Origin of the sequence: Clostridium polyendosporum (assembly GCF_018332455.1) — a bacterium.
In the GTDB taxonomy this organism is placed as follows: Bacteria; Bacillota; Clostridia; order Clostridiales; family Clostridiaceae; genus Clostridium_AY; species Clostridium_AY polyendosporum.
The window spans coordinates 1-42861 of the sequence record NZ_BOPZ01000030.1; the positions used below are offsets into that span (position 1 = coordinate 1).

The 42861-nt window shown below is 30.5% G+C and carries 35 protein-coding genes and 1 riboswitch; of the genes, 29 read left to right on the top strand and 6 right to left on the bottom strand.

The features are described 5' to 3' along the window. Window positions 1-349: 349 nt before the first annotated feature. The gene (locus tag CPJCM30710_RS14445) at window positions 350-1879 is read right to left on the bottom strand and encodes a sensor histidine kinase (protein WP_212904875.1); all 1530 of its coding nucleotides are present in this window, start codon (window positions 1877-1879) and stop codon (window positions 350-352) included. Between the two features lie 379 nt (window positions 1880-2258). Next, window positions 2259-3026, bottom strand: coding sequence for a hypothetical protein (locus CPJCM30710_RS14450; RefSeq protein WP_212904876.1), 768 nt, complete (start codon window positions 3024-3026; stop codon window positions 2259-2261). A gap of 454 nt (window positions 3027-3480) precedes the next feature. Then, window positions 3481-3588: riboswitch (SAM riboswitch) on the top strand. A gap of 80 nt (window positions 3589-3668) precedes the next feature. Between CPJCM30710_RS14450 and CPJCM30710_RS14455 the strand changes: the two genes are divergently transcribed. The 6 genes from CPJCM30710_RS14455 to CPJCM30710_RS14480 all read left to right on the top strand — a co-directional run bounded on the left by CPJCM30710_RS14455 (window position 3669) and on the right by CPJCM30710_RS14480 (window position 11250). After that, window positions 3669-4820, top strand: coding sequence for a trans-sulfuration enzyme family protein (locus CPJCM30710_RS14455; protein WP_212904877.1), 1152 nt, complete (start codon window positions 3669-3671; stop codon window positions 4818-4820). 1 nt (window position 4821) lies between these two features. Continuing rightward, a complete protein-coding gene (locus tag CPJCM30710_RS14460) occupies window positions 4822-5952 on the top strand; it encodes a trans-sulfuration enzyme family protein (RefSeq protein ID WP_212904878.1) in 1131 nt (376 codons plus the stop codon). Window positions 5953-6139: 187 nt separating this feature from the next. After that, complete coding sequence (locus CPJCM30710_RS14465) at window positions 6140-6574, top strand: RrF2 family transcriptional regulator (protein ID WP_212904879.1); 435 nt, start codon at window positions 6140-6142, stop codon at window positions 6572-6574. A 355-nt stretch (window positions 6575-6929) separates the two neighbouring features. Beyond that, window positions 6930-8375, top strand: a complete 1446-nt coding sequence (locus tag CPJCM30710_RS14470) for a DEAD/DEAH box helicase (protein ID WP_212904880.1) — start codon at window positions 6930-6932, stop codon at window positions 8373-8375. 104 nt (window positions 8376-8479) lie between these two features. After that, window positions 8480-9052, top strand: coding sequence for a DUF3867 domain-containing protein (locus tag CPJCM30710_RS14475; protein ID WP_212904881.1), 573 nt, complete (start codon window positions 8480-8482; stop codon window positions 9050-9052). 200 nt (window positions 9053-9252) lie between these two features. Next, window positions 9253-11250 (top strand): M4 family metallopeptidase, encoded by a 1998-nt coding sequence (locus tag CPJCM30710_RS14480; protein WP_212904882.1) that lies wholly within the window; start codon window positions 9253-9255, stop codon window positions 11248-11250. Window positions 11251-11487: 237 nt separating this feature from the next. Here the strand turns inward: CPJCM30710_RS14480 and CPJCM30710_RS14485 are convergent, their stop codons facing one another. Continuing rightward, the gene (locus CPJCM30710_RS14485) at window positions 11488-14163 is read right to left on the bottom strand and encodes a sigma 54-interacting transcriptional regulator (protein ID WP_212904883.1); all 2676 of its coding nucleotides are present in this window, start codon (window positions 14161-14163) and stop codon (window positions 11488-11490) included. A gap of 314 nt (window positions 14164-14477) precedes the next feature. Between CPJCM30710_RS14485 and CPJCM30710_RS14490 the strand changes: the two genes are divergently transcribed. The 16 genes from CPJCM30710_RS14490 to CPJCM30710_RS14565 all read left to right on the top strand — a co-directional run bounded on the left by CPJCM30710_RS14490 (window position 14478) and on the right by CPJCM30710_RS14565 (window position 29456). Then, complete coding sequence (locus CPJCM30710_RS14490; RefSeq protein WP_212904884.1) at window positions 14478-14840, top strand: PTS lactose/cellobiose transporter subunit IIA; 363 nt, start codon at window positions 14478-14480, stop codon at window positions 14838-14840. An 83-nt stretch (window positions 14841-14923) separates the two neighbouring features. Further along, complete coding sequence (locus CPJCM30710_RS14495) at window positions 14924-15232, top strand: PTS sugar transporter subunit IIB (RefSeq protein WP_212904885.1); 309 nt, start codon at window positions 14924-14926, stop codon at window positions 15230-15232. Window positions 15233-15692: 460 nt separating this feature from the next. Continuing rightward, entirely contained in the window at window positions 15693-17027 is a 1335-nt protein-coding gene (locus tag CPJCM30710_RS14500) for a PTS sugar transporter subunit IIC (RefSeq protein ID WP_212904886.1), read from the top strand. A 226-nt stretch (window positions 17028-17253) separates the two neighbouring features. Next, window positions 17254-17529 carry a SemiSWEET transporter gene (locus CPJCM30710_RS14505; protein WP_212904887.1) on the top strand — a complete coding sequence of 92 codons (276 nt, stop codon included), beginning with the start codon at window positions 17254-17256 and terminating at the stop codon, window positions 17527-17529. Window positions 17530-17774: 245 nt separating this feature from the next. Then, complete coding sequence (locus CPJCM30710_RS14510) at window positions 17775-18623, top strand: Cof-type HAD-IIB family hydrolase (protein WP_212904888.1); 849 nt, start codon at window positions 17775-17777, stop codon at window positions 18621-18623. Window positions 18624-18969: 346 nt separating this feature from the next. Beyond that, complete coding sequence (locus tag CPJCM30710_RS14515) at window positions 18970-19317, top strand: PTS lactose/cellobiose transporter subunit IIA (RefSeq protein ID WP_212904889.1); 348 nt, start codon at window positions 18970-18972, stop codon at window positions 19315-19317. A 100-nt stretch (window positions 19318-19417) separates the two neighbouring features. Beyond that, the gene (locus CPJCM30710_RS14520; RefSeq protein WP_212904890.1) at window positions 19418-19726 is read left to right on the top strand and encodes a PTS sugar transporter subunit IIB; all 309 of its coding nucleotides are present in this window, start codon (window positions 19418-19420) and stop codon (window positions 19724-19726) included. A 165-nt stretch (window positions 19727-19891) separates the two neighbouring features. Next, complete coding sequence (locus CPJCM30710_RS14525; RefSeq protein ID WP_212904891.1) at window positions 19892-21322, top strand: 6-phospho-beta-glucosidase; 1431 nt, start codon at window positions 19892-19894, stop codon at window positions 21320-21322. A gap of 197 nt (window positions 21323-21519) precedes the next feature. Further along, a complete protein-coding gene (locus CPJCM30710_RS14530) occupies window positions 21520-22926 on the top strand; it encodes a GH1 family beta-glucosidase (RefSeq protein WP_212904892.1) in 1407 nt (468 codons plus the stop codon). A gap of 50 nt (window positions 22927-22976) precedes the next feature. Next, window positions 22977-24290 carry a PTS sugar transporter subunit IIC gene (locus CPJCM30710_RS14535; protein ID WP_246503550.1) on the top strand — a complete coding sequence of 438 codons (1314 nt, stop codon included), beginning with the start codon at window positions 22977-22979 and terminating at the stop codon, window positions 24288-24290. An 84-nt stretch (window positions 24291-24374) separates the two neighbouring features. Further along, window positions 24375-25181 (top strand): glycoside hydrolase family 1 protein, encoded by an 807-nt coding sequence (locus CPJCM30710_RS14540; RefSeq protein ID WP_212904908.1) that lies wholly within the window; start codon window positions 24375-24377, stop codon window positions 25179-25181. A 136-nt stretch (window positions 25182-25317) separates the two neighbouring features. Beyond that, entirely contained in the window at window positions 25318-25704 is a 387-nt protein-coding gene (locus CPJCM30710_RS14545; RefSeq protein ID WP_212904894.1) for a Lin0368 family putative glycerol transporter subunit, read from the top strand. A gap of 308 nt (window positions 25705-26012) precedes the next feature. Beyond that, on the top strand, window positions 26013-26354 hold the full coding sequence (locus CPJCM30710_RS14550) for a Lin0368 family putative glycerol transporter subunit (protein ID WP_212904895.1): 342 nt from the start codon (window positions 26013-26015) through the stop codon (window positions 26352-26354). 42 nt (window positions 26355-26396) lie between these two features. Beyond that, the gene (locus CPJCM30710_RS14555; protein WP_212904896.1) at window positions 26397-27296 is read left to right on the top strand and encodes an ROK family protein; all 900 of its coding nucleotides are present in this window, start codon (window positions 26397-26399) and stop codon (window positions 27294-27296) included. 395 nt (window positions 27297-27691) lie between these two features. Continuing rightward, a complete protein-coding gene (locus tag CPJCM30710_RS14560) occupies window positions 27692-28438 on the top strand; it encodes an SDR family oxidoreductase (RefSeq protein WP_212904897.1) in 747 nt (248 codons plus the stop codon). Window positions 28439-28595: 157 nt separating this feature from the next. Next, complete coding sequence (locus CPJCM30710_RS14565; RefSeq protein WP_212904898.1) at window positions 28596-29456, top strand: DMT family transporter; 861 nt, start codon at window positions 28596-28598, stop codon at window positions 29454-29456. Window positions 29457-29746: 290 nt separating this feature from the next. On the opposite strand, the gene CPJCM30710_RS14570 is transcribed toward CPJCM30710_RS14565, so the two are convergent. Then, window positions 29747-30154, bottom strand: a complete 408-nt coding sequence (locus CPJCM30710_RS14570; RefSeq protein WP_212904899.1) for a winged helix-turn-helix transcriptional regulator — start codon at window positions 30152-30154, stop codon at window positions 29747-29749. Window positions 30155-30302: 148 nt separating this feature from the next. Between CPJCM30710_RS14570 and CPJCM30710_RS14575 the strand changes: the two genes are divergently transcribed. From CPJCM30710_RS14575 to CPJCM30710_RS14585, 3 genes are all read left to right on the top strand, one after another. Continuing rightward, window positions 30303-31481, top strand: coding sequence for an iron-containing alcohol dehydrogenase (locus tag CPJCM30710_RS14575; protein WP_212904900.1), 1179 nt, complete (start codon window positions 30303-30305; stop codon window positions 31479-31481). Between the two features lie 226 nt (window positions 31482-31707). Next, the gene (locus CPJCM30710_RS14580; protein ID WP_212904901.1) at window positions 31708-32865 is read left to right on the top strand and encodes an aldo/keto reductase; all 1158 of its coding nucleotides are present in this window, start codon (window positions 31708-31710) and stop codon (window positions 32863-32865) included. A gap of 354 nt (window positions 32866-33219) precedes the next feature. Continuing rightward, entirely contained in the window at window positions 33220-34140 is a 921-nt protein-coding gene (locus CPJCM30710_RS14585) for an AEC family transporter (protein WP_212904902.1), read from the top strand. A 134-nt stretch (window positions 34141-34274) separates the two neighbouring features. Here CPJCM30710_RS14585 and CPJCM30710_RS14590 read toward each other — a convergent pair whose 3' ends face one another. Continuing rightward, the gene (locus tag CPJCM30710_RS14590) at window positions 34275-35336 is read right to left on the bottom strand and encodes a lactonase family protein (RefSeq protein WP_212904903.1); all 1062 of its coding nucleotides are present in this window, start codon (window positions 35334-35336) and stop codon (window positions 34275-34277) included. Between the two features lie 185 nt (window positions 35337-35521). On the opposite strand from CPJCM30710_RS14590, the gene CPJCM30710_RS14595 reads away from it, so the two are divergent. Together CPJCM30710_RS14595 and CPJCM30710_RS14600 are read left to right on the top strand one after the other, a co-directional pair. After that, entirely contained in the window at window positions 35522-36472 is a 951-nt protein-coding gene (locus tag CPJCM30710_RS14595) for a metallophosphoesterase family protein (protein ID WP_212904904.1), read from the top strand. Between the two features lie 364 nt (window positions 36473-36836). Next, window positions 36837-38135, top strand: a complete 1299-nt coding sequence (locus tag CPJCM30710_RS14600) for an MFS transporter (RefSeq protein ID WP_212904905.1) — start codon at window positions 36837-36839, stop codon at window positions 38133-38135. 63 nt (window positions 38136-38198) lie between these two features. On the opposite strand, the gene CPJCM30710_RS14605 is transcribed toward CPJCM30710_RS14600, so the two are convergent. Beyond that, window positions 38199-39563 (bottom strand): aminotransferase-like domain-containing protein, encoded by a 1365-nt coding sequence (locus CPJCM30710_RS14605; RefSeq protein ID WP_212904906.1) that lies wholly within the window; start codon window positions 39561-39563, stop codon window positions 38199-38201. Window positions 39564-39881: 318 nt separating this feature from the next. Between CPJCM30710_RS14605 and CPJCM30710_RS14610 the strand changes: the two genes are divergently transcribed. Further along, window positions 39882-41324 carry a 6-phospho-beta-glucosidase gene (locus CPJCM30710_RS14610; RefSeq protein WP_281413991.1) on the top strand — a complete coding sequence of 481 codons (1443 nt, stop codon included), beginning with the start codon at window positions 39882-39884 and terminating at the stop codon, window positions 41322-41324. Between the two features lie 331 nt (window positions 41325-41655). Next, complete coding sequence (locus CPJCM30710_RS14615) at window positions 41656-42624, top strand: LacI family DNA-binding transcriptional regulator (protein ID WP_212904907.1); 969 nt, start codon at window positions 41656-41658, stop codon at window positions 42622-42624. Window positions 42625-42861 lie beyond the last annotated feature (237 nt).

The window sequence follows — 42861 nt, forward strand, 5'->3', positions numbered from 1 at the left end:
AAGGCGCAATATTCTAAAGTACATAATTCCTAAGGAACCGCCGTATACCGAACGGTACGTACGGTGGTGTGAGAGGTCGGAGAAATTATTTTATTTCTCCTCCTACTCGATTTATAAAATGAATGCTCAACATATAAATTTATATACTATAAGTTCAGTTATGAAAAAGCATTGCATGTCGAGGCTATTTTGCTGCCATTTCACAAAGTGAAATCTGGCTCAAATTTAATAGGCTCGATGCCTATTAAACTTTATTTAACATGAATTGATTAAAGATTAAAGTTGGTTATCTTTATCATTTCACTGGGTGAAACCCAACTAGAACTGAGTATTATCGATGCTTGGTCTATTAATAAATTGAATATATATCTGACAGTTCTATCTGAATTTTTTCTACTAAAGTATGATTAGAATTGTTAGGCAGTAGTTTTTCAGATTCTCCAGGTAATATTTTAACAGGAAGTTTAATGAAAAATTCAGTTCCTAAATTTTCAGTGCTGGTTACTGAAATTTGTCCTCCGTGTTTTTCTACTAGAGATTTTACTAAGGATAAGCCTATTCCGCTACCCTCATTTTCTCTATGTAAAGATGAATCTACTTGTATAAAGCGATCAAATATTTTGTCTATCTTGTTTTTAGGAATGCCAATACCCGTATCCTTCACTGAAATAGTAATAGAGTCCTCATAATCATAAATATTAACATAGATAGTGCCCCCACGTTTTGTGAATTTTATAGAATTAGAAAGTAAGTTTAATATGACTCTCTCTATTTTATCAGCGTCACAAGCCATGAACTTTTCTTCTACTTCAGTATCAAAAATAAGGGAGAGTCCTTTATTTTTTGCATATTCTGCAACGGATAAAGATATATTTTCAATCAAAGTTATTATATTGTAGTTTTTGTAATTCATCTCTAAAAAATCAGAGTCAGCTTTGGTAATATCTATTAAGTTATTAATAAGTCTTAGCAGTCTATAGCAGTTTTGTCTCATTAATGCAGTATAATCATTTAGTTTTGCAGGGGTTATTTTAATTTCACTATCATTTATAGAATTGCTTAATAACTGAACTACACCAAAAATTATATTTAATGGGGTTTTAAATTCGTGAGATATATTAGCAAAAAACTCAGTCTTAACTTTGTCTAGTTCAATCATTTTTTCTAAAAGAGACTTATTCTCCTCTAATGCTTTCTTAAGAATATTTTCTATTTTCTTACGTTCAGTAATATCCCTAATAACACTTAGTATAGATGGTTGACCATCATAGTTAAATTTACAGGATCTTATTTCTACATCTATAACTGTTCCATCATTACGAATAAGTTTTTCTTCAATTAAAGGAAATTTACCTTGGTTATTTTCAGTTGAATTTATTTGAGCTTTTAGTAATTTAGAATAGTTCGGTCGAATCAAATTCTTAATAGGATTTTTAAATATTTGTTTTGATTTATCAAATTCAAATAATTTTGCACCAGCATCATTTGTAAATATATACTTATCATTTTTGATGATAGTTACTGCATCTGGTAAAAGCTTAATAAGTGAACGATAACGTTCTTCGCTTGTTTTTAGATCTTTTTTTAAATTTTTTATTTTTAGCATATTCTTATAAATGAATAGATAAAGGAGTATAGCAGATATGACAACATAAGTAGTTCCTTTAGCTATCAATGCTATGGTTATATATTCCATAGGTATATGCAATATTTCATACAATACTTTTATAAGTACTTTATCAGAAAGCAAAATCCAAAATTCAGAAATTAAGGCGTAAATTATTACAATCATTAATGCAGTGGATTTTTCGCAAGGTAATTTTGAAAGGTTACCTCTAAGGTTTAGTATAGCTTTCTGATTTGATTTTTTATCATTCATAGTATCCTCCTATAAAGTTTCTGCTTAAGTATATATTTAATCTAATGTTACTAAAACCCTAAAAATTGTAAAGTCAGTAATAGTATACTATATAAATAATAGATTTTCTATAACGAAAAAAGTGGTAATCACACATAATTAGACGTTTTCAAATGCGGGTTAAAATAAGATTAATTATAATTAAAAATGTATTGATAATAAGATTTAATAGGCATCTGGCTTATTCAATTTTAATCAGATTTCACTTTGTGAAGATAAACAATTTCAATTAATAGCCAATTCAGTTATGCAGTTGTTTATCTATAAAATCACAGCAAATAAATAAGGAAGTCTCAGCAGTAACTGAGATTTCCTTTGTGTAAATCTTGAGTTTATTCTACTATTCAAATAGTTCGTTAGCTTTAACTTGCATAATACGAGTAATTGGCACTGCAGTTTGTGCAGTGGAAGTACCAGTAGGAGTAGTCCCTATAGTTTTGCCCATAGGATAGGTTCCGATAGTTGTATCCATAGGATAGGTTCCCATAGGATAGGTTCCCATAGGAGCAGCACCCATAGTTGTGCCCATAGTACCGGCTCCCATAGTTGAGCCCATAGTACCAGCTACCTTAGTTGAGCCCATAGGGGTAGTTCCAGTAGTTGGTGCCATAGTACTGGCTCCCACAGTTGGGCCCATAGGATAGGTTCCCATAGTTGGGCCCATAGGGGCAGTTCCCGTAGTTGGTGCCATAGTACCGGCTCCCATAGTTGGGCCCATAGGATAGGTTCCCATAGTTGGACCGATAGGAGCAGTGCCCATAGGATAAGTGCCCATAGTTGGACCCATAGTACCAGCACCTGTAGTTGGAGCCATAGTTGGACCCATAGGAGCAGTGCCCATAGTTGGACCCATAGGCATAGTTCCCATAGGCATCATGTACATCATGGGACACATATGCATCATGGGACATATATGCATCATGTGTGTCATATCATGCATAGGCATCATGTGCATCATGGGACACCTATGCATAGGCATCTTACTCATCATATTTTCAATTTTCTCCATTTCTTTTTTATCCTTCATGTAAGGGTACATTGTATACATATCATACATAGGAAGCATTTTTTCTTTTTGTTGCATGGTTTCACGAGAATATTTGTTCATGTTCCACCTCAACTATTAATACATTTCTAATATATGATTAAACATATATAACTTGTTACAGCAATATAAAAAATAAAATTATTTTATTAAAATTTAGAATTTATTAAACAAATGTAATAAAAATATTTGTTGACATTAATAATAATCTGCTGTAATATTTAATCATATTAATTGTATAGGAATAGTATAAAAACGCTTGTAAAGAATAAATTCTAAGGCAATAAAATTAGTATACAGTAAATCAAATTCTTGCTTAACTAAAGATAAACAACTTCAATCTTTAAACAATTGATAAAAATAGTCTCGGCATTCAATACTTTTCCTAAAATTCTTAATTCAATATGAACTTGTATATCATGAATTATAAGTTCAGTTAGGAAGTTGTGTATCTATAATGTTAAGATTTTAAATTGTAAAACTTTGATTATTTTAATAATACATAAATTAATATTTAAACTTATCTAGAGTGGTGGAGGGACTGGCCCTGTGAAGCCCGGCAACCAGTATTATTTATTTAATACAATGGTGCTAATTCCTGCAGCTTTATGCTGATAGATGAGAATGACTGCAATATACCTGAGGTCGTTCTCTCAGGTATATTTTTTATATATAAAACTTTTATAAATAACGGGAGGAATAATAATGGGATGCGATTGTAGATCTTTTGAAACTAAGGCTGTTCATGGTAATAAACCATATGATTTAGTTACAGGAGCAATAAGCGTACCAATTTATCAGTGTGCAACTTTTAGACATGAAGGGGTTGGCAGAAGCACAGGATATGACTATTCAAGGGTACAAAATCCTACTAGAGAGGAATTAGAAAAGACTCTTGCTATACTTGAAAATGGCAAAGAATGCCTTGCTTTTACTTCAGGTATGGCTGCCATTTCTAATTTATTTACTGTTTTCTCACCAGGTGATCATATAATTCTTTCAGAAGATTTATATGGAGGAACTTACAGAGTTACTGAAGAAATTTTTAATAAATATGGATTAACTTCATCTTACGTTGATACTTCTGGTTTAAGTAGTCTTATAGAAAATATAAGAAAAAATACAAAGGCTATTTTTATAGAAACTCCTTCAAATCCAATGATGAGAATAACTGATTTAAAGGCCGTTGTAGCTATTGCAAAGGAAAGAAATATTCTAACTATTGTAGATAATACATTCTTATCTCCTTATTTTCAGAAGCCACTAGACTTAGGAATTGATATAGTGGTTCACAGTGGTACTAAATACCTATCAGGACATAATGATACTTTATCAGGGTTTGTTATATTAAATGATTTGACTTTAGCTGAAAAGCTTAGAAATATACAAAAATCAATAGGCGCATGTCTTCCTGCTTTTGATAGTTGGCTGACTTTACGAGGAATAAAAACCCTTGCTATAAGACTTGACAGACAGCAAGAAAATGCTATTAAGATTGCTAAGTGGTTAAAAAATCATAAGAATATAGAGCAAGTGTTTTACCCAGGGCTTGAAGACCATAAAGGACATGAAATATTAAAAGAACAAGCTAGCGGTTATGGTGCTATGATTTCCTTTGTTGTTGATTCAGAAGAAACTGCAAAGAGAATATTAGAAAGAGTAAAAATAATATTGTTTGCAGAAAGCTTAGGTGGTGTAGAAACTCTTATTACCTATCCAGAACAGCAAACTCATGCTAATATACCTGAGAATATGAGAAATAGAGTTGGAGTTACTAGCAAACTCTTAAGAATTTCAGTGGGTATTGAGAATGTAGATGATTTAATTAATGATTTAAAAGGTGCATTGGAGGATTAATATGAGGATTGGAACTAAATTAGTTTTAGGTGGGAATATAAGTGATGATAATACTGGAACATTAAGTACTCCTATTTATCATACATCGACTTTTGATCAAAAGAAAATAGATGGGGATATAAAGTATGATTATGCTAGATCTGGAAATCCAACAAGAGAAGCATTAGAGAATTTAATAAATAATTTAGAGGAAGGATATAGGGGGTTTGCTTTTTCTTCGGGAATAGCAGCTGTTTCTTCTGTGCTAAGTATTTTTCACTCAAATGATCATATACTTATAACCCAAGATGTATATGGTGGAACACATAGATTAGCATCTAGGTTTTTTACCAGGTATGATGTTAATTTTGAATTTGTTGACCCTTGTGATTATGATAATATTGAAAAAAGTATTAAGGATAATACAAAGGCTATTTATATAGAAACTCCATCGAATCCACTGCTTAAGATTACAGACATTAGAAGAATAGTTAAAATTGCAAAGGAAAATAATTTATTAGTTATTGTTGATAATACTTTTATGTCTCCATATCTTCAAAGACCATTAGAGTTGGGGGCCGATATTGTTATTCATAGTGCTACAAAGTTTCTAAATGGTCATAGTGATGTAATTGCTGGATTAGTTGTAGTAAAAGACAAGGATTTAGCTAACGAAATATATTTCATACAAAATGGTTGTGGTGCTGTATTAGGACCACAGGATTGTTGGCTACTTATAAGAGGTATAAAAACTTTAAAGGTTAGGCTGGATTATCAGCAAAAGAATGCAGCACTTCTTGTAGATTGGTTATCAAAACATGAAAAAGTTGAGACTGTTTATTATCCAGGGCTTATAGATCATCCGGGAAGAGAAGTACATCTATCTCAGGCAGATGGTCCCGGGGCTGTACTTTCTTTCAAGACAAAGGATATAGAAACTGCAACTAGATTTATGAATCAGATAAAACACGCAGCAGTTGCTGTAAGTCTAGGGGGCGTAGAAACAATTGTATCGTATCCAGTTACAATGTCTCATGCTGCAATTCCAAAGGATGAGAGAGAAAAGTTAGGGATTACGGATAATTTAATAAGAGTATCTGTAGGATTGGAAGATATAGAAGACTTAATTGAAGATTTCAATAGTGCACTATAGCATTACTTAGTAGTATTTATTGATTTTTCCACACTATATCTATTATAATTATATTGTAAATATAGGTACATAGATAAACCAGTTTGCAACTAAATTTAGAATTTGGGAAAACATATTAATAGGGTACGTTATTTTCAAAGTATTTTAAGGAGTAAACTAGTTTATCTCTAGTAGGAAAGGTGATTTTGTGAAAATTTCAACAAAAGGTAGATATGGATTAAAGGCTTTAATCGATTTAGCAATGTATGCAAATTCTGAAGTAATAACGTTAAAAAGTATATCTGAAAGACAAAATATTTCAGAAGGTTATTTGGAACAAATATTTTCAGTGCTAAGAAAGAATGGTTTGGTAATAGGAAGAAAAGGCGCTCAAGGTGGCTATACATTATCAAAACCTATAAGTGATATAACTATTGGAGAAATATTAAGGATTTTAGAGGGAGAGCTAGGTTTGGTAGATATAAAAAAAGCAACTCCCGCGGATAAGTTAGAAAAGTGTATTAACGAAAATCTATGGAGTATTATTAATGAAAATATAAATAATTATTTCGATGCTATTACCTTAGAAGATTTAGTTAATAAATATAAGACAGAAAGCGAAAATATAATTTACTTCATATAATGTCATGCCAGTGATTAAGTCATAATTAATGATTCATACATATCCGATATGAATTTACTTTATTGGGATTGCACATAAACTTAAATTACGTTATGTGTAATCTCTTTTTTATTTGTTGCCATTTGACAAAGTGAAATCTGGCTGAAATTTAATATAAATTCTTCCGATAGTAGGACAAATGTGACTAATTTAAAATAATTTAACTTTATAAAAAACTTAGTTAAGGTAGATTATATAGATATATAAGTGCATAATTGAATTTAAAGTTTAAAAAAGAATTATTCTACTGCAATTTATTGATGATTTAACTTGTTTGTCTATAATAATAAAAATAGTAATAAGAGGTACATATTTTATGAATAAAATAGATTTTAATAATTTGGGCTTGAGTGAAGAAATATTAAGAGCATTGGATAAGCTAGGATATAAAACACCATCAGACGTACAAAAGAAGGTTATTCCTGTTGTTCTTGAAGATAAGGATATTATAGTAAAATCACAAACTGGAAGTGGAAAGACCGCAGCATTTGGAATTCCTATTTGTGAAAAAATAGAAATAGAAAATAGAACTCCACAAGTTTTAGTTCTTACGCCAACAAGAGAATTAGCTGTGCAGGTAAAAGAAGATATTTCAAATATAGGGAGGTTTAAGAGAATAAGGTGTGCTGCTGTTTTCGGTAAACAACCTATGAGCGTTCAGATAAGAGAACTAAGACAGAGGGTTCATATTATTGTTGGTACTCCAGGGAGAACGTTAGACCACATAGAGAGAGGAAATGTGGATTTAGGTGATATAAAATATCTTGTTATAGATGAAGCAGATGAAATGCTAAATATGGGTTTTATCGACCAGGTTGAGGCAGTAATAAAAGCTTTACCTAGTGATAGGGTAACAATGTTATTTTCAGCAACTATGCCAGAAGAAATCGAAAGGTTATCTAATCAATACATAATTAATCCTATAAAGATAGAAATTAACCCTAAAAATCTTACTACAGAAAAAATTCAGCAATTTTATTATGATGTTGAAGAAAATAAAAAGTTTAGTCTACTAAATAAACTAATTTATACTGAGAGACCAGATAGTTGTATTATATTCTGTAGTACTAAGGATGGGGTTGATAATTTAACTCAGAAGATGAAGAATAATGGATATTTGTGTAGTGGATTACATGGTGGGATGGAACAAAAGGATAGATTAGATACAATAGAGCGTTTTAAGAGAGGGGAATTTCGTTTTCTAGTTGCTACGGATGTAGCAGCAAGAGGGATTCATATAGAGGATATAACTCATGTTATAAATTATGACGTACCAGTAGAAAAGGAAAGTTATGTTCATAGGATTGGGAGAACAGGAAGAGCAGGCAATAAGGGAATAGCAATAACTTTTGTAGTTCCTTATGAATATAGGCTTTTTACTGGTATTGAGGAATATGTGAATTATAAGATACCAAAGAGAGAAGCTCCTTCAGAGGAAGAGGTTGAACAGGGGAAAAAGATTTTTAATGAAATAGTTAAAAATAAACCTAAACCAAAGAGTATAAAGAGCACTGAATTAAATAGGGAAATTACAAAAATACATATTAATGCTGGAAAGAAGAAGAAGATTAGAGTAGGAGATATTGTTGGGGCAATTACAAGCATTGAAGGTATTAATGCTGAGGATGTAGGGGTTATTGACATTCAAGATAATTTCTCTTATGTTGATATACTTGGCAAAAAAGGAAGTATAGTATTAAATGCACTTAAAGACGCAACAATAAAAGGAAAAAAAGTTAAAGTTCAAAAAGCAAAAAAATAAAAATAAAGAACTTTAAATTGAAAACTCTATTTATATTTTTTATATATTTTTGTTATAATTAAAATAGAAAAATGCAAGGTAGTTGAAAACAGGAGAAGTATAGTATGGACGATAGAATAATTGATTTTAATGACTTAAAAAATAAAGCTAAAGATAAGGATGTAGATAAGTTCGAGCAGTATACCTACAATCTCTATTATTCTGTAGCTCAAGGTCAATTATCCATTAGTGATTTTTCAAAAGCTATTCTAAAGTATATGGAAGAAAACAATATTTCTCAAGAAAAGTTATTTAATATACAAAGCAAACTTATGGAGAGGTATGGATTAGATTTAAATAGCTTGGAGAGCCAAATGAAGACATTAGGGATTGATCTTAAATCAATAGGATTAAATCAGAATTTAGAAAGCTATGAAAATGTGAGAAAAACCATGAGTTTCAATGAAAAATATAAAGATAGAATTAGTATAAAGAACGTAACTACTTATTATATAAAAAATGATACAAACTCTTTAGATATAATAATTGATAGAGAGAATATACTATTAAAAAGTGCTACAAAAATTGATCTTAAAGATGTTGAGCTAAATGAATTTTTATGTTCGTATAAGAAGGTAATTGATAATGGTAGGATAAAAATAACAATATGTGAAAATGCTAATAGTTATGAATACTAAAAACTTAAAAGTTCTTAAGTAATAGAGCCATATTGAGCAATTGCTGCTTAGTGTGGCTCTTTTGCTTATTTTTCGACATAACCTTTAACATTTTGTATTTTGCAGCATAAATATAAGTAAGTAGGCGGTTATTTGTAGATTAAAATGATAGCAGTGTTTTTACTAATAGATTAAAAAATAATTAACGATGGAGAAATATTATGAAAATAAAATTATCGTCAAAGTTATTTAATCTTCTAATTAATTTTATAAAAAAAAATAAAGATTGTTCACAAGAACTAAGCGAAAAAGATAAGGTTATTTTGAAACTTCAGAAATTAAGTGGTGGAGATTTAAAGATTGATTTCCATGAAAATAATGGACTTCAGGTATTTATATGTGGAAGACTGTCTGACATGAAGGAGATTAATGAAAGCAGTGTACTTGATTATCTTGAGGAAAATAAAGCTATATTTGGACTTTCAGAAAGTATAAATAACTTCGTTGTAATAAATATGGAAAAGGATCAACTAGGATATACTAAGTTTACAGTAAACCAATTGATAAATGGTAGTATAGTAAGTGGAAAAGAACTAGTATTACATTTTGATGAGAACGGTATCATTAAAAGTATAGTGGGATCAGTAGTAAATGGTATTAGAAGTGTAACTTATTTGGAAGATAGTAATATTACAGAACAAGACGCAATTGAAATAGCAAAGAGTCAGTTTAATTACGTTAGTCTAAGATTTAAGCCTAGGGTAGACAAGCAGGTAGTGATAATGAATAATATGGCTCACGAAGTTTACAAAGTAAATATACAATACTCTGAACCTGAGATAGCTAATTGGGATATCTTAATTGAAGTTAGTTCCGGAATGGTTTTAGATACCATAAGCAATATAAGGTATGATGGACCTGCTACTGGCAGTGGAATAGCAGTAGATGGAAGTATAAAGACTCTTAATCTATATCTTTCATTAAATTCTTATCAAATGATAGATACTTCGAAACCTATGAGTGGGAGTATAAAAACTTATACTGCTGAAAATCAAAGTATTGAGCCTGGAATTATAGTTGAAAATAGCACTAATAGCTTTATCACTGAAAAATTTAAAGCTCCTGTTAGTGCTCATTATTATACTGGTGTAGTTTATGATTTCTATAAAGATTTATTTAATAGAGATAGTATAGACAATAAAGGAATGAATATAATTTCCACTACCCATTATGGGAATGCTTATAATAATGCTTTTTGGGATGGCAATCAAATGGTTTATGGAGATGGAGATGGACGTGAATTCACTTATTTAAGTGGAGGCTTAGATATTATTGGCCATGAACTAACGCATGGAGTAACAGATTATACAGCAAACTTAAACTATAAAGATCAGTCTGGAGCTTTAAATGAATCAATATCTGATGTATTTGGGATTTTAGTAAAAACTTATTACAAATATGATGTTAGAAGTGGAGGAGATTGGGCGTTTGATGCCACTGACTGGGTTATTGGAGAGGAGGTTTATACTCCAAATATATCAGGGGATGCACTAAGAAGCCTTGCAAATCCAAAACTTTATGACCAACCAGATCATATGAGTGGATATGTAAATACTAATTCAGATAATGGTGGAGTGCATATAAACAGTGGAATACCAAATAAAGCAGCTTATTTGATTTTACAGTCTATTGGTTGTAGTAAAACAGCAATGATTTATTATAGAGCTTTAACTAATTATTTGACATCTAATTCTGATTTTATTGCTGCAAGAAATGCTTTAATTCAATCAGCTTCAGACTTGTATGGTTCATCTAGTGAAGAGGTAAATGTAGTAAGTAATGCATTTGACTCTGTTGGTATCATAGCCATTAGCGATGCCTATGAGCCTAATAATATGATATCTCAAGCCTATTTAATCACTTCAGGAAATATATATAGTTCTTATATTTCATCTTCAAATGATATAGATTATTATAAGTTTTTTGCAAATAATGAAAATAAAATAAGCATAAAGTTAACTAACTTACCCAAGGATTATGATTTATATTTATACGACAGTAATGGTACATTACTAGCTAAGTCAAAAAAAATATTTACTTTTTCTGAAAGTATACGTTATGTTGCTAAGTATACAGGAATCTATTATATATTAGTTAAAGGCTATAATGGCGTGTACAGCACTAGTAAAAAGTACAATTTAAAAGTTACTTTTCAGTAGTATTATAAGAATAACTAGGACGTGCAGTTTTAATATTTTCCCTACAACCTCATATATGCAGTTATCAATGAATGTTTAACATTGGTATTATATTTAAACCTATAGATTTTTATACAAAGTTTAATGCAAACTTATAGATAATTACGACAATAATAAAAAGCACCCTCAATAGAGTAAGATATAAAATGTACCCTATAGAGTAGACACTTTAAAAAAGTCTATTCTATAGGGTTTTTATTAATGTAAAAAAAAGTTTATTACATAACAAATTTCATTATCTGATATCTCAACAAAATATTTATTATATAAGAAGATAAAATGTTCCCTAATGACTTGATATATATAGTTATTTTTGCTTATAAATTCATCTTTATCTGGGTACTCAATTGAAGCTTTTCCCTTTTTTAATTTACTTATCATAAAAGCTAAGTGAAGAATTAACCCTATAAGTTTTCCATCACTTAATTCAATAGATAATTTAGCCTGTATTCTATTTAGAACATGAATAATATCGTTGTAAAGTTCTTCACCATTAAAGTTATCTATGTTTTCTTTAAGAATAGATCCCATTTTTAGTAGAGCAGATTTTGTATCTACAATTTCCTGTAATTCACTTAATACTTTCATGCTTAGTACATCATAAATATTATATTGCTTTATATCTAAATTAATAGAAAATGAAGAAACAATAAATAAAATTTCTTTTTCTTCTTGTATTTTTAGTAGCTTTTCTTTGAAGTAATTCTTATCTAAACAATTAAGAGGAATAATTTCAAATAAATCATTATCATATTTAAGATTGTTAGTTAAAAAACTTTTAACAGCTACAGAAGCACCTTCACCAGTTAAACATGCAGTTATTATTGCAATTTTTTTATTATCAGTACCTTGTTCTTTAACGTTTCTGTTTATATCCATATATGAATTCACTGAAAGTACATCTTTATAAATGTTTTCTAAGGAAAAACCTAAGAGTGCTTTTCTAGTAGCTTCAATTACATGTAAAGTAGAAGCTAGAGGAATAACTTTTACTGGAACCTTAAATTCTTTTTCTATTATATCTGCAAAAGTAGTCAGTGATCCCATATCTACAAGTAAGAGGTATCCGCTAGTACTAAAGTTCTGCTTAACTACTTTTTTTAGTTCATCTAATACTTTAGAAGGCATTATTTCTATAGGAGAATTAATACCAATTACATAGTTTTCTCCTAAAAGTTTATTTGCAACTTCAGCCATGGAGGTTGCAGTTGATTGGCCATGAGCAATGATCAATATCTTTACCTTGTCTAGACCTTTAGGGTTATATTGTTCTTCAGGAAGAAGAAATATTGTTAAATAACCTGCTTCATCTTCAGGAATAGGATGGTGTAGGTATTCTTCAATTAGTGTTTTAGCCTCAAGAGCTACCTTGAATTCTTCAGGATATAACTCTTTGATTTTATTTAGTTGAGGATTCACTATAGCTTTATTTGTATTTACTCTTTCAATTAAAGTATTAATATGTAAAGCGATAGCTGTGTATACGTTGTGACTTAAGTTTCTTTTTAATGATGTAACCATGGAGTATACCACTTTATCAACAAAATCTAGTACATCTTCACCTAAGATGTTCAATAGACTTTTTTTATTTACTTCTTCTGAAACTCCACTAATACATTTTTCAAAATATCTTGCGATATCTTTCTCTAAAATACTTTCTATATCAATATCTGAAATACCTTTAGATTTTAATTTTTCTAGTTTTTGTTCAATAATTTCATATATACAGTTATTTTTATCATTTTTATCAGAATACTCATTGTGTTCATTTGAGCTAGAAAACTTAAAATACTCTATGTCTTCACTTACTAGTTTATTCCATAATATTCTATGTTCTTTTTCTTTATAAAGTCCTTCTTTAATATAATGAGGAAGATTTCTGCTATTTATTCTTACATCATATTTTATATTTGTTAGGAATTCTGAATAAGCTTTGGCACAAACAAGCTGAACATCACTTTTAAGTTGTCCAATATTACTAGGGCAATCATAGGATAAAAGTGCTCTCATTGTATTTAAAGATACATATATATCTTTATTTATTCGAATACTTTCGTGTTTAAAAAAGTTTTTTATTAAATGAAGTCTTTCTTCTAAAGTTCTGTCCTTAAGAGAAGGAATTGTTATAGTAATAGGAATTCTTCTAGTAAATGTTTTCAATAATGCGGAGTTTGGATTTTCTGTAGTAGCTGAAATTATAAGTACATCTGATTTTCTGGTTTCAGAATCGCCCATTCGTCTAAAAGAATTGGTATCAAGGAATATAAAAAGAGCTTCTTGTCCTTCAGGGGGAAGTCTATGGACTTCATCTAAAAAAAGTATACCACCATTAGCTTTTTCTATTAATCCAACTTTATCTGCTTCTGCACCAGTATAAGCTCCCTTCTTTACACCAAAAAGTTGAGATGTAAGAAGTTGAGGATTATTGCTATAGTCTGCACAATTAAAAGTTATAAAGGGTGAATCATTTGTTTTTACTCCCATTTCTACAGCGTAATCATGCATCAATGAAGCAAACATAGATTTTCCTACTCCAGTATCTCCTAATATTAAACAATTCATTCCCTTTGGCGGATATAATATTGCTGCTTTGGCTTGTTCTACTGAATGTTTTAAACTAATATTGTTCTTTACTAAATCATCTAATTGTGATTCTTTAGTTGCAGTGTTCACATTATTTGTATTATTTGATACAAAGAATAAAACCGGGCGTCCAGAAGATTTATAGACCTTACCTTCTTTATAAAGCTTATTTAATTCATGACTAACATTCGCTCTACTAATATTTAAGATTGATGATAAGGTTTGTGCATCAATACCCTTGTCTTCAGATATTTCTACTAACTTATTATATATTAAGTCCTTCCTATTCATTTAATACCCTCCATACAGCAAATAAAATTAAAATTTAACTTTATTATATAGTATTTATTGAATTTATACTATATAGTGTTTTGATTTAAATATTGAAACACTATGTTATTTCAACTAAAGAGTTAAAACACTAAGGCATTTTAGTCGAAACACCAAGGTGTTTTAAGAAACACTCTGGAAGTTACTGCAAGTATTTCTGCTATAAATTCAGTAAACGTATACTTGGCAGTGTTTTGGCATGAAAGTTGCTATATAATATTAATGTAAAACGCAGTTCAAATATATAATAAACAAATTTTATGGGAGGTAGAAAAATGAATTTAGAAGAAATAGTAATGAATATAATTATATATTCAGGAGAGGCTAAAGCTTTTGCTTATGAGGCACTTAGTAAAGCAAAGAATGGAGAATTTGATGAAGTAGAGGTTTTAATGGAGAAAGCTAATGATGCAATTGGCAAAGCTCATGATATACAAACATCATTGCTACAAAAAGAAGCTTCAGGAGATAAAACAGAAGTTTCAATTTTATTTGTACATGCACAGGATCATTTAATGACATCAATGTCAGAAAAAAATCTCATTAATGAGATTATTGAATTAACTAAAACTGTAAAACTTTTATCAAACAAAGCAGAAGTGAATGACAGTTTAATAAAAGAAATTGCAACAAATTAATATAGCAATAAAAAATAAACCAAATATTAGTTAGTAAAAAAATAAAAATTTAAAATATTAAAGATAAGTAGGGAGGAAATAATATGATTAAAATTGCATTATTTTGTGCTGCAGGTATGTCAACTAGTATGTTAGTTTCAAAAATGAGAAAGGCTGCTGAAGCTAAGGGGATGGAAGTAGAAATAGATGCTCATCCAGAGGCTCAAATGGCAAAACATTTAGACGGACTTAATGTAGCTTTACTTGGGCCGCAGGTTGGATATATGCTTCCAAAGGCAAAGAAGGCATGTGATGAAAAGGGAGTTCCAGTTGCTGTAATTCCAACAGTTGATTATGGAATGATGAATGGTGAAAAGGTTTTAGCATTTGCATTAAAATTAGCTGGCAAATAATTAATAGTATAAAAGCTAAAAACTAAGGGAGCATATGTCAAAAGTAAAAGCTTTTAAAAAGAATTTTCTATAAACATAGCTCCCTAGTAATAGGTATATAAATTTTCATAAAAGGTATTATATAGTTCTATAATATTACAGAAATAATTTCAGTAGAAAGATAAGCTTATTTAGTTATTGGTATAAAGATACACAAACTTAATTTTTAAATAATACATGTTAAGTAAAATTTAGTAGGCATGAAACCTATTAAATTTGACGCAGATTTCACATTATCAAATGGTGGCAAATAGCTCGATATGCAATGCTTTTTCATGAATTATAAATTCAGTTATAAAGTTGTGTATCTATAACAAGGTTATTGAAGAAAGATAAGAATGTATTCAGTTTCGAGTAAAGGTTTACAAACTGTTATATTGTAATTATACGAAATTACTAAATTTATGAGGAGGACTATAGTATGGGAGAATCACAAAAAATTAGTGAGAAAGTAATACCGGCGGTAATGAAATTTGTCAATATGAAAGGACTCATAGCACTTAAAGATGGTTTAATGTTTATAATGCCGCTATCAATAATTGGTGCAATATATTTATTGTTAGCACAATTACCTATACCTGCTTTTAACAATTGGATGGCAAGTGTTTTTGGTCCAGGTTGGACAGACCCTTTGTTTCAAGTGTATGGAGCAACTTTTAATATAATGGCTATAGTTGCTACAATGGGTATAGCTTACACTTATGTTAAAAATGAAGGTCATGAGCCGCTAGGAGCTGCTGTAATGGCTTTGGTATGTTTTTTAACTACTACTAATGCATTTGTTACAGATAGTAAAAGTGGTGTTACTATTACAAATGTAATTCCAAAAGAGTGGACTGGCGGTCAAGGTTTGGTTACTGCTATACTTATAGGTTTATTTGTAGGAGCTGTTTATTCATGGTTTTTAAATAACAATATAAAAATCAAGATGCCAGAAAGTGTACCTCAGGGTGTTGCTAATGCATTTACAACTTTAATACCAGGTGCTGCAGTTATATTTTGTTCATTTTTAGTTTACATTTTATTTAAAGTAGTAGCACACAAAACATTTATTGAATGGATATATTTAGTATTACAGACTCCATTACAAGGAGCGACAGATTCTTTAGCAGGAGCATTGGTTATCGGAGCACTTATTCCATTCTTCTGGTGGTTTGGTGTACATGGTTCATCTCTTATTGGTGGTGTAATGCAATCATTATTACTTGCAAACCTATTAGCTAATCAAGAAATGCTTAGCCAAACAGGTAGTTTATCAGTTGCAAATGGAGCACACGTAGTAACTCAGCAGTTCCAAGATCAATTTTTAACCTTTGGAGGTTCAGGATTAACTTTTGGACTTGTGCTTGCAATGATATTTGCTGGAAAATCAGCGCAATCTAAGAGTTTAGGTAAAATGGCTTTAATACCAGGTCTTTTCAATATTAATGAGCCTGTTATATTTGGATTCCCTATAGTAATGAATCCACTTATGTTTATTCCATTTATAGCAGCACCAACTTGTTCAGCTTTACTTACTTATTTTACAGTAAAAATGGGGTTAGTTGGACCTTTCGCAGGAGTACAGGTTCCTTGGACTACACCAGCAGTAATATCAGGTTTTATTATTGGAGGATGGAAAGCTGCGTTATTACAAATAGTTATAATAGCAATGTCTGCAGCAATATACTTCCCATTCTTTAAGAAACAAGATGCTATGAATTTAGAACAAGAACAACAAGCTGAGTTAGAAGTAGCAGCATCATTAGAAGCATAATTTAAATATTTAGTTTTTCAACCCAACATTTCTCTAAAGGCTATATTACTTCAAAGAGAAATGTTGGGTTAATATTTCAAGTGTAATTTTATGAAGTGATACAGATAAACAACTTCATAACTCAATTGATTAAAGATTTAAGTTGCTTACCTTTAGCATAAAAATGAATGTGATTTAAATGATACTGTAAACAAATAATAAAATTATTTATGTAAGGAGAAAAGAAATGTTATTTAAAATTTTATGCATAATTGCTGCTATACTTACTACGTCTTCATTTATTCCACAAGCAGTAAAAACAATAAAAACAAAGGATACTTCTGGAATATCATTTGGGATGTATTCTATGTTTACAACAGGGGTATTACTTTGGGTATCTTACGGTTTATTTATAAAAGATATTGCAATTATAGTAGCAAATATAATAACTTTTATATTTGCACTTATAATATTGATATATAAAATAGGCAATATGAAAAAAGGAGGAGAAGAAGAGTATTAAAGATTAGAATTGTACTTTTTGTACGTTTAACTAATTATGCATAAGCAGTTTTTATAGTAACAAATCTTCTAACTGTGTTAATACAGTTTCGATTTATCGTGATTGAAAAGGTTTTTATAGTAAAATATAATAATATTAAATATTGTAATAAGCAGAGACTATCACATACATGAGTGATAGTCTTAATTTCAGCATATTTTTGCGTATTTATTATTGGGTGGAAAATAAAAGGTAGGAGAGTATTCATGGAGTATAAATTAGTTTGTATTGATATGGATGGTACACTTTTAAATAGTAGACATAAAGTTACTGAATATACGAAAGAAATTCTAAGGAAAACACATGATAAGGGAGTTCACATTGTCATAAGTACTGGTAGAATATATACCGATGCTGAACATTATTCTAATCTTATAGGGGTAAGATCTCCAGTTATTGCATCAAATGGAGCTGTTATAAAAGAAAAAGATGAGGATGAGGTTATTTATAAGAGTGTTCTTGACGAAAGCTTATCTATAAAAATATTAAATATTTGTACCAAATATAATGTAGCTCCTGTTTTTTATACTCCACATAGATTATACTGCGGAAATCTTTTAGTTATTAGTTATTACTACACTGCTAAATTAAGGGGACTAATGAGTAAGAAAATAGAATTAGAATATATATGTTTTAGCAATAAGTGGAGTAATATCTTGCATAGAGAAAAAAATAACATAGTTAAATGCGAAGTTTATCATAAAAATGAAGATAAATTAAGAAAAATTAGAAGTGAACTTAAAAATATAAAAGATATTGAAGTTGTAAGTTCGTCAAAATATAATATTGAAATTACATGTAAAGGGGTTTCTAAGGGAAGAGCTGTAGAAATTTTGACAAACTATTATAATCTAAAAAACGAAGAGGTAATAACTATAGGAGATAGTGAAAATGATTTATCTATGATAGAGTATGCTGGTCTTGGAATAGCTATGGGAAATGCTATAGATATAGTGAAGGAAAAAGCAGGTTATGTAACAGATTTAAATGATAATGAAGGCGTGGCAAAGGCTATAAATAAATTTATATTAAGAGACGTAGATTTTATTAAATAAAATTAAAAGAACGATATATTATTAATTAGATAACGTCAATCATCTGATATTGATTTAATAAATAATATAGTTAAATACAATAACATTTATTAAGGTATAGTATATAGTGTTTCAATTAAACCTTTAAAACACTAAGATGTTTTAATTAAAATATTAAAACACTAAGAAGGTTTAAACGAAACACTACTATGTTTTAAAAAACACTTCGAAGGTGTTTAGCGATGTTTACCCTATAATTACAGTAAACGTATACTGATTAGTGTTTTGGCACAGAAATTGCTATAAATAATTAGTGTAAAATACAATTTAAATATAATAGTTTATAGAATTTAGGGAGGCAGTAAAAATGAATCTAGAAGAAATAGTAATGAACATAATTATACATTCAGGAGAGGCTAAAGCTTTTGCTTATGAGGCACTTAGTAAAGCAAAGGATGGAGAATTTGATGAAGTAGAGGTTTTAATGGAGAAAGCTAATGATGCAATTGGCAAAGCTCATGATATACAAACATCATTATTACAAAAAGAAGCTTCAGGAGATAAAACAGAAGTTTCAATTTTATTTGTACATGCACAGGATCATTTAATGACATCAATGTCAGAGAAAAACCTTATTAGTGAGATTATTGAATTAACTAAAATTGTAAAATGTCTGTCAAACAAAGAAGAATTGAATGACAGTTTAATAAAATAAATTGCAACAAATTAATATAACAAATAAAAATTAAATCAAGTGTTCTTTAGTAAAAAAAATAAAAGTTTAAAATATTAAATATAAGTTGGGAGGAAATAATATGACTAAAATTGCATTATTTTGTGCTGCAGGTATGTCAACTAGTATGTTAGTTTCAAAAATGAGAAAGGCTGCTGAGGTTAAGGGGATAGAGGTAGAAATAGATGCTCACCCAGAGTCTCAAATGGCAAAACATTTAGATGGACTTAATGTAGCGTTACTTGGACCTCAAGTTGGATATATACTTCCAAAGGCAAAGAAGGTATGTGATGAAAAGGGAGTTCCAGTTGCTGTGATTCCAACAGTTGATTATGGAATGATGAATGGTGAAAAGGTTTTAGCCTTTGCATTAAAATTGGCTGGTAAATAGTTAAGAATAAAAACAAAATTTAATGGCAGCATGTGTAAAAAGTAAAGCTCTACTAAGAAACTTTCAATGCACATTAGCTGCCGTCGTATATTAATACTTAAATAATATCTAATGAGATAATTTAAAGAATGATTACTTTTATATTTTAAATTAGGAGGAGAGTTTATGGCTTTTAATAAGGATTTCTTATGGGGTGGGGCAGTTGCTGCTCATCAATTAGAAGGTGGATGGAATAAAGGTGGAAAAGGTCCTAGTGTAGCAGATGTGATGACTGCTGGGGCGCATGGTGTGCCAAGAGTTATTACTGATGGAATAGTTCAAGGTGAAAATTATCCTAACCATGAAGCAATTGATTTTTATGGACATTATAAAGAAGATATCGCTTTATTTGCAGAAATGGGTTTTAAATGTTTTAGAACAAGTATCGCATGGACACGTATTTTCCCTAAAGGTGATGAATTAGAACCTAATGAAGAGGGGTTACAATTTTATGATGATATGTTTGATGAATTGTTAAAGTATGGAATTGAGCCTGTTATTACATTAAGCCATTTTGAAATGCCATATCATTTAGCTAAAGAATATGGTGGATGGCGTAATCGTAAAGTTATTGACTTCTTTGTACGCTATGCAACTACAGTAATGGAACGTTATAAAAACAAAGTAAAGTATTGGATGACATTCAACGAAATAAATAACCAAAAAAATACTGCTAACGGATTATTTGCATGGACTTGTTCAGGCGTACTTTTTGAAGAAGGTGAAAACAGGGAAGAAGTTATGTACCAAGCTGTTCACCATGAATTAGTTGCAAGTGCATTAGTTGTTAAGAAAGGTCACGAAATAAATCCTGATTTCAAGATCGGATGTATGTGTTCATTCGTTCCGATTTATCCTTTCTCTTGTAACCCAGATGATATGATGCTTCAAGTTGAATCAATGCATGATCGTTATTTCTTTGCTGATGTTCACTGCAGAGGTCACTACTCATCATATGCTTTGAAAGAATGGGCTAGAAAAGGATACAACATAAAAATGGAATCGCAAGATACTCAAATATTAGCTGAAGGAACTGTAGATTACTTAGGTTTCAGTTATTATATGTCTGATGCTGTTAAATCAGGTGTTAATGCTCTTGATGAAAATTCAGTTGTGGGATTAAGTGCCAGCGTTAAGAATCCATATGTCAAAGCAAGTGATTGGGGATGGCAAATTGACCCAGTTGGACTGAGATATTCTTTAAATGTTTTATATGAAAGATACGAATTACCTTTGTTTATTGTAGAAAATGGATTTGGTGCTATTGATGTTAAGGAAGAAGATGGCTCATGTAATGATGAATACAGAATCGATTATTTAAGAGCACATATTAAAGAAATGGAAAAAGCTATTGAATTAGATGGTGTTGATTTAATGGGATATACTCCATGGGGATGCATTGATTTAGTATCATTTACAACAGGAGAAATGAAAAAACGTTATGGATTTATTTACGTAGATAAGGATAATGAGGGAAATGGAACATTAGAAAGATCTAGGAAGAAATCATTTGATTGGTATAAGAAGGTTATTTCATCTAATGGAGAAGAAATATAAATATATTAAATGTTAAATTACTTCTTGTGGACTTTGAAATTTATACTGTGAGAACTTGCTACTCATATTAATTAGTATAGAAAATAATAATTAAAGGTATTATATGAAATAATAATAAATTGTAAATTTTATGAAGCTTCGTTAGATAACAAAATTATTAATAGATAGTATAGTTTTATACTAAAGGGGAGGTAAAAATGAAGTTTGCAAAAGATTTTCTATTGGGTGCTGCTTCAGCGTCTTATCAAGTAGAAGGTGCATGGAATGAGGATGGAAAAGGGATCTCAAACTGGGATGTATTTTCAAAAATCCCTGGAAAGACTTTCGAAGGAACTAATGGTGATGTAGCAGTAGATCATTACCATAGATACAAGGAAGACATTAAGCTTATGGCTGAAATTGGACTAGAATCCTATAGATTCTCTATTGCATGGCCAAGAATAATTCCAGATGGAGATGGTGAAATAAATCCAAAAGGAATAGAGTTTTACAATAATTTAATAGATGAATGTTTAAAGTATGGAATTGTTCCTTTTGTTACATTATATCATTGGGATTTACCACAGAATTTAGAAGAATGTGGTGGATGGACAAGCAAAAGAACCGTTGATGCCTTTGTAAAATATGCAAATGTATGCTTTGAAGCATTTGGAGATAGAGTAAAGCACTGGATTACTTTTAATGAAACAATTGTTTTTTGTGGCTTAGGATATTTAGCTGGGGCACATCCACCAGGAATTAAAAATGATCCTAAAAAATATTTTCAAGCAACACATAATGTATTTACTGCACATGCTAGAGCAGTAGAAGATTATAAAAGCTTAAGACAATTTGGTGAAATAGGTATTACCCATGTATTTTCACCAGCATTTAGTATAGATGATAATCCGGAAAATGAACAGGCAACTTATCATGCAAATCAGTATAATACTGCTTGGTATTATGACCCAGTATTAAAGGGACAATATCCTGAGTATGTTGTTAAACAATTAATCGAAAAAGATTGGACTCCAGATTGGACAGAAGCTGAGTTGAATGTAATAAAATCAGCAGCTCCTAAAAATGATTTTGTTGGATTAAACTATTATCAACCACAAAGGGTTATGAAAAATGATGTGTTCGAAGTAAAAGAAAAATCAAGGGAAGATTCCACTGGAGCACCTGGAAATGCATCTTTTGATGGTGTGTATAAAACAGTTAAGATGGATGACAAAGTTTATACTAAATGGGGATGGGAGATTTCACCAAGCGGTTTCTTAGAAGGTTTAAGAATGCTTAAAGCTGATTATGGTGATATAAAAATTTATATTACAGAAAATGGTTTAGGCGATGAAGATCCAATTATTGATGATGAAATAGTAGATGTACCTAGAATAAAGTATATTGAAGAACACCTAAGGGCGCTTAAATATGCAGTAGCTGAAGGTATTAATGTTAAAGGTTACTATGCATGGTCAGCAATGGACTTACTAAGTTGGTTAAATGGATATAAAAAGCAATATGGATTTATTTATGTGGATCATAAAAATAATTTAAATAGAAAGATAAAGTTATCTGGTCATTGGTACAAAAAGGTTATTGAAGAAAGAGGAGAAAATATATAGTTACAGGTAATTATATAACTACAATATAATTTGTGATGAGGGGGATACTTATGGGGGGAACACAAAAAATTAGTGAGAAAGTAATACCAGCGGTAATGAAATTTGTGAATATGAAGGGACTTATAGCACTTAAGGATGGTTTACTGTTTATAATGCCGCTATCAATAATTGGTGCAGCGTATTTATTATTAGCACAATTACCTATACCTGCTTTTAACAATTGGATGGCAAGTGTTTTTGGTCCAGGTTGGACAGATCCTTTATTTCAAGTTTATGGAGCAACATTTAATATTATGGCTATAGTTGCTACTATGGGCATAGCTTACACTTACGTTAAAAATGAAGGTCATGAACCGCTGGGAGCTGCTGTAATGGCTTTGGTATGTTTTTTAACTACTACTAATGCATTTGTTACAGACAGTAAAAGTGGTGTTACTATTGCGAACGTTATACCAAAAGATTGGACTGGTGGTAAAGGTTTAGTTACTGCTATACTTATAGGTTTATTTGTAGGAGCTGTGTATTCATGGTTTTTAAATAACAATATAAAAATCAAGATGCCAGAAAGTGTACCTCAAGGGGTTGCTAATGCATTTACAACTTTAATACCAGGGGCTGCGGTTATATTTTGTGCATTTTTAGTTTATATTTTATTTAAAGTAGCAGCAAACCAAACATTTATTGAATGGATATATACAGTATTACAAACTCCATTACAAGGAGCGACAGATTCTTTAGCAGGAGCATTGGTTATTGGAGCACTTATTCCATTTTTTTGGTGGTTTGGGGTGCATGGTTCAAACTTAATTGGTGGTGTAATGCAATCATTATTACTTGCAAACTTATTGTCTAATCAAGAAATGCTTAGTCAAACAGGTAGTTTATCCGTTGCAAATGGAGCACATATAGTAACACAACAATTTCAAGATCAATTTTTAATCTTTGGAGGTTCAGGATTAACTTTAGGACTTGTGCTTGCAATGCTTCTTGTTGGAAGATCAGCACAATCTAAGAGCTTGGGTAAAATGGCATTAATACCAGGTCTTTTCAATATCAATGAGCCTGTTATATTTGGATTCCCTATAGTAATGAATCCAATTATGTTTGTTCCATTTATAGCAGCACCAACTTGTTCAGCTTTACTTACTTATTTTTCTATAAAGATGGGATTAGTTGCACCTTTCGCAGGAGTACAGGTACCATGGACTACACCGGCAGTAATATCAGGTTTTATTGTTGGCGGATGGAGAGCTGCGTTGTTGCAAATAATTATAATAGCAATGGCTACAGCAATATACTTCCCATTCTTTAAGAAACAAGATTCTATTAATTTACAACAAGAACAAGAAGCTGAAGCAGCATAGATGTATAATTTAAATATTTAGTTAGTTATTTAACCCAACATCTCTCTAAAGGTTGTGTTTATCTAAAAGAGGGAGGTTGGGTTAATATTTCAAGTATGTCATAATGCATTTATTGCTCACGCTAAAGCTACAAAAGCCCTACATGATTTAGCTCCAGACGCTAAAATGGGTGGAATGGTAACATACCTTACAACATATCCTGCAACATGTAAACCAGAAGATGTATTAGCAAATCAACAAGTAAAAGAACTTTTTAATGATCTTTATTTTGATGTATATGCAAAAGGTGAGTATCCAGCATCTATTACACATAAGTTAACTAATAAAAATATTATGCCAGTATTTGAAAAAGGTCATGTTGAATTACTCAAAGAAAATACAGTAGACTATTTAACGTTTAGTTATTATCAAAGCAAAGTTGTTAAGTATACAGATGAATCAGAAAAATCAATAATTCCAGGTATAACAACTAATCCTTATCTAAAGATAAATGAATGGGGTTGGGCTATTGATCCAATAGGTTTAAGAATAGCATTAAATGACATTTATGCACGTTATAAAACTCCTATATTTATTACGGAAAATGGAATTGGGGTTCAAGAAGAATTAAATGAAAACTATACGGTTGAAGATGACTATCGTATGGAGTACCTAAAACAACACATTGAACAAATGAAGTTATCTATGGAAGAGGGAGTAGAGGTTATTGGCTATTTAACGTGGGGTTCAACTGATATCTTAAGTTCTCAGGGTGAAATGAAAAAACGATATGGATTTATATATGTAAATCGTGATGAAACAGATTTAAAAGATTTAAAGAGGTATAGGAAAAAGAGTTTTGAATGGTTCAAGAAAGTAATTGCTACAAATGGTAAAGATTTAGAATATTAAAAATAAGTTATAGATAAACAACTTCGTAACTAAGTTGACTAAGACATGAAATTATTTACTACTAGAGAATGCAACTAAAATACTGATATATCAAATAGTTTTAAGAGATCGGTAGCTTATAAAAGGGGAGGATTTTGTGAAATTTTTAAGAGGTATGCTTGGATTCTCTATATCAGGAATAGTTCTTAATACTGGATGGAGCATTTTTACAAATAGTTTTGGTATTATTGGAGGATGGATTGCAGCATTTGTTCTTACTGGATCTATGTGGTTTATGAATCACTACGTGGGATTGATAGAAAATGAAGAGGATGCAGCATTTATTGATATGGGTTTAGGAATAGCTATTTGTATTGTAATGAGAGATACATTTGTTCATGGAGTAGGTGCATTTGTAAGTTCCTTACCAACATTTATTTGTATATCAATTGGTGCCGTTATAGGTGGTGTAGTTGTAGGGTTAATTGAAAAGGATATGCACAAAAAAATAATTGAAGAAAATGATTCGAATTTTGCAGCTTGAGTTCTTAAATATAGATATACAACTTTATAACTGAATGTATAATTCATGCTATACAAGTTCATATTAAATTAAGAATTTTAGAAAAAGTATTGAATGCCGAGACTATTTTCTAAAATTCGCTAAGGATTGAACTTGTATATCCTAGAAAAAGCATTGCATGTCGAGGCTATTTTGCTGCCATTTCACAAAGTGAAATCTGGCTAAAATTTAATAGGCTCGATGCCTATTAAATTTTATTTAACATGAATTGATTAAGAATTGAAGTTGTTTATCTTTACTAACTTTACGGAATAAAAAGAGGTGTTATGATGGGTACCAAATCAGCAATACTCACAATGTGTGGAGGATTTTTATTTCCATTTATAATAAGAATGATGTGGGGAAGAATGGTTAAAGTTGGGGGCGTAGCTGGAGGTTTTTTTGCGTCAATAGTTATAGTAGGTACAATATGGGCAATTAATCATGGAATAGAAAACCATTTAATTCAACAAACAGGGCCAGTTTGGATTGATATGGCATGGGCAGCAGCAATAGGTATATTTACAGCTTCAGTTGTTTCTGGAGGGAAAATAGGAAAATCAATAGTTAATATATTTGCAGCAGTTGTCGGTGGTGTTTTGGGAGGTTTTATTCTATCATTAAATATGTAAAGGGTATTCAGAATTTTATAGAAAGGTTAAATAGGTAATAACATGAGTAAATATAATTTAGGCATTGATATAGGAGGAACCTTTATTAAATATGCTTTAGTAGATGAGGAATATAATATAATTGAAAAGTGGAAGGTTCCTACAATTAAATTTAACACTAAAGATGAGTTTTATGATTATTTGTGCTCAAAGGGTAAAGATATAAGTAAGGTTAATACCATTGGAATTAGTGCACCAGGGTTAATCGATGAAATGTCTAATATAAAATCCTATGCTGCACTTAATGTTCAAATAATGTATGGTACTAATGTTAATGAGGAAGTTTTTAAAAGAACAAATAAAAAGGTTGCTACAATTAATGATGCTAAGTCCGCAGGTCTTTGTGAACTAAAAATAGGTAATGCAAAAAGTACAGAGAGTTCAGCGTTCTTAATTATTGGGACAGGCACTGGAGGATGTGTTTGCAATAAAGAAGGTGTTATTTATGGAAAGGATGGATTTGCAGGGGAGTTTCATCACTTACCATTTATTGATTTTAGAAACAACTCTATTGATAGACAGGGAAACTATGCTTGCATGACTGGATTAATTAAAATGTATAATAGTAAAGTCAGTGATGAAAATGCAGTGAAATATGGAGAGGAAATTACTAAAAAATATTTAGCTGGAGATGAAATAGCTACGTTGGCAGTAAGAGAATGGATATATAACATGTCAGTTCAAGTATTAACCATAGCTGTTTTTTATAATCCCGAAGTCATTTGTATAGGTGGAGGAATATCAGAGGAACAATGGTTTATTGAATTATTAAAAGAACAATTTTCTAAGCTATGTACTGACTATTTCTTTGACATTAATCCTATTACCACAGAGATTAGACCATGTAAGTATACTAATGATGCTAATATTTTAGGAGCAGTTATTAATGTAAGAATGAAATAGTGCAGTGAATATTACTTTTACTATAACACCACGGATTATTCTGACTTCACATGCGACTTTCTTTAAATTTTTACTTTTATCATTTGTAAATATCATAGTAATCTATATAACCCTCAGTATCATATAGGATACTATATATCAATAAAGTGCATTCTTGTTGAATATAACAGAACTTATTATACTAAAATAGTAGATGGTAAAAAACAACTCAATTTTAAAAGTATTTTGTCAATGAATAGCACACTAAACTTTTTTGTTTAGTGTGCTGTGCTTTTTAGAAGTATAAATTTAATTATAAAGTTATTTATCTAGGCTTATAAGCTAAATAAAATTATAAGAAGGTTCTTTTTATTAAAAAATGATTATACTAATAAAATTGAAAGAGGGAGAAGAAGATGAATTATACTAATAAAGTTGTTTTAGTAACAGGGGCAGCTAATGGAATTGGTAAAGCTATAAGTAGAGAATATTTAAAGGCAGGAGCTGCAGTTATACTAGCGGATATCAATATCGAAAATGGTTTAAGCTTGGAAAAAGAATGTATAAGTCAGGGATATAATGCATTTTTCTATAAGATTGATTTAAAGAGTGTTGAAGAAATTAAAAAGATGTTTGAAGTCATTATATCAAAATATAAAAAAATAGATATTCTTATTAATAATGCAGGAATAGGTAGATTTAAATCATTATATGAGGTAACAATTGAAGATTGGGATGAAGTAATTAATGTTAACTTAAGAAGTGTATTTTTTGCTTCACAACAATTTTCAAAATATAACAAAGGTACCAATTATGGCAGGATAATAAATGTTTCCTCTACTAGGTATCTTATGTCTGAACCCAATACAGAAGCTTATGCTGCATCTAAAGGAGGGATAGTATCTTTAACTCATGCACTTGCGATTTCCTTAAGCGAAGAAAAGATAACAGTTAATGCTATAAGTCCAGGTTGGATTCAAAATTCAAATTATGAAAATTTAAAGGAAGAAGATCATAAGCAGCACCCTTCTTTAAGAGTTGGAAAACCTGAAGATATAGCTAGAGCATGCTTATTTCTAACAGATGAAAATAATGATTTTATTAATGGTCAAAATATAGTTATTGATGGTGGAATGACTAAAAAAATGATTTACGTTGAATAGAACTCTTTGAAAAAAATTATATAGACATTGATTTAATTAAACTTATTTATATTTAGGACAAGCAAGCTGTGATAATTAATGAAATGTATTTAAGAAAAGGTCAGAAAGGATTAAATCAGTTTAAGTAAGTAATGTTATTAGCATAGGAGCAAATTGTATGACGAAAAAATTAAAAGCCGAATTATTACTAGTACTTGCCACATTTGTGTGGGGGATAGGCTATCCATTAACAAGCTTAGCTTTGAAGGACTGTGGGCCATATACTTTTATGACTATAAGGAGTATAATTGCAGCTTTAATACTAGGCATTCTATTTTATAAAAAGTTTAAGCTTATAAATAAGAATACTTTAAAAATAGCTCTAATTATTTCATTTTATATGTTTACAGGAATTGCCCTTCAAGTTATTGGAATGGTTTATACAACTCCAAGTAAATCTGCATTTATAACAGGACTTTATTCAGTTTTTGTACCTATAATATTAGCGATTTTTTATAAAAAGCTTCCTAATAAAAGGACTATTATAGGGGTGACACTGTCCGTTGCAGGTTTGTTTTCAATGTCAATAAATGGATTAAATGGGACGAGTGGATTAAATATTGGAGATCTTCTTACTATTCTGTGTGCAGTGGCTTTTTCAATGCAGATAATTTTGGTTGATAAATATGCTGATGAAGTAGACCCTATACTTATAACTATACTGGAGCTCGCTATTGTAGGAATACTTGGTCTATTTCCAGCCATTTCAGTAGAAGAGTTTAGAATTGCTTTAAACATAAGATCTATAGTTGTACTATTATGCACCTCAATTTTTTCTACTTCACTAGGTATGGTTATTATGAACAAGATGCAGCCGGAAACAGATCCTACCCACGCTTCAATAATATATTTGGGAGAACCGGTATTTAGTGCAATTTTTTCAGTATTTATTGGGGATATACTATCTGGGGGTACAATGTTAGGTTGCATATTCATTTTGCTTGGTATGGTTGTTACAAGTGTAAAATTATCAAAGTAATTTGCAACTCTAAATAAAATATAATGCAGTAAGTAACTTTTTGTAGAAACTTCTGAATCTGCATATGATTCTAATATTAAACGCTCTCTGATAAGTGGATATATGAGGTTGTAGGGAAAATACGAAAGTGCGATAACGAAGTTCATTTTCCCTACGTAAAATATCCAAGGTGCTAAAGTTGAGCCGTATAAATCGGTATTCGCGAAATGATAACGACCTTGTTAGCTTGGGTAAACTTGCTTCATTAGAAGTATTGATCGAGAAGCCTACATTTCTAAAGTAGTAGGAGTTTACTGGTCTGAATTATTATGTAGCATTAGAGCGTCTTTTATGTTTTCCTCACATAAATTATATTTTAGCTCATAACCAAAATAATTGTTTTTATAAGCCCAATCACACATCATTTCAAGAATAGGAATGATTTCTTTACCATTAGGTGTAATTGAATACTCAACTTTTGGTGGAACTTCAGGATATACTTTTCTTTCTATTAATTTATCCTCTTCAAGTTCTCTTAATTGTTTTGTTAATATTCTATGTGTTATATCTGGTATTAAATGCTGAAGTTGTCCGAATCTTAAAGTATCCAATTCTCCAAGAAGCCATAAGATTATGGGTTTCCACTTACCGCCTATAACACCAAAGGTTACTTCAATTTCACATGTGGCTTCCTTTACTTTTTTATTTTTCGTATCCATAAATATCCTCCTAATTTATACAGTTTAGTATCATACAGGATACTATATATCAATAAAGTGCATTCTTGTATGCAGTAACACAACTTATTATACTATAAATTGTAATTAGGATAAAAATATTTACTAAAATTAGAGGGGGATATTTTTTATGAATTTTAATTATTATATGCCAACAAAAATTTTATTTGGACCTGGTAAGTTAAATGAACTTGCAAATGAGACTTTTCCAGGGAAAAAAGCTTTAATAGTTATTTCTGCAGGAAATTCTGTGAAAAAAAATGGATATCTAAATCGTCTAGAAAGCATTTTAACTAATAAAGAAATTGAATACGTTTTATTTGATAAAATCTTACCTAACCCTATTAAATCTCATGTTATGGAAGGAGCAGATCTTGCAAAGAAAGAAAATTGTGATTTTGTAATAGGACTTGGCGGTGGCAGTAGTATTGACTCAGCAAAAAGTATTGCTGTTATGGCAAAAAATCCTGGAGACTATTGGGATTATATATGTGGTGGATCAGGAAAAGGAATGCCTGTAGAAAATGGTGCCCTGCCTATTGTTGCTATAACTACAACAGCTGGAACTGGTACGGAGGCTGATCCTTGGACAGTTATAACAAAAGAAGATACCAATGAAAAAATAGGCTTTGGTTGTCAGTATACATTTCCAGTATTATCGGTTGTTGATCCAGAACTTATGCTAACAGTACCTGAACATCTTACAGCTTATCAGGGGTTTGATGCACTTTTCCATTCAACAGAAGGATTTATTGCAAATGTAGCAAATCCAGTTAGTGATGTTTATGCTCTTAAGAGTATTGAATTAATAGCTAATTATTTACCTATATGTGTAAAGGACGGAAATAACATAGAGGCTCGTACTCAAGTAGCTTTAGCTAATACCCTTTCTGGGTTTGTGGAATCTACATCAAGCTGTACATCAGAACACTCTATGGAACATGCTCTTAGTGCTAATCATCCAAAGCTTCCACATGGTGCAGGACTTATTATGCTATCAGAAGCATATTACACATTTTTTGCATCTAAAGTACCAGATAGATTTATAGCAATGGCAAAAGCTATGGGTGTTGACGTGGATTCTCTTCCAGAAGAAGAACGTCCTATGTCATTTGTAAAAGCATTAATTAAACTTCAAGAAGATTGTGGTGTACATAATCTTAGAATGTCAAGTTATGGCATTGAAAAAGAAGATATCCCTGTACTTGCAGAGAATGCTCGTAGAACTATGGGAGGATTATTTGAGGTAGATCCATATACTCTATCACTTAAAGAAACAGTAGAAATTATGTATAAAGCATATAAATAAGTTTTAAAAGGACCGATTTTTATGAAAAAAGTAAAAATTGGAGCTAATAATGGATAACTAAAAGGGCTTTTAAAATAGCCCTTTTAGGTTATTATTATACAATTGATTAAATGGGAAGATATAAAATAGATGTATATGTTGCACAAGCGTGCGTAGATATTAGGTGTTTCATGTGTGAAAAAAATTATAAATAAGAAGTGATGATTTTTCAAAGGGAGTGATTATTTTGTTATATAGAAAGTATGGAAAGACAAATGAAATGGTTTCAGTCTTAGGGTTTGGATGTATGAGACTTCCTATTATTGGTGGAGATACAACTAAAATTGATGAAGAAAAAGCAATAAAGATGATTCGTTATGCAATTGACGAAGGAGTAAACTATATAGATACAGCCTATCCTTATCATGGTACTGGGATGGGTAAGGGTGGAGAAAGTGAACCTTTTGTTGCTAAAGCATTGAAAGATGGATACAGAGAGCGTGTTAAGATAGCTACTAAACTTCCTAGCTGGTTGATAAAAACAAGAGAGGACATGGATAAATATTTAAATGAGCAATTAGAGCGTCTTGAGACAGATTCAATAGATTTTTATTTAGTGCATGCATTAGAGTATAAAACATGGTCTAATCTGAAAGAATTGGGAATCAATGAATTTCTAGATCAGGCATTGAAAGATGGAAGAATAAAGCATGCAGGATTTTCATTCCACGATAAGATTGATGTGTTTAAAGAAATAGTAGATTATTATGATTGGTCCTTCTGTCAAATTCAGTACAACTATTTAGATGAAAATTATCAAGCTGGAAAAGAAGGTTTAGAGTATGCTGCTAAAAAAGGTCTAGGTGTTGCAATTATGGAGCCACTTAGAGGAGGAAAGATTGTTAATAATCTTCCAGCGGTAGTTGAAGAGGCTTTCAATGGAGCGGATGTGAAAAGATCGCCAGCAGGATGGGCTCTAAGATGGGTGTGGAATCATCCAGAAGTATCAGTAGTATTAAGCGGTATGAATACAATGAATAATGTTATAGAAAATATAAAAACAGCTAGTGAAGCTCATGCGAATTCGTTAACAGAAAAGGAATTAGGAATTATTGATCAAGTTAAGACCATTTTTAAGGAAAGAATGAAAGTTAATTGTACAGCTTGTGAGTACTGCATGCCTTGTCCTGTAGGTGTAAATATTCCTAAGAATTTTGCATACTACAATGAGTATCATTCATTTGTTACTCCAAAGACGTCGGAACAGCTTAAGGCTAGATATTACTCTCTCAAACCTGAGCAGAGAGCATCAAAATGTGTAGAATGTGGTAAATGTGAAAGCCATTGTCCACAAAACATTCAGATTCGTCAACAGTTAAAGAATGTTAAAGCATTTTTTGAATAAAATCTAAAACAATAATTTTATTTAGGTTTATTAAAGATCATTTTTCTAGTGAAAAAGGAGAATATGCTGCAGCATTTATTGCTAGTATTATTAATAAATTATAAAGTATCTATAGTATGGGTAAATTTACTGTACTGGTACAATTTTGTTTTATTACAATTGAAAAGATCTTTGTAGAGAAATATAATAAATTTAATGAAGGAAATGGATTATTAAGAAAATTATCTTAAATATAATAAATATTCCTTTAGATTTAGTTACTAACATTATTATTTGATTTTTTAAGGGGGGAATAAAATATTCTCCCCTTAAAATTTAATTATATATGGAAATTAGTATAAGGGAGAGAATTAAATGAATTATTTTATATTTATCTTAACAAATATAATACTACCTATATTTATTCAAATTTTGTTAGGTTATGGAGTTAAAAAATTTATAAACTTTAGTATAAGTACTCTTGCTCAGATACAGTTTTATTTAATTATACCAGCCTTGTTATTTGTTAAAATGTATGATACTAAACTTAATCAAGACATAGTTATTAAAGTTTCCTTACATAGTATTGTTTTATTTATATTACTTTATGTTTTGAGTTATGTAGTATGTAAACTGTTCAAATACAAAAAGTCTATTTCAAGTGCTTTTACTAATTCTGTTTGTCTTTATAATAGTGGTAATTACTGCCTTCCGCTTGTTCAGCTCTTATATAATAACCCTCTTGCGTTATCTGTTCAAATACTTATAATGACCGTTCAAAATATAGTAACAAATACAGTAGGAATTTACAGTATCAGTTCAGGTAATAAAAGTGTAAAAGAAGGCGTTCTGGAAATACTGAAAGTACCTATGATTTATAGTATTATTTTAGCTTTAATATTAAGAAGTTTGAACATAACAGTATGGCCTCCTATATGGAATGCAATGGATTCACTTGGAGATTCAATGGTTCCTATTGCTTTGATTTCACTTGGAGCACAGCTTGCTGAAACAAAATGTACTTTAAAAATACCTAAGGTATATCTTTCAAATTTTATACGATTAATTATAAGTCCGCTTATAGCATATGGTATAGTATTGATTTTAGGATTAAAAGGAATAGCAGCTGAAGTTGCAATTATTTCATCAGCAGCTCCTACTGCAGTAAATTCAGTACTACTTGCTATACAATATGATAGTGAACCAGATTTTGCATCGCAGGCAGTATTTCTTTCAACTATTATTAGTCCTATTACAGTCTCTTTTATAGTTTTTTTGGTTTCAGGTAAGATTTAGTTATATGACTTATATTTATATGATTGTATATTTGATATTTTGGATTTACAAGAGATGATGAAAATATCGGACAAGCAACTAATATATTAGGCAGGAAAGAAGCTACCAATTTAATAAGGTAGCTTTTTTAGGTGTTAAATATGGAAGAACTTTACGCATACTGGATTTGGTATAAAAACACTACTATTTATTTGTGTTAATTTACCAGTAGTCCTATCTATCAAAAATGGCACTATATTATTTGAATTTTGATTTACTACAACAAGGAACTTTCCAGTAGGATCTATGCTAAAATCGCGAGGATATAAACCTTCAGTTGAATTGTGAGAAATTAGTTTAAGTTTACCGGAAAGATTATCTATACTGAAAACAGCAATGCTGTCATGACCACGATTTGATGCATACAAATAACGGCCATCAGGTGATATATGAATCGCACCACCTAGGTTTTCATTATTATAGCGATCTGGTAGGGTTGAAATATATTGTAGTTCTTTAAAATTACATTCTGATGGAGAATATTCTAATGCTATGACTTCTGAACTCAATTCGGTGATTATATAGGCGAACCTACCATTAGGATGAAAATCCATATGCCTTGGTCCAGATTCAGGTTTTAGAGATAGATCATTTAATTTTAATAAAGTTCCATTATTAAGTTTATAAATCACTAGTTTATCTATACCTAAATCTACAGTGCAGAGATATTTTTCATCAGGGGTTAAGTCTACATAGTGAACATGAGCCTTTTCCTGTCTTGCTTTATTTGGTCCTGAGCCTTCATGGGTTATTGTAGATGAAGCAGCATTGATACTTCCATCTTTATTTATTAAAAATACTTCAACATTCCCTTTGTGATAATTTGCTGAAAATACATAATTATTTTTACTGTCTAAACTAACATGGCATGGAGGTTTTCCATCTGATACTTGATAATTTAATAATTCAAGGCTTTTTGTTAAATTATTTATTGAAAATGCAGCTACCCCGCCAGCTTCTCCTACTTTTATTACGGAATAAAGATACTGATTATTTTTATTTATACTTAAATATGTAGGATTCTCTAGCTTTGCTGCTAATTTTACCTCATCTATATTTCCTGATGTTGTATCCAGTGAGAAACTATAGATTCCTTCACTTTTACCGTTAGTATATGTTCCAACATATGCTGTAAGTTTAGGAACTTTTTTACTCATAGCATTTTCCTCCATAAAAATTAATAATACTTAATAATATAATAACTTTTAATTGATATTTTTTATAGTAAACAATCTTCTAACTGTATCAATACAATTATCCTAGAAGCAGAGCTTTTGTTTTCTCGAAATTTGAGCAAAATAAGTTAGTGAAGTAAAAAAATTAATAGAGGTGTTAAATTTAAATGAAAAAAATAATACTAGTACTTTCTGTAATCATAATTTTAGCAGGAGGATTTATAAAAGCTTGGTATATAAATAGGTCTATTAAACCCGTTAATAGTATTGTAAAAACAGCAGAGACACACGATGTAGACCTTACTTTTTCTGTTCTAGGAGATGTCCATGAAAATATTAATCACTTTCAACAGGCTATTAATGATTTGTATACAATAAATCCATCTATGGATGTTCTTGTATTAAATGGAGACACTGTTGATCAAGGTAGTGAAAAACAATACGATTCAATAAAAAAGACTCTTGATAAAAATAAGTTATTGCTGCCTAAAACTATAATAAAAAATATAGGTAACCATGAGTTTTTTAACTACGATATAGAAGTAAATAGCCCTGAGGATGTTCAAATATTTAAAAATAGATACCTTCAATTTGCTGGTGAAGAGAATGTTTATCACGATATATGGGTAAAGGATTATCATTTCATTTCCTTAGGATCAGAGGATGGCAATTCAGAGACCATAGATTCAGTGAGAGCTTTTATATCCAAAAAACAGCAAAAGTGGTTAAAAGAAAAGCTTGCTGAAAAATATGAAAAAGGAAAACCGATTTTTGTATTTTTGCATCAACACCTAAGTAATAATAGCGGATGGATCGGAGTAGAGCAAAGTGAACAGGTTAGAAAAATATTATCAAAGTATGCGGAGGTTATATTATTTACATCACATACACACCGCCAATTAGATAATACTAGTGTAAAATTAAATCAACCTTTTACCATGGTTCATACAGGAGCGATACATTACACAATAATACCAAATCCTGATAAAAAGGGTGGAATAATTAGAGAGCCCTATATAAAAGGTTTATATGTTGAAGTAAAAGGAAATAAAGTTGTTATTAAAGGAAGAGATATTAAAGAAAAGTCATGGATTTTTACACAGGAAATATCTAAATAATAGATTAAAGAGTTTATAGTTTTTTATTGGACTGTTGAGTATATAATCTTAAAATGTCAAGCTACGGTATTAAGAAGGAAGAGATTCTTACGATTGTTGAGAGTGCATGTGAAACTATGGGAGAACTGTATGTAGTAGATCCCTTAAAGAAACAATAGAAATTCCATAAAGTAAAGATACACTTTTAGATATAAAAAAACCCATTGGATATGATTTAATCATGCCAGTGGGTTTTTCTAAATTGAGTAGAATAAATCCCTAACTGTACTAGTACAGTTTTCACTTATCATTATTGAAGAGGTTTTCATAGACAAATATAATAGATTTAAAGAGCGCTCTTAAATAACATTAGGGAGAGAGATTTATGAAGCACACACAGAACATAACCAAGGATAAATTATGGACAAAGCATTTTGTTATAATATTAATAATTAGCTTTTTTGCAAGTGTAATCATGAATATGCAGGGATCAACCCTACCTATGTATGTCCAACATATTGGGGGCAGTAAATCAAGTGTTGGAATAGTTACGGGAATTTTCACTTTATCAGCTCTTTTATTTCGTCCTTGGTTTGGAAATTTATTGGATAATAGCAGTAGAAGGATAGTGTTAATTATAGGCATCATTATACTTTCACTTGTATCTTTATCATATAATCTTGCTTATACTGTTGGAATTTTACTGTTCTTAAGATTTTTACATGGTATTGGTTTAAGTGCTCAAACCACCGCTGTGGGAACAATTATTTCGGACATAGTTCCTCATACCAGACTTGGAGAAGGTGTGGGTTACAATGGTATTGCTGTTACAGCTGCCACAGCAATAGGACCGGCTTTGGGATTGTATCTTATTCAATATTATAACTACAATACTTTTTTTGGGGTTACTTTTGTTTTTGGAGTCCTTGCATTGATAGGTGCTTTATTTATCAATTATGAGAGAAAAAAGATTAATAATCTTTATGTATGTGGTAGAAATATAGGAGGGAAAAATAAAAAATATTCTGGTGTAATAAAAGATAAAGCAATTAACTCATCAGAAGATTATCTCAAAAAGCGTAAAAAAGGTAGTATCCTTGAAGCGACTGCTGTACCAGCATCTATAGTCATGTTTTTTATTATGCTTACGACTGCAAGTATCTTTACTTTTTTACCCGTTTATGCTACTTCGCGTAACATAAGTAATATTGGTATCTTTTTTACTATATATGCTTTAGCATTTTTAGTTACTAGAACGATTACGGATAAACTTTCTGCTCGTTACAGCATTACTAGAATTATGCTGCCAGGTATGATACTTTTGATTCTATCCTTTGTGATATTAGCTTTTGCTACTACGCTCCCTGGATTTTTAATTGCTGGTGTGCTTTATGGAGCTGGTTATAGCTCTACACAACCTACATTAAGTTCACTGGCAGTTTCACAATGTTCTCCAGATCGGCGAGGTGCTGCTAATGCAACATTTTTTTCATCAATGGATATTGGTTTCTGCATAGGAGCAGTTATTTGGGGTGTTTTATCACAAAAAATAGGATTATCATCTATTTATTTAGGTTCAGCGGTTTGTGGCATATTATCTCTTAGTATATATGTTTTTATGTTAAATAATAAGCTTATGAAAAATAATAGTGATTCCAATTATCAGGCTGTAGAAAATTTGTGATTATATTACACAAAATTTCTACTGGCCTCCTTGTTTCCCTCACAAAATGCATTAAAATAAATTTTATTTTAATGCATTTTGATTTTTAGTGTACTTTTCAATCTGGGAACACATAATTTCAAAGCCCTTATTAATATCCTTAACACTTGCACAAGCAATACTTAAACGTATTCCATTTTTGTAAAAAGAATTATCTAAATAAAAGTGTGTTCCTGAAGATACAAGGACATTCTGCTTTTTTAAGTCATTTACTAATCTATTTTCATTTATTGAATCTGGGAGTTGTAGATATGAGTAAAATCCAGATTTGCCACCAATGGGCTTTATGTCATATTTGTGCAGTTTTGATAAATTCTTTTTTAAACACTTTTGTTTTTCTTCCAGTTCCTTTGTAATGGAGTTTACGTGCTTCTTTAGAATATTACTTCGTATGTAAATCTCTAATGTAGCTTGAGAAATCAAAGAAGCTGAAAAATATGAATAGTAATAAGATAATTTTGTGTGCTGTTCAAATATTTCTAATAAGTGGGATGGAACTACTATTAATCCAATCCGCATCCAAGGAATTATTTTTGAAAAACTTTTTAAATAAATATGGTGATGGTGGTCTCCATAAGCGTAAATAGGATCATATTTATTGTCTACGGAAATATCACTAAAATAGTCATCTTCAACAATATATACATCATACTTTGCAGCTAATTTAGCTATTGCCTTTCTTTGGCTTTTATTATATGAAGTTCCTAATGGACTATGATTTCTAGGCACTGTATAAAAAAATTTAACCCTTTCAGTCTTAAAAATAGCTTCTAGCTTATTTAAATCTATTCCATTTTCATCTCTTTCTATTCCCATAACTTTAGCATTAGAAAACCTTAGAAATTCAATAAAATATCTATATGTCGGTTGTTCAATTAAAATTAAATCTTTACCATTAGGAAAAGGCATATGAGTTAGTATACTTAGAGCTTGTTGGATTCCTAGGTTAACAAAGATATTATTTGGAGACGTAAACACTTGAAAATCAGAAAGATATTTAGGCAATATGTTTTTTAAAGAGTCTATGCCCCAAAGATTACTGCTTAAAGAATTGTTTCTATATATGTCAACAGCTCTATCAAGACAATGCTTAAGGTCAGGAGTATTCATATTACCTATGGTTGGGTTTCCACTTAAAAAGTTTATAGTAGAAGACTCTAACTCTTCATTCTTTATTAATTTTTCAACAATATAATAACCACTTTGAGGTATAGAATAAATTATATGATTATTTTTAAGGGTTTCATAAGCTTTAACAACAGTATTTTTACAGCAATTATATTTTTGACTTAGCTCCCTAACAGAGGGGAGTTTTTTGCCGGGTTTATAGACTTCTTTTTTTATGTCCATTTCTATATCTTCAACTATTTTTTCATAGGTATTATTCACAGTAACAACCTCCTAACTGTACTAGTACAGTTCTATTTTATCATGATTGAAAAGGTTTTTATAGGGGAATATAATAAACTTAAACAATGTTCTTAAGGATTATTTCTATAAATTCTAATTTATAGGTGTAATAAAAATTGTAACAAACTATGATGATATAAGTTATACTCCAGAATTGATTAAGAACTAGAGGTGTTTATTTTTAGTAGAAAGATCTATAAAAAAATAAACGCAAATGCAGAAGTTGTTAAAAGAGATAAACTATCACCAATTGTATAAGGAAACTTAATAATGAAAATGAAAGAGAGGGACTTAATAATGAAGATGCAAGAGGGATTTTTATGGGGAGGAGCAACTGCTGCAAACCAGTTTGAAGGCGGATGGAATGAAGGGGGAAAAGGTCCAAGTACTGCAGATATGATGACTGGTGGTACTCATACAACTCCTAGACGTATTACACCTATTTTAGAAGAGGGTACGTATTATCCAAGTCATCAGGCTATTGATTTCTATCATAATTATAAAGAAGATATTAAAATGTTTGGAGAAATGGGATTTAAGACATTTCGTATGTCAATTAACTGGACTAGAATATTTCCAAATGGTGACGAATTAGAACCAAATGAAGAGGGTTTAAAATTTTATGATGATGTATTTGATGAATTATTAAAATATAATATTGAGCCGTTAGTAACTATTTCTCACTATGAAATGCCATTTGGATTAACTAAAAAATATAATGGATGGGCAGGAAGAGAAATAATTGATTGCTATACAAGATATTGCGAAGCAATCTTCAATAGATATAAAGATAAGGTAAAATATTGGCTAACGTTTAATGAAATTAACTGTTTGACAATGCCGCTAGGAGCTTTCATGGCTGGTGGAATACTTATAAACGGAACAGAAAATGCAGAACTTTCAAATGGAGCAAAGGATAATGAACAAATAAGATTCCAAGCATTACATCATCAGTTTATAGCAAGTGCTAAAGCTGTAAAATTGGGACATTCAATTAATCCAGATTTTAAAATTGGATGTATGATTGCTTATATGTGTAATTATCCTAATACATGTAATCCAGATGACATATTATTAACTCAACAAAAAGATCAAATTAATAATATGTTATGCTCTGATGTTCAAGTAAGGGGATATTATCCAGGATATGCGAAACGCTATTTTGAAGAAAAGGGAATAAAAATACAAATGGAAGCAGAAGATGAAGCAATCTTAAAAGCAGGTTGTGTAGATTTCTATTCATTTAGTTATTATATGTCTCTTGTTGCAAGCAGTGATCCAAATCAAGAAAACAGCAGTGGAAACTTATTGGGTGGGGTTAAAAACCCATATTTAAAGGCTTCTGATTGGGGATGGCAAATTGATCCTAAGGGCCTAAGATATACATTAAATCACATTTATGATCGTTATCAGATCCCATTAATGGTTGTGGAAAACGGCTTAGGAGCTGTTGATGTAATTGAGGAAGATGGTTCAATTAATGATGATTACAGAATCGATTACTTAAGAGATCATATAATTCAAATGGAAGAGGCAGTTAGAGACGGTGTTGAATTAATGGGATACACTATGTGGGGATGCATAGACTTAGTGAGTGCTTCTACAGGTGAAATGAAAAAACGTTATGGATTCATTTATGTAGACAAAGATAATGATGGTAATGGAACAATGAAAAGAATTCCTAAGAAAAGCTTTAATTGGTACAAGCAAGTTATAGAATCAAATGGAGAAGAATTATAATTTTAAGGGTTAGAGAGGTAATTTGTATTTAAATTCCTCTCTTTGTAATTTTAATTTTTTATTCATGAATAAAATAATAACCCTAAAGTATTTACCATATTTATTTTAAGAATATATTCGAATGTTATGGTACTTAAAATAATAATATTGTAAAACTATCCAAAAGTGTTATTAATGCTTTTGGATAGGTACTTTTTGTTATATAATTAAATTATTATAAATTCATAGTTAAATTTAAAATCTAACTATGAACATTGATACTGAGGCTATTTATAAAAACTCATATATCATTGAATTCACGTATCTTAGTATTATTAAGGGGGTAAATATTTTGGCAACTATAAAGGATGTGGCAAAAAAGTCTGGAGTAGGATTAGGGACTGTTTCTAGAGTTTTAAATGGAACTGGCTCAGTAAAACCTGAAACAAGAGAAAAAATATTAGAGGTTATGAAGGAATTAGATTATACTCCGAATGAAGTTGCACGAAACTTTAAAAAGCAATCAACAAAATTTATTGGGCTCATAATACCGTCTGTTTGGCATCCTTTTTATTCAGAGCTTGCATTTTATATAGAAGATGAATCTTATAAAAATGACTATAAATTAATGCTATGCAATTCAGAGTCAAAAAAGGAAAAAGAAATTCAATATTTAGAGATGCTAAAACGAAATCAAGTAGCTGGTATTATAATTTTATCTTATAATAATATCGGTAAATATATTAATCCTAAACTGAGGGTAGTAACAATAGATCGTTATTTTAGTAAGGAAGTACCTTTGGTAGCATCAGATAACTATGAGGGAGGAAAGATTGCCACTGAAACATTGATTAATAATGGATGTAAGTATCTAGGGTATTTAGGAGGAGGGTCGACTGTAGCAACTGATGTATTTAAGCGTAAGGAGGCTTTTATTGATACAGCTGAGAAGAATAAGGTTAAATATTGTATTCTTGAAGAAGTGGTGAGATTTGGATGTGAAGGAGAGTTAGCAAAAAAGTTCTTAGATAAATATCCAGAGGTTGATGGTGTATTTACAAGTACAGATATGTTTGCAGGGGCTTTTATTAGTGAGGCTAGAGGAAGAGGGAAGCGGATTCCAGAAGATATTCAGGTAATTGGATACGACGGTATTCAGACTAATGGTTATTTTCGTCCTATTCTTTCAACTATACGTCAGCCTGTTGAGGAAATAGCTAGATCTAGCGTTGAAATATTAATCAATCAAATAAATGGTGTGGAAGTACCAGAAGAATTGGTATTACCAGTATCATTTAGAAAAGGAGAAACAACAATTTAATAAAAAAATATATATTTACATCATATCAAGTATATGGTAAACTAGGTTTGTAAAACGTTTTCTTAATTTAAAATGGAAACATTTCCACTATACTTAAACGTTTTGCATTTTAATTAGATAAAAATGGAAACATTTCCAAAAAAGATGAGGGGGAAGAATTAATGAGAAAAAAACTTTTAACAGCTGTCATAACAGGCATGCTAACACTAACAATGTTTTCAGGTTGTGGTAAGGGAG

What these genes read in the sequence shown, in the direction of transcription:
- CPJCM30710_RS14610 (WP_281413991.1), top strand. Translation starts at nt 39,882, where the DNA reads ATGAAGATGCAAGAGGGATTTTTATGGGGAGGAGCAACTGCTGCAAAC.
- CPJCM30710_RS14470 (WP_212904880.1), top strand. Translation starts at nt 6,930, where the DNA reads ATGAATAAAATAGATTTTAATAATTTGGGCTTGAGTGAAGAAATATTA.
- CPJCM30710_RS14585 (WP_212904902.1), top strand. Translation starts at nt 33,220, where the DNA reads ATGAATTATTTTATATTTATCTTAACAAATATAATACTACCTATATTT.
- CPJCM30710_RS14450 (WP_212904876.1), bottom strand. Translation starts at nt 3,026, where the DNA reads ATGAACAAATATTCTCGTGAAACCATGCAACAAAAAGAAAAAATGCTT.
- CPJCM30710_RS14535 (WP_246503550.1), top strand. Translation starts at nt 22,977, where the DNA reads ATGGGGGGAACACAAAAAATTAGTGAGAAAGTAATACCAGCGGTAATG.
- CPJCM30710_RS14495 (WP_212904885.1), top strand. Translation starts at nt 14,924, where the DNA reads ATGATTAAAATTGCATTATTTTGTGCTGCAGGTATGTCAACTAGTATG.
- CPJCM30710_RS14515 (WP_212904889.1), top strand. Translation starts at nt 18,970, where the DNA reads ATGAATCTAGAAGAAATAGTAATGAACATAATTATACATTCAGGAGAG.
- CPJCM30710_RS14590 (WP_212904903.1), bottom strand. Translation starts at nt 35,336, where the DNA reads ATGAGTAAAAAAGTTCCTAAACTTACAGCATATGTTGGAACATATACT.
- CPJCM30710_RS14520 (WP_212904890.1), top strand. Translation starts at nt 19,418, where the DNA reads ATGACTAAAATTGCATTATTTTGTGCTGCAGGTATGTCAACTAGTATG.
- CPJCM30710_RS14500 (WP_212904886.1), top strand. Translation starts at nt 15,693, where the DNA reads ATGGGAGAATCACAAAAAATTAGTGAGAAAGTAATACCGGCGGTAATG.
- CPJCM30710_RS14445 (WP_212904875.1), bottom strand. Translation starts at nt 1,879, where the DNA reads ATGAATGATAAAAAATCAAATCAGAAAGCTATACTAAACCTTAGAGGT.
- CPJCM30710_RS14595 (WP_212904904.1), top strand. Translation starts at nt 35,522, where the DNA reads ATGAAAAAAATAATACTAGTACTTTCTGTAATCATAATTTTAGCAGGA.
- CPJCM30710_RS14525 (WP_212904891.1), top strand. Translation starts at nt 19,892, where the DNA reads ATGGCTTTTAATAAGGATTTCTTATGGGGTGGGGCAGTTGCTGCTCAT.
- CPJCM30710_RS14510 (WP_212904888.1), top strand. Translation starts at nt 17,775, where the DNA reads ATGGAGTATAAATTAGTTTGTATTGATATGGATGGTACACTTTTAAAT.
- CPJCM30710_RS14560 (WP_212904897.1), top strand. Translation starts at nt 27,692, where the DNA reads ATGAATTATACTAATAAAGTTGTTTTAGTAACAGGGGCAGCTAATGGA.
- CPJCM30710_RS14530 (WP_212904892.1), top strand. Translation starts at nt 21,520, where the DNA reads ATGAAGTTTGCAAAAGATTTTCTATTGGGTGCTGCTTCAGCGTCTTAT.
- CPJCM30710_RS14555 (WP_212904896.1), top strand. Translation starts at nt 26,397, where the DNA reads ATGAGTAAATATAATTTAGGCATTGATATAGGAGGAACCTTTATTAAA.
- CPJCM30710_RS14600 (WP_212904905.1), top strand. Translation starts at nt 36,837, where the DNA reads ATGAAGCACACACAGAACATAACCAAGGATAAATTATGGACAAAGCAT.
- CPJCM30710_RS14570 (WP_212904899.1), bottom strand. Translation starts at nt 30,154, where the DNA reads ATGGATACGAAAAATAAAAAAGTAAAGGAAGCCACATGTGAAATTGAA.
- CPJCM30710_RS14575 (WP_212904900.1), top strand. Translation starts at nt 30,303, where the DNA reads ATGAATTTTAATTATTATATGCCAACAAAAATTTTATTTGGACCTGGT.
- CPJCM30710_RS14505 (WP_212904887.1), top strand. Translation starts at nt 17,254, where the DNA reads ATGTTATTTAAAATTTTATGCATAATTGCTGCTATACTTACTACGTCT.
- CPJCM30710_RS14460 (WP_212904878.1), top strand. Translation starts at nt 4,822, where the DNA reads ATGAGGATTGGAACTAAATTAGTTTTAGGTGGGAATATAAGTGATGAT.
- CPJCM30710_RS14485 (WP_212904883.1), bottom strand. Translation starts at nt 14,163, where the DNA reads ATGAATAGGAAGGACTTAATATATAATAAGTTAGTAGAAATATCTGAA.
- CPJCM30710_RS14475 (WP_212904881.1), top strand. Translation starts at nt 8,480, where the DNA reads ATGGACGATAGAATAATTGATTTTAATGACTTAAAAAATAAAGCTAAA.
- CPJCM30710_RS14480 (WP_212904882.1), top strand. Translation starts at nt 9,253, where the DNA reads ATGAAAATAAAATTATCGTCAAAGTTATTTAATCTTCTAATTAATTTT.
- CPJCM30710_RS14565 (WP_212904898.1), top strand. Translation starts at nt 28,596, where the DNA reads ATGACGAAAAAATTAAAAGCCGAATTATTACTAGTACTTGCCACATTT.
- CPJCM30710_RS14490 (WP_212904884.1), top strand. Translation starts at nt 14,478, where the DNA reads ATGAATTTAGAAGAAATAGTAATGAATATAATTATATATTCAGGAGAG.
- CPJCM30710_RS14550 (WP_212904895.1), top strand. Translation starts at nt 26,013, where the DNA reads ATGGGTACCAAATCAGCAATACTCACAATGTGTGGAGGATTTTTATTT.
- CPJCM30710_RS14455 (WP_212904877.1), top strand. Translation starts at nt 3,669, where the DNA reads ATGGGATGCGATTGTAGATCTTTTGAAACTAAGGCTGTTCATGGTAAT.